At 41.4% G+C, this 57,671-nt stretch carries 51 protein-coding genes and 1 tRNA gene (2 of these 52 running past the window's edge); 25 read left to right on the top strand and 27 right to left on the bottom strand.

The annotated features are described in order from the left end of the window. Both WCY03_RS11155 and WCY03_RS11150 read left to right on the top strand, forming a co-directional pair. Nucleotides 1-32: the 3' end of a glycosyltransferase gene (locus WCY03_RS11155; RefSeq protein WP_345992899.1), read on the top strand. The gene continues 793 nt to the left of window position 1, outside the view; 32 of the gene's 825 nt are visible here — the last part of the coding sequence; the start codon falls outside the window, past its left edge; the stop codon is at nt 30-32. Next, nucleotides 25-1,365 carry an O-antigen ligase family protein gene (locus WCY03_RS11150; RefSeq protein WP_345992898.1) on the top strand — a complete coding sequence of 447 codons (1,341 nt, stop codon included), beginning with the start codon at nt 25-27 and terminating at the stop codon, nt 1,363-1,365. The genes WCY03_RS11155 and WCY03_RS11150 overlap by 8 nt, the downstream gene beginning before the upstream one ends. On the opposite strand, the gene WCY03_RS11145 is transcribed toward WCY03_RS11150, so the two are convergent. Together WCY03_RS11145 and WCY03_RS11140 are read right to left on the bottom strand one after the other, a co-directional pair. Next, complete coding sequence (locus WCY03_RS11145; protein WP_345992897.1) at nt 1,366-2,442, bottom strand: glycosyltransferase; 1,077 nt, start codon at nt 2,440-2,442, stop codon at nt 1,366-1,368. Next, on the bottom strand, nt 2,443-3,705 hold the full coding sequence (locus tag WCY03_RS11140) for a nucleotide sugar dehydrogenase (protein WP_345992896.1): 1,263 nt from the start codon (nt 3,703-3,705) through the stop codon (nt 2,443-2,445). 131 nt (nt 3,706-3,836) lie between these two features. On the opposite strand from WCY03_RS11140, the gene WCY03_RS11135 reads away from it, so the two are divergent. Next, the gene (locus WCY03_RS11135) at nt 3,837-4,751 is read left to right on the top strand and encodes a glycosyltransferase (RefSeq protein WP_345992895.1); all 915 of its coding nucleotides are present in this window, start codon (nt 3,837-3,839) and stop codon (nt 4,749-4,751) included. On the opposite strand, the gene rfbB is transcribed toward WCY03_RS11135, so the two are convergent. Genes rfbB through WCY03_RS11110 form a run of 5 tightly spaced genes read right to left on the bottom strand, consistent with a single transcriptional unit; the run spans nt 4,739 to nt 8,999 of the window. After that, nucleotides 4,739-5,788, bottom strand: a complete 1,050-nt coding sequence (rfbB, locus tag WCY03_RS11130; protein ID WP_345992894.1) for a dTDP-glucose 4,6-dehydratase — start codon at nt 5,786-5,788, stop codon at nt 4,739-4,741. The genes WCY03_RS11135 and rfbB overlap by 13 nt on opposite strands. Next, nucleotides 5,758-6,624 carry a dTDP-4-dehydrorhamnose reductase gene (rfbD, locus tag WCY03_RS11125; protein ID WP_345992893.1) on the bottom strand — a complete coding sequence of 289 codons (867 nt, stop codon included), beginning with the start codon at nt 6,622-6,624 and terminating at the stop codon, nt 5,758-5,760. The genes rfbB and rfbD overlap by 31 nt, the downstream gene beginning before the upstream one ends. Further along, complete coding sequence (rfbC, locus tag WCY03_RS11120; protein ID WP_345992892.1) at nt 6,617-7,222, bottom strand: dTDP-4-dehydrorhamnose 3,5-epimerase; 606 nt, start codon at nt 7,220-7,222, stop codon at nt 6,617-6,619. Before rfbC ends, rfbD begins: the two co-directional genes overlap by 8 nt. Continuing rightward, the gene (gene rfbA, locus WCY03_RS11115; RefSeq protein WP_345992891.1) at nt 7,223-8,113 is read right to left on the bottom strand and encodes a glucose-1-phosphate thymidylyltransferase RfbA; all 891 of its coding nucleotides are present in this window, start codon (nt 8,111-8,113) and stop codon (nt 7,223-7,225) included. A 19-nt stretch (nt 8,114-8,132) separates the two neighbouring features. Further along, nucleotides 8,133-8,999 carry an NAD-dependent epimerase/dehydratase family protein gene (locus WCY03_RS11110; protein WP_345992890.1) on the bottom strand — a complete coding sequence of 289 codons (867 nt, stop codon included), beginning with the start codon at nt 8,997-8,999 and terminating at the stop codon, nt 8,133-8,135. 107 nt (nt 9,000-9,106) lie between these two features. Here WCY03_RS11110 and WCY03_RS11105 point away from each other — a divergent pair, with 107 nt between their 5' ends. Together WCY03_RS11105 and WCY03_RS11100 are read left to right on the top strand one after the other, a co-directional pair. Continuing rightward, nucleotides 9,107-11,095, top strand: a complete 1,989-nt coding sequence (locus WCY03_RS11105) for a sulfatase-like hydrolase/transferase (RefSeq protein ID WP_345992889.1) — start codon at nt 9,107-9,109, stop codon at nt 11,093-11,095. Nucleotides 11,096-11,107: 12 nt separating this feature from the next. Beyond that, nucleotides 11,108-12,817, top strand: a complete 1,710-nt coding sequence (locus WCY03_RS11100) for an ABC transporter ATP-binding protein (protein ID WP_345992888.1) — start codon at nt 11,108-11,110, stop codon at nt 12,815-12,817. 43 nt (nt 12,818-12,860) lie between these two features. Here the strand turns inward: WCY03_RS11100 and ccoG are convergent, their stop codons facing one another. Together ccoG and WCY03_RS11090 are read right to left on the bottom strand one after the other, a co-directional pair. After that, nucleotides 12,861-14,261: a cytochrome c oxidase accessory protein CcoG gene (gene ccoG, locus WCY03_RS11095; RefSeq protein ID WP_345994089.1), complete on the bottom strand. Its 1,401-nt coding sequence runs from the start codon at nt 14,259-14,261 to the stop codon at nt 12,861-12,863. A 65-nt stretch (nt 14,262-14,326) separates the two neighbouring features. Then, a complete protein-coding gene (locus WCY03_RS11090) occupies nt 14,327-15,010 on the bottom strand; it encodes a recombinase family protein (protein WP_345992887.1) in 684 nt (227 codons plus the stop codon). A gap of 106 nt (nt 15,011-15,116) precedes the next feature. Here WCY03_RS11090 and WCY03_RS11085 point away from each other — a divergent pair, with 106 nt between their 5' ends. From WCY03_RS11085 to WCY03_RS11050, 8 genes are all read left to right on the top strand, one after another. After that, complete coding sequence (locus WCY03_RS11085) at nt 15,117-16,160, top strand: tetratricopeptide repeat protein (RefSeq protein WP_345992886.1); 1,044 nt, start codon at nt 15,117-15,119, stop codon at nt 16,158-16,160. Further along, nucleotides 16,135-16,566 (top strand): ribonuclease HI, encoded by a 432-nt coding sequence (rnhA, locus tag WCY03_RS11080; protein WP_345992885.1) that lies wholly within the window; start codon nt 16,135-16,137, stop codon nt 16,564-16,566. Before WCY03_RS11085 ends, rnhA begins: the two co-directional genes overlap by 26 nt. A gap of 14 nt (nt 16,567-16,580) precedes the next feature. Beyond that, nucleotides 16,581-17,252 (top strand): ribonuclease III, encoded by a 672-nt coding sequence (rnc, locus tag WCY03_RS11075; protein WP_345992884.1) that lies wholly within the window; start codon nt 16,581-16,583, stop codon nt 17,250-17,252. After that, a complete protein-coding gene (gene aroC, locus WCY03_RS11070; RefSeq protein WP_345992883.1) occupies nt 17,249-18,322 on the top strand; it encodes a chorismate synthase in 1,074 nt (357 codons plus the stop codon). The genes rnc and aroC overlap by 4 nt, the downstream gene beginning before the upstream one ends. 161 nt (nt 18,323-18,483) lie before the next feature. Continuing rightward, on the top strand, nt 18,484-20,307 hold the full coding sequence (gene thrS, locus WCY03_RS11065; protein WP_345992882.1) for a threonine--tRNA ligase: 1,824 nt from the start codon (nt 18,484-18,486) through the stop codon (nt 20,305-20,307). Continuing rightward, nucleotides 20,304-20,822, top strand: coding sequence for a translation initiation factor IF-3 (infC, locus tag WCY03_RS11060; protein ID WP_345992881.1), 519 nt, complete (start codon nt 20,304-20,306; stop codon nt 20,820-20,822). The genes thrS and infC overlap by 4 nt, the downstream gene beginning before the upstream one ends. A gap of 151 nt (nt 20,823-20,973) precedes the next feature. Beyond that, complete coding sequence (locus WCY03_RS11055; protein WP_345992880.1) at nt 20,974-24,531, top strand: DUF748 domain-containing protein; 3,558 nt, start codon at nt 20,974-20,976, stop codon at nt 24,529-24,531. Nucleotides 24,532-24,615: 84 nt separating this feature from the next. Continuing rightward, the gene (locus WCY03_RS11050) at nt 24,616-25,716 is read left to right on the top strand and encodes a YeiH family protein (RefSeq protein ID WP_345992879.1); all 1,101 of its coding nucleotides are present in this window, start codon (nt 24,616-24,618) and stop codon (nt 25,714-25,716) included. 29 nt (nt 25,717-25,745) lie between these two features. On the opposite strand, the gene WCY03_RS11045 is transcribed toward WCY03_RS11050, so the two are convergent. The 7 genes from WCY03_RS11045 to glmM all read right to left on the bottom strand — a co-directional run bounded on the left by WCY03_RS11045 (nt 25,746) and on the right by glmM (nt 32,754). Next, a complete protein-coding gene (locus tag WCY03_RS11045; RefSeq protein ID WP_345992878.1) occupies nt 25,746-27,251 on the bottom strand; it encodes a YifB family Mg chelatase-like AAA ATPase in 1,506 nt (501 codons plus the stop codon). 83 nt (nt 27,252-27,334) lie between these two features. Further along, entirely contained in the window at nt 27,335-27,853 is a 519-nt protein-coding gene (def, locus tag WCY03_RS11040; protein WP_345992877.1) for a peptide deformylase, read from the bottom strand. A 21-nt stretch (nt 27,854-27,874) separates the two neighbouring features. Next, nucleotides 27,875-28,927, bottom strand: coding sequence for a GGDEF domain-containing protein (locus WCY03_RS11035; protein WP_345992876.1), 1,053 nt, complete (start codon nt 28,925-28,927; stop codon nt 27,875-27,877). Between the two features lie 8 nt (nt 28,928-28,935). Further along, complete coding sequence (clpP, locus tag WCY03_RS11030; protein WP_345992875.1) at nt 28,936-29,529, bottom strand: ATP-dependent Clp endopeptidase proteolytic subunit ClpP; 594 nt, start codon at nt 29,527-29,529, stop codon at nt 28,936-28,938. A gap of 1 nt (nt 29,530) precedes the next feature. Then, entirely contained in the window at nt 29,531-30,832 is a 1,302-nt protein-coding gene (gene tig, locus WCY03_RS11025) for a trigger factor (protein WP_345992874.1), read from the bottom strand. A gap of 85 nt (nt 30,833-30,917) precedes the next feature. After that, on the bottom strand, nt 30,918-31,421 hold the full coding sequence (gene lspA / locus WCY03_RS11020; protein ID WP_345992873.1) for a signal peptidase II: 504 nt from the start codon (nt 31,419-31,421) through the stop codon (nt 30,918-30,920). Next, nucleotides 31,414-32,754: a phosphoglucosamine mutase gene (gene glmM / locus WCY03_RS11015; protein WP_345992872.1), complete on the bottom strand. Its 1,341-nt coding sequence runs from the start codon at nt 32,752-32,754 to the stop codon at nt 31,414-31,416. Before glmM ends, lspA begins: the two co-directional genes overlap by 8 nt. 136 nt (nt 32,755-32,890) lie before the next feature. Here glmM and rpsT point away from each other — a divergent pair, with 136 nt between their 5' ends. The 3 genes from rpsT (at nt 32,891) to corA (ending at nt 35,382) form a co-directional block, all read left to right on the top strand. Beyond that, the gene (rpsT, locus tag WCY03_RS11010) at nt 32,891-33,151 is read left to right on the top strand and encodes a 30S ribosomal protein S20 (RefSeq protein WP_345992871.1); all 261 of its coding nucleotides are present in this window, start codon (nt 32,891-32,893) and stop codon (nt 33,149-33,151) included. Nucleotides 33,152-33,166: 15 nt separating this feature from the next. Beyond that, complete coding sequence (gene prfA, locus WCY03_RS11005) at nt 33,167-34,234, top strand: peptide chain release factor 1 (protein WP_345992870.1); 1,068 nt, start codon at nt 33,167-33,169, stop codon at nt 34,232-34,234. A 107-nt stretch (nt 34,235-34,341) separates the two neighbouring features. After that, nucleotides 34,342-35,382, top strand: coding sequence for a magnesium/cobalt transporter CorA (corA, locus tag WCY03_RS11000; protein ID WP_345992869.1), 1,041 nt, complete (start codon nt 34,342-34,344; stop codon nt 35,380-35,382). A gap of 5 nt (nt 35,383-35,387) precedes the next feature. Here corA and WCY03_RS10995 read toward each other — a convergent pair whose 3' ends face one another. From WCY03_RS10995 to WCY03_RS10980, 4 genes are all read right to left on the bottom strand, one after another. After that, nucleotides 35,388-37,556: a PAS domain S-box protein gene (locus WCY03_RS10995; RefSeq protein WP_345992868.1), complete on the bottom strand. Its 2,169-nt coding sequence runs from the start codon at nt 37,554-37,556 to the stop codon at nt 35,388-35,390. Between the two features lies 1 nt (nt 37,557). Next, complete coding sequence (locus WCY03_RS10990) at nt 37,558-39,567, bottom strand: EAL domain-containing protein (RefSeq protein ID WP_345992867.1); 2,010 nt, start codon at nt 39,565-39,567, stop codon at nt 37,558-37,560. A 108-nt stretch (nt 39,568-39,675) separates the two neighbouring features. Beyond that, the gene (locus WCY03_RS10985) at nt 39,676-41,586 is read right to left on the bottom strand and encodes a TIGR00341 family protein (RefSeq protein ID WP_345992866.1); all 1,911 of its coding nucleotides are present in this window, start codon (nt 41,584-41,586) and stop codon (nt 39,676-39,678) included. Further along, nucleotides 41,587-42,561, bottom strand: coding sequence for a mechanosensitive ion channel domain-containing protein (locus tag WCY03_RS10980; protein WP_345992865.1), 975 nt, complete (start codon nt 42,559-42,561; stop codon nt 41,587-41,589). 113 nt (nt 42,562-42,674) lie between these two features. Here WCY03_RS10980 and mgtE point away from each other — a divergent pair, with 113 nt between their 5' ends. From mgtE to WCY03_RS10965, 3 genes are read left to right on the top strand one after another with little or no spacing between them, the layout of a single operon-like run. Continuing rightward, nucleotides 42,675-44,042 carry a magnesium transporter gene (mgtE, locus tag WCY03_RS10975; RefSeq protein ID WP_345992864.1) on the top strand — a complete coding sequence of 456 codons (1,368 nt, stop codon included), beginning with the start codon at nt 42,675-42,677 and terminating at the stop codon, nt 44,040-44,042. A gap of 8 nt (nt 44,043-44,050) precedes the next feature. Then, a complete protein-coding gene (locus WCY03_RS10970; RefSeq protein WP_345992863.1) occupies nt 44,051-45,220 on the top strand; it encodes a sodium:proton exchanger in 1,170 nt (389 codons plus the stop codon). Nucleotides 45,221-45,257: 37 nt separating this feature from the next. Further along, nucleotides 45,258-45,935, top strand: coding sequence for a glucosaminidase domain-containing protein (locus tag WCY03_RS10965; protein WP_345992862.1), 678 nt, complete (start codon nt 45,258-45,260; stop codon nt 45,933-45,935). Here the strand turns inward: WCY03_RS10965 and dapF are convergent. From dapF to WCY03_RS10950, 3 genes are read right to left on the bottom strand one after another with little or no spacing between them, the layout of a single operon-like run. After that, nucleotides 45,932-46,675 (bottom strand): diaminopimelate epimerase, encoded by a 744-nt coding sequence (gene dapF / locus WCY03_RS10960; RefSeq protein WP_345992861.1) that lies wholly within the window; start codon nt 46,673-46,675, stop codon nt 45,932-45,934. The genes WCY03_RS10965 and dapF overlap by 4 nt on opposite strands. After that, entirely contained in the window at nt 46,672-47,265 is a 594-nt protein-coding gene (coaE, locus tag WCY03_RS10955; RefSeq protein WP_345992860.1) for a dephospho-CoA kinase, read from the bottom strand. Before coaE ends, dapF begins: the two co-directional genes overlap by 4 nt. Then, nucleotides 47,265-47,810: a spermidine synthase gene (locus WCY03_RS10950; protein ID WP_345992859.1), complete on the bottom strand. Its 546-nt coding sequence runs from the start codon at nt 47,808-47,810 to the stop codon at nt 47,265-47,267. Before WCY03_RS10950 ends, coaE begins: the two co-directional genes overlap by 1 nt. Before the next feature lie 154 nt (nt 47,811-47,964). Between WCY03_RS10950 and WCY03_RS10945 the strand changes: the two genes are divergently transcribed. Both WCY03_RS10945 and purM read left to right on the top strand, forming a co-directional pair. Further along, nucleotides 47,965-48,147 carry a YgaP-like transmembrane domain gene (locus WCY03_RS10945; RefSeq protein ID WP_345992858.1) on the top strand — a complete coding sequence of 61 codons (183 nt, stop codon included), beginning with the start codon at nt 47,965-47,967 and terminating at the stop codon, nt 48,145-48,147. Nucleotides 48,148-48,198: 51 nt separating this feature from the next. Then, nucleotides 48,199-49,197 (top strand): phosphoribosylformylglycinamidine cyclo-ligase, encoded by a 999-nt coding sequence (gene purM, locus WCY03_RS10940; protein ID WP_345992857.1) that lies wholly within the window; start codon nt 48,199-48,201, stop codon nt 49,195-49,197. Between the two features lie 2 nt (nt 49,198-49,199). Here purM and WCY03_RS10935 read toward each other — a convergent pair whose 3' ends face one another. Continuing rightward, a complete protein-coding gene (locus WCY03_RS10935; protein ID WP_345992856.1) occupies nt 49,200-50,471 on the bottom strand; it encodes a DNA polymerase IV in 1,272 nt (423 codons plus the stop codon). Between the two features lie 99 nt (nt 50,472-50,570). Here WCY03_RS10935 and WCY03_RS10930 point away from each other — a divergent pair, with 99 nt between their 5' ends. Continuing rightward, nucleotides 50,571-51,929, top strand: a complete 1,359-nt coding sequence (locus tag WCY03_RS10930; RefSeq protein WP_345992855.1) for a diguanylate cyclase — start codon at nt 50,571-50,573, stop codon at nt 51,927-51,929. Between the two features lie 15 nt (nt 51,930-51,944). Here the strand turns inward: WCY03_RS10930 and WCY03_RS10925 are convergent, their stop codons facing one another. The 3 genes from WCY03_RS10925 to WCY03_RS10915 all read right to left on the bottom strand — a co-directional run bounded on the left by WCY03_RS10925 (nt 51,945) and on the right by WCY03_RS10915 (nt 54,979). Then, nucleotides 51,945-52,919, bottom strand: a complete 975-nt coding sequence (locus WCY03_RS10925; protein ID WP_345992854.1) for an iron-sulfur cluster assembly scaffold protein — start codon at nt 52,917-52,919, stop codon at nt 51,945-51,947. Between the two features lie 137 nt (nt 52,920-53,056). Beyond that, entirely contained in the window at nt 53,057-54,286 is a 1,230-nt protein-coding gene (locus WCY03_RS10920; protein WP_345992853.1) for a NifS family cysteine desulfurase, read from the bottom strand. Nucleotides 54,287-54,511: 225 nt separating this feature from the next. After that, nucleotides 54,512-54,979: a hypothetical protein gene (locus WCY03_RS10915; RefSeq protein ID WP_345992852.1), complete on the bottom strand. Its 468-nt coding sequence runs from the start codon at nt 54,977-54,979 to the stop codon at nt 54,512-54,514. Between the two features lie 81 nt (nt 54,980-55,060). Between WCY03_RS10915 and WCY03_RS10910 the strand changes: the two genes are divergently transcribed. The 3 genes from WCY03_RS10910 to WCY03_RS10900 all read left to right on the top strand — a co-directional run. After that, nucleotides 55,061-55,136, top strand: a tRNA-Val gene (locus WCY03_RS10910). Nucleotides 55,137-55,301: 165 nt separating this feature from the next. Beyond that, entirely contained in the window at nt 55,302-57,602 is a 2,301-nt protein-coding gene (locus tag WCY03_RS10905; protein ID WP_345992851.1) for a PAS domain S-box protein, read from the top strand. Between the two features lie 43 nt (nt 57,603-57,645). Then, on the top strand, nt 57,646-57,671 hold the 5' portion of the coding sequence (locus WCY03_RS10900) for a DUF488 family protein (RefSeq protein ID WP_345992850.1). The gene runs 328 nt beyond the window's last position; the window shows 26 of its 354 coding nt (coding positions 1-26); it begins with the start codon at nt 57,646-57,648; the stop codon falls past the right edge of the window.

Below are 57,671 nucleotides of genomic sequence, written 5' to 3'. Positions count from 1 at the left end.
GTGAGCAGGGGTTGAGACAGCATAATGTATAAAACACTGTTATCATCGAAAAAATATCTTCAAGATAAAGATCTGCTGACACTTTGGCTTAATAATCTGCTTGTCGTGTATGCTTTTTTATTACCGATATCCCAGACGATCAAAGCAACAGTTTTTAGTTTTATGGTTATATTGTTTATTATCAGAGGGGATGTCGTAAAACATGTGAAAGCCGCATTGCAAAATTCTGTAGTAAGAGCCTTCGTATATATTTTTATTGCATATATCGTTGGGATGTTGTGGACTGAAAATATTGCCGAGGGCTTATACTGGGTAAAAAGCATAAAATACGGACTTTATCTGCTTTTATTTTATGCAATAGCAGACGGCAGATATATCGATAAGGTCATATCGGCTTTTATATTCGGAATGTTTATCAGTGAATTGACTTCGTATGGTATGCACTTTGGGATAATGCCGTGGAAGCTGGAGATCGGTCGTATCCTTTTTTATCAGGCACCAAGTATGGAAGACCCTTCTCCGTTTTTAAACCACATTCATTACGGTGTTGCTCTTGCGTTTACGGTTATATTATTAATTCATAAAACTTTTTTTGAAAAACATGATGGTTATCTAAAAATCTTTATGGGCATATTTATAGTGACTGCGACGTCAAATATCTTCATTACCGGAGGAAGAACGGGGTATGTTACATTCTTTTTGCTGATTGTTGTACTTGCGGTTTTTTATTTAAGAAAAAGTGCTTTAGGCATATTTTTAGCTATATCCGTTGTATTTGTAACGGCATATAACTTTAGTCCGATATTTCACGCAAAAGTACATCAAACCGAGCAAAGTTTATACTCTTTATTTAAAGACGATCCAAACTTTAATACTTCTTTAGGTGCCAGAACAGGAATATATTATTATGCATATGAGGTGATCAAAAAAGATCCTGTCTTCGGTGTGGGTACGGGTGATTCTATGGATAAAATTCATGATATGGCACCGGAGAAAGATTACATAATAAACTCACTTTTGCATGAACATAATCAATTTTTAAGCGTATTGCTCAAACTTGGAATAATCGGTTTGTTTATTTATCTTAATATTTTTTATCAGATATATAAATTTAAACAAAAAGAGAAGGATCTGAGATTTATAATGATATTTATAACATTGACCATTGCATTTGGAACTTTGATGACACTGTTTAATCTTAGATTCTTTCTCCCTTTGTGGGCCGTGTTTTTGGCAGTGACACTAATAAACAGAGATAGAAGAACTATAAATTATGTAGAGCTGGATGATAAAAAACAGTTGTTGCAGATCATTATATTGATAGCAGTATTCGGAGGGGCAAGTTTATTGCATCAGTTGATATAATCAGACCAATAGTTCTAAATACTCATTCGCTTCGCGTGACGGAGCAAAGAGATCTTTCGCGTTCTCTCTGTTTTCTTGAGCGAGTTCTATCTCTTTATCCAGATTTTGTACGATCATATACAGTTCTTCGGAGAGAGCCTGTACATTTTTGTCTTCGACAAGATGGATATGAAATCCCATCTCCTTAAAATTACTGACGGCCGTGTTATCAAAAGCTAAAACGATGATCCCATGAGATATTGCTTCCATAAGGACATTACCGAATCCTTCGCCTTTGGTCGGAAACAAAAAAATGTCATGTTTTGGATATTTGTCATAGATATTGTCGGTAAATCCGCACATTTCAAAAGAGTCTTTGTATGGCAAGGAGTCTATAAACTTTATAAACTCCTCTTTATAGTTTTCTGCGATCGAGCCGTAGCTGTTAAAATGGAAATTGATTTTGTTCTTGTAAAGTGCTTCGCATGCAAGAAGAGCTTCGGCCAGACCTTTTCCCGGAGTGATGCGTCCCACATGTAAAAGCTGAAGCGTTTCGTTTTTTGTTTTTGGCAGTTGTGAACAGGCTTTTGGCATGGACGGAATAATGGTCGTCAGTTTTGTGTTTTTTCCAAAAGGGACGATATAGGCGACGTTTTTTGCCAGATGTTTTGATATTGCTACATGAGCACTTACGCGAGAGTATATCAATTTATGAAAAAGATCTTTTTTCGGATTTGACTTTGTCGTTCCGTGACGTACGATAAGGTTGATATCTAATCCTAAAAATGAAAAATATAAAGATTTCAGCTCCGAAGCACCGAGGAAAATAACGTTTTTAATATGTTTTTCCTTAATGATCCTGCGGGCGTGGTATATGATAGAGAAACTAAAAGTGGACCTGAAGTCTATTGTCTCGAATTTTAAATTCGAATAGTCTTTGTTGCCGAGACATTGTTTATGCATAAAATGGTTGTCGCGTACGATCAAAGTCACATCGTTATAGTCAGACAATATTTTGGCAAGCTTCAAGCCTGCCAGCTCCATACCGCCTTTGTTCGGTGAGAGGCATATAACGGCGGTCGGCTGTTTGCTTTTCAACTATAGTCTTCCATCGCTTTTTTTGAGTATCGATTTTATATCGTAGACGACACAGTTTTCGTTTTGGGTTAGATCGAGTTCTTTAAACTCATTGTGCGCGACTGCCAGAACGATCGCTTGATGAGAAGAGAGATCTATATTACCGTTTTGTAGTAATGATAAATTGTATTCATGTCTTACCTGTTCGGGATCCGCCCATGGATCATATATGTCGACGTTACATCCGAACTCTTTGAGCTCGTTTATAACATCTACGACTCTTGTATTTCTTGTATCTGTACAGTTTTCTTTGAACGTTATACCCAAAACAAGGATATTGGAACCCTCTATCTTATGCCCTTTTTTTATCATGAGCTTTATAACCTGATTGGCGACATAGATCCCCATGTTGTCGTTGAGCCTGCGTCCTGCGAGGATAATCTCCGGATTATATCCGACCTCTTGAGCTTTATATGTCAAGTAGTAAGGATCGACACCTATACAGTGTCCTCCTACAAGTCCCGGTCTAAATGGTAAAAAATTCCATTTCGTACCTGCTGCATCAAGTACGGCATTTGTGTCTATGCCGAGTTTATTAAAGATGATCGCAAGCTCGTTAACAAAAGCGACATTGATGTCACGTTGGGAATTCTCGATAACCTTTGCGGCTTCTGCTACTTTTATGGAATCTGCCAGATGTGTTCCGGCCGTTATAATGCTTTTGTAAAGATTATCTACCTCTATAGCAATCTCTTTTGTCGAACCGGAAGTTACTTTTAAGATATTTTTTACGGTATGTTTTTTATCACCGGGATTGATACGTTCAGGAGAATATCCGCAGAAAAACTCTTTGTTGAAAGTTAGCCCGGAAGTTTTTTCTAGTATGGGTACGCAGACCTCTTCGGTCGCACCCGGGTAAACGGTCGATTCGTAGATGACGATGTCATTCTTTTTAAGAACTTTCCCGATCGATTCACTTGCTTTTATCAAAGGTGTAAGGTCAGGCCGTTTATGATCGTCGATAGGCGTCGGAACTGTTACTATATAGATATTGCAGTCCGATATTTTGTTTAGGTCGTTCGTAAAAGAGAGGTGATTGTCTTTAATAGCTGTTAAGAGTTGTTTGTCATCTATTTCTAGTGTTCTGTCATGGCCTCTGTTAAGTTCATCGATCCTCAATTGGGCAATATCAAAACCGATCGTTTCATATTTTTCGCCAAAAGCAACCGCCAATGGTAAACCGACATATCCTAATCCGATAACCGCTATTTTATATGTTTTCATAGTATTCTTTCGCTATTATTATAATCTTAATTGAAAGGTGAATATTATATCTAAAAGGAGCTAATATTAAGATTTTATTTATAAACAGCCATTCTGCTGATTATGTGCAGGATCTGACATACAGCGGGCTCGTGAAATTACTGGGTGCTAAAAATGTCGTCGATGTCGCATGGAACAAGAAATTTCATATCAACTATAAAAAATATCCTAAGAATCTCGGATACATTCCGGGTTCTCTTTTTCCTTCTCTGATAAATAGAGTAAATGCCCGTTACGATGCAGTTATAGTTGCCGCTTCAAAAGTCGACTGTTTTGAAAAGTATATAGAATTAGCTCCGAATATAGATAAAAATATACCCGTTATCTTTGTAGACGGCGGAGACGGTTCGGGGATTGGATCAGACCTTACTGTCTACGGACGCCCTGAACTTTATGAAAAATCACAGAAGATAAGAGCTTTTGATTATATCTTTAAAAGAGAGTATCTAATAGGGGCAGATCATCCGGCAAATGTCTTTCCTTTGCAGATCTCTTTTAACCTTGACCGCTTGCCCTCTTTGCCTGATGAAAAAAAATATGATGTTTCTTTTTGGGCCGTAGAAACGGGTGACGGAATCAGAACAAGAGCACTGAACCTGCTAGAAGATAAGTTCGACTGTAAAGCAAACGGGACAAAACGTAATCAAAAATTCAGTAGATATTCCCGAAAGGGTTCATTTTATCTTCAAGAGTTAAAACGTTGTAAAATCGTGTTGAACTTCAGAGGCGGCGGATGGGATACGATGCGTTATTGGGAAGTTCCTGCGGTCGGCAGTCTTATGATAACGCAAAAACCGCAAATAAATATTCCTCATGATTTTGAAAACGGCGTACATGTCGTGCATTGTAAAGACGATCTCAGTGATCTGGTCGAGCTGTGTGAATATTATTTGAAAAACGAATCAGAACGGGAGACGATGGCACAAGCCGGAAAAAAACATCTAGAGATGTATCATACGGATGTGAAACGTGCGGAATATATACTGCAAAAGGCTCACTTAGTATGAGCCTGAAACTTTAAAAGATACCACTCGACGGTCTTTACGATCCCGCTTTCAAAGTTCTCATCGGCTCTCCAGCCGAGCTCTGTTTCTATCTTGGTCGCATCGATGGCATAACGCCTGTCATGTCCCGCACGGTCTTCTACGAAGGTTATGAGGTCTTTATAGCTTTTTTTAGCGGGAACTTTTACATCGAGGATTTCGCATATCTTATTGACGATGTAAAGGTTGTCTCTTTCGTTTCTTCCGCCTATGTTGTAAACCTCTCCCGCTTTGCCTGTGTGATAGACGAGATCTATCCCTTTGCAGTGATCCAGCACGTAAAGCCAGTCGCGTATGTTTTTTCCGTCCCCGTATATCGGGATCGGTTCGTTTGCCAGCGCTTTTTTTATAATGGTCGGGATCAGTTTTTCGTTATGCTGTTTTGGTCCGTAGTTGTTTGAACAGTTGGTGATGACGGTATTCATCCCGTATGTATGGCGATAGCTTCTTACGATCATATCGCTTGATGCTTTGCTTGCACTGTAGGGAGAGTTCGGCGCGTACGGAGTCTCTTCGCTGAAGAGGCCGGTATCGCCTAAAGTTCCGTATACCTCATCGGTCGAGATATGGTGAAATCTGCTTGCTTTGTATTTTTCGTTATGGACGAATGGGCTTCGCATCCATTTTTTATATGCAACGTCGATCAGCGTGAACGTTCCGTTCACGTTTGTCTGCACAAAAATTCCGGGATTCTTTATGGAGTTGTCCACATGTGACTCTGCGGCAAAATGGATGACGCCTTGTATGTCGTATTCGCTAAAAATGAACTCAACCAGTTCACGGTTGCAGATATCGCCTTTTATAAATTTATATCTGGGATGATCCTCTACCTCTTTGAGGTTTTTCAAATCTCCCGCATATGTCAAAAGGTCGAGATTTATCAAATTATACTCAGGATATTTATCCAAGAAATAGGGAATGAAATTGCTTCCGATGAATCCTGCGCATCCCGTAACTAAAATATTTTTCATTATCTTCTCTCTCCCATTATCGTTAAACATGCATCCAGACTGTCTTTCCAAAAAGGTATCGTTATACCGAACTCCTTTTTTATCTTCGCTTTGCTTAGCAGCGAGCAGTGTGGTCTTGATGCCGGCAGGGGGTACTCTTTTGCTTCGATAGGATCTATTTCGCATTTAAGCTTTGCCATGCGCATGATCTCTTTTGCGAAGTCATACCAGCTTAGCACCCCTTCATTAGAGTAGTTGTATATCTCTACTTTTTCATTTTTAATATCCGGTAATATCGTAAGTATCGTTCTTATCAAGTCTTTTGCATATGTGGGAGTCCCCACTTGATCGTAGATCACTCCGAGCCGCTCTTTCTCACGTCCGAGCCGCAGCATGGTTTTTACGAAGTTGGTTCCAAAAGAGCTGTATATCCATGATGTTCTTATAATGATAGAATTCTTCGGGGCGGCTTTTATCATAGCTTTTTCACCCTCATATTTTGTTTTTCCGTAAACGGACTCAGGGTTCGGAGTATCTTCTTCGTTGTACGGTTTGTGGTGTCGTCCGTCAAATACATAGTCCGTCGATATGTGAATAAGCCGGATATTTTTTTCTTTTGCTGTCAGTGCAAGGTTTGCAACTGCCAAATGGTTTATCTTGTCGGCGTTTTCTGCATCCGATTCCGCTTTGTCGACGGCTGTGTACGCAGCGCAATTTATGATCGTTTGGATGTTGTTTTTTTCACAAAATCGTTGAACTGCTTTATAATCTGTAATATTCAAAGAGTCTTTGTCCGTGAAAAAGCAGCTGTACGGATAATCGTCATGCAAAGCTTTGATCTCGCTGCCTAGTTGACCGTCCGCTCCCGTTATTAAAATATTATGCATGATCTGTGCCTTGACGAGAGAGTATGGTGTAATAGTCGATACCGTATTCAAACAGATCTTTCGCATCTTTTAAAAGCGGTTGAACTCTGTCTTTGGCGGAGAGATTAAGTTCTTCATGCAGTATCTGCCAGTCGATACCCAACGCAGGATCGTCAAACGCTATGCCTCTGTCGCATTCGGGAGAGTAGTAGTTGTCTACCTTATAGGCAAATACGGTATCTTCTTCAAGAACAACGAATCCATGTGCGAATCCTCTTGGGACCAAGATCTGTTTCTTGTTATCGCCGCTTAGTTCGACTGCAACATGCTGACCGAACGTAGGTGAATTTTTTCGTATGTCTACCGCTACATCCAAAACACGTCCCTGTATGACGCGTACGAGCTTTGTCTGTGCATGAGGAGGAAGCTGATAGTGAAGTCCGCGCAGTACGCCGCGCGAGCTTTTGCTTTCATTGTCCTGACAAAAATCTATCTTGTATCCTAAAAATTTTTCAAGTTTATCGGCTCGAAACGTCTCTACGAAATAACCGCGGTTGTCTCCATGCACTTTCGGTTCGCAGATAATGACATCGGGTATATCCGTTCTTGTAAATATCATCTATCTGATCCTTCTTGGCTGTAATGCTCTTCGGATAAGATACTCTCCATATTGGTTCTTGCTTAATGGCTGTGCCAGTTCAAGAAGTTTTTCTTTTGAGATATATCCCATCTCATAGGCTATCTCTTCTATACAGGCGACTTTTAAAGCTTGACGTTTTTCAATGGTCTGGATAAACTGGCTGGCTTCAAGCAGAGACTCATGTGTTCCGGTGTCCAGCCAGGCATAACCTCTGCCCATAAGTTCGACTTTCAGTCTCTGCTCGCTCAGATAATCCTGATTCAGTGTGGTTATCTCTAACTCGCCTCTTGCGCTCGGTTTGACGAGTTTTGCTTTTTGTACTACGTCATTAGGATAGAAATAAAGACCTACGACGGCATAGTTGCTTTTTGGATCTTTCGGCTTTTCTTCGATGCTTGTTACATTGCCCTTACTGTCGAATTCGGCAACACCGTAACGCTCGGGATCTTTGACGTAGTAACCAAATACGGTCGCATTATTGTCGTCTTTGGCATTTTTTACGCTTTGCGCTAAAAGTTGTGTAAGACCGTGTCCGTAGAAGATGTTGTCGCCGAGGATCAGACACACATCGTCGCCGCCGATAAATTCGTTTCCAAGGATGAATGCCTGAGCCAGTCCGTCCGGTGAGGGCTGTTCTTTATAAGAAAACCGCATTCCTATATCGTTTCCGTCGCCTAAAAGATCTTCAAATCTCGGCAGATCATGCGGGGTCGAGATGATAAGTACTTCCGTGATTCCTGCAAGCATGAGAACGGAGAGCGGATAGTAGACCATAGGTTTGTCATAGATCGGTACGAGCTGTTTGCTCACGCCTTTTGTTATGGGATAGAGTCTGGTACCGCTTCCTCCGGCTAAGATGATGCCTTTCATATATCTGCTCTCTTTCGCGTTATTGCCAATTGTTGGCTCTTTGCTCTTCTATGTATTCTCTGATGGTGCGGCTCGGCTTCCATCCAAGTGCTTCTGTTTTCGCGGTGACCACATCGGCTGTCATACGGTTTCCTTTTCTCTCGGGAAGCATCTCGATCTTTCCGCCGAACATCTCGGCGATCTCTTTGACGCTGTAAGCTTCGGGGCTTCCTATCCCGAACTCGTCGCCGTAACCGTTTTCACCTACAAGCACAAGACCGTTTATGATGTCGTCGACGTGAGTGAAGTTTCTCTTCTGCGTTCCGGGGCTTACGATCGTAAGCGGTTCGCCTTTTTTCATCTTTTCTTTGAACAGGGCGATCAAAGTGGCGTATCTACCCGTTTGTATCTCTCTTTTTCCGTAAACGTTGTAAAAGTAGACTATCGCATAGGGGACGTTAAACCAGTTGCCGTAGTTTTCTACAAGTTCGGTGTTTGTCGCTTTGCTCCATGCATAAGGCGACTGGCTTCGCCCGAGTCCGCCGTCGCCGAATTTTGTACTGCTTCCGGCATAGACGATCTTTGCACCCGTTTTGCGCGCGAACTGTAAGACGGAGAAGATACCGTCCTTGTTGAATCTCCAGACCTGTTCGATATCCTCAAAGCTTTGCTCGACTCTTGAATATTCTCCGAGATGGTAGATGGTATGGGGTTCAAAATCTATAAGTTTATCTATATCCGCCGTAAGACCTTCGATGTAGGTCACGTTTGCTACGTGATTTTCTTTGCTGCCCGTAAAGTAGTTGTCAAGAGAGTATACTTCGTTATTTTCATCCTGTGCAAGTCTTTCACAAAGATTACTTCCTACAAATCCCGCACCGCCGGTGACTAATATTCTTTTTTTCAAAATAGGTCCTGTTTTATGTCTAAGTTCGGTAATTTTACCGAATTAAGATAAAATTACTAATTAATTTAAACTTGTTAGACAGATAACCACTTAGGATATAATTTCATATGAATAAAACACAGCATTTTTCATTTTTACTGCGACAGTTGAAGTTGTTTTTCAGGGTCGAACTCTTTTTTCTGCTTCTGATGAGTCTGGTGCGCATATATCTTTTTGTAAATTATGCAAAGGGATCGAAATACTCTCTCTCGGAGCTCGCATACGCGTTTTGGATAGGATTCAGGCTCGACGTCAGCGCATTGGCATATACTTTTATACTGCCGGTGCTTATGCTGTTTCTTTTGTGGATATTTCGATTAAGATTTTTAAACTCTCTGGTAAACCACTTTTTTAAACTCTATTTCTTTGTTATCTTCTTGATCCTTTCCGTTTTGATAATTACGGACATAGGGTATTTTTCGTTTTTCGGCGATCATATGACGCTGATGGTCTTTGGGATCTTTGACGATGATACGAAAGCGCTTTTTGAGATCGCGCGAAAAAACTACAACCTGTGGCTTTACGGAGTGATGGGGCTGATCTATACGGCCGCGGGATATTATATAATCTCAAAAGCCATAAAGAACAAGGCAGAGATCAAAGAAAAGAATTGGAACTTTTTTAAACAAGGCGGCTTTTTTTTAGCGCTTTTCGTCATCGTCTTTTTGGCCGTACGCGGTTCTGTTGGACTCTTTCCGTTAGCCGTCTATATCCCGGACGTGTCAAGCGATCCCGTTATCAACAAACTTCCGCAAAATGCCGTTCACGCGATGATAAAAGCCGAAGACCAGTATGAAAAGAGCAAGAGCGGTAATTACGACCTTATCAAGATGAGCGGGTACAAAGGAAAAATAGCCCAGGCATTCAAAATATATACGGGTAAAAACGATATAAACGAAAAAAATCTGCTCTCAAATATCATATACAAAACAAAAAAAGACACTATTTTGGAGAAAAATCCGCCTAATGTCGTACTTGACGTCGTGGAAAGCTTCGGTATGCCTATCCTCGCTTATCAAAGCGAAGAGTTCGACATCATGCGTTCTTTGAAGAAAAATTTCTACAAAGACGTATTGTTCACGAACTTCATATCGGCTTCAAACGGAACCATCGAGGATCTGGAGCCGCTGATGCTCAATATTACGGCTCGTCCGAAATCGACACCGTTTGGGCAAAGCAGATATCTTAACACTTCGTTCTTTCAAGCAAGCGCGCGTGTCTATCAAAAAGCGGGATATGAGACGACGTTCGTATACGGAGGAGATCTTTCTTGGAGAAACGTAGGAGCTTTCTTTTCCAGACAGGGATTTGACCATGTTTACGGTAAGGCAGCGATCATTGAAAAACTGCAGCTCGATGAAGCGAAAGTTTCTCATGACTGGGGAGTCTATGACAAATATCTCCATGAGTACGTTTTGCAAAAGCTAAAAGAGGCCAAAAAACCTCAGCTGATAGTTGTTATGACGACAAACAACCATCCGCCTTATAAGCTGGATCCTGCGTACGACAGTAAAAAGCTGCATTTTTCGGATGAATTGAAAAAACACCTTGTCGGCGATCTTGCATTGGATCATCAGCGCTTTCAGGATTACCAATATGCTCTGGACATGGTCGGACATTTCCTAGACGAGGTGAAAAACTCTTCGTTAAAAGACAATACGGTAGTTGCGATCACGGGAGATAATAACACCGTAGAGGGGATCATGCATTATGATGATTATTATACGCAGACAAAGCGTATCCCTTTTTATATTTACCTTCCTCCTGCTTTGCGATACAAAATAGAAGGGATAGACATGAAAACGGCAGGTTCGGACAAAGATATTTTTCCGACACTCTATAATCTGACTCTCTCGGATGCTTCGTATACGGCTATAGGTACGAATCTGCTTGATAAAAACAAGCTGCATTGCGGATTTAACGATGAAGGGGTCATTGTCGCAAACGACGGCGGTTTTAAGGCGGGACATCCGAACACAAAACTGCAAAAAGAGTGTGACAGATATTACGACGCCACTCTTGCAGTAACGGAATATCTGATAAAATCGCAAAAATAAAAAGGGATCATATTGAAAAAAGTATTGAAACGCTATCTGCCTTATATCAAAGAGTATAAACTTCAATATTTCATTGTTTTGGTAGGCATCATCCTGACTGTGGCGGCGACAACGGCAACTGCGCAGATCATGAAGCCTTTGATGGACGATATGTTCATTAAGCGTGACGAGAAGATGCTCTATCTTATCCCGATAGGTCTGATAGGGATATATTTTCTTAAATCCCTCGGGCGCTATATACAGTCTGTGTATATGAGCTATATAGGACAGCATATAGTTACGCGTTTTAGAGAGCTGCTCTTAAACAAGATCATTACGCTGGATATGGGCTTTTTGTACCTTAACAGAAGCGGAGAACTGATATCGCGCGTCATAAATGACATAGGCAGGATAGAGTATTTTGTCTCCAATATGCTGCCGGAGCTTTTCCGCGAAAGCATTACGGTCGTAGCGCTTATCGGGTATGTCATATATCTCAATCCGAAACTCGCTTTTTATTCTCTCATCCTTGTCCCGCTTATCATCTACCCTCTTATGGCGATTGCCAGAAAGCTGAAAAAATACTCTCACCGTTCACAGGCAAAGAATGCCGACGTCGTGACAAGGCTTACCGAAGTCTTCAATAACAGTGAGATCATAAAAGCCAATGCCACGGAAACTTATGAGATGGAACGTTTTTCACAGGAAAACTGGAAATTCTTTAAGATCAATATGAAGTCCGTTTATGTAGGCGAGCTGGTCTCTCCCATTATGGAGGTCATCGGTGCGGCAGGACTTGCGGCCGTTATCTTCGTCGGCGGCCATGAAGTTTATGCCAACCATATGAGCGTAGGGGAGTTCACGGCATTTTTAACGGCAGTAGGGCTTGTATTTCAGCCCATCCGCAGGATCAGTTCCATCTACCGCAGGGTACAAGACGCCATAGCGGCAAGCGAAAGAGTCTTTGAGATACTCGATATCAATAACGATATCATAGACGGCAAAGAGGAACTCAACGTAGATATAAAATCGATAGAGTTTGTGGATGTAGGGTTGAACTACCACAATAAAAAAGCGCTTAAAGAGGTGAGTTTCAGCGTAAAAGAGGGACAAAACATAGCACTTGTAGGAGACAGCGGCGGCGGGAAAAGTTCGCTTATAAACCTTATTCTCCGTTTTTACGATGCTTCAAGCGGCGAGATACTCATTAACGGCAAAAACATAAAAGAGTACATCCAAAAATCGCTTCGTTACCACATCTCTCTTGTTTCTCAGCGTGTATATATCTTTCAAGATACTCTTGCTGCAAACGTCGCTTACGGACAGGAGATAGACAAAGAACGTGTTAACGAAGCTTTAAGACTTGCGGATGCTTCTGAATTTGTTGCCGGACTGGAAAATGGAATCGATACGATGATGGAGGAGTTCGGTGCAAATCTCTCCGGCGGTCAGCGTCAGCGTATTGCCATCGCTCGCGCTATCTATAAACATGCTTCTCTTCTGCTTTTTGACGAAGCGACATCGGCTTTGGATAATGAAAGTGAAAAACGCATTCAAAGCGCTCTTAAAAACTATGCAAAAGACAAGATAACCATAACGATAGCCCACAGGCTCTCTACGATCGAAGACGCCGATAAGATACTTGTCTTTCAAGCAGGAAAGATCGTAGGACGCGGAACGCATAAAGAGCTTTTGGAAACGTCTGATATATATAAGAAGTTAGCAGGTAAGCTGGAAGGTTAAGCTATATGCAGGAAATTTTCCTGCATACGAGCGGAGGAGGAGATTATTCCGTCTCTTTTTTCAAGACGTCTTCGCGAGGGAAAGTGAACGTCGCTTTTCTGAAGACAACGATCTTCTTTATGATCTTGCCGTTTTTATCTAAAGCGTACGCCTTGATAGTTATCGGAATGACGGTATCTTTACTAGGATCGTCAACCAGCATGTCCGTTGTATAAAGCGTGACTATCTTTTTCTTTTTCACTCCCGGATGGACGGTAAACGGTTTTGTCGGCTGTTCTATCTTTATCTTGTTTTCCATCCCTTTTGGAGGAATTACGTCAAAATAGAACTTATAGTCTTTGTCCTGCGTATTTTGAAGCAGGAAAATATAGGAATTTTTGACGTCATATTTTCCGTTATCTATCTTTTCAATGGCATAAAGGCGGTTCTCTTTGTTTATATTAAGAAGCATATGCTCTTTTTTGCTTCCCATTAAACCGATTACGACGGCCAGTATTACGAGTATTACGGCGTAACCTATGATCTTCGGTCTGAAATATCTTGTTTTTCCGGCTTGGTCGAGTATCTCGCGCTCACTGGACCAGACGACAAGGCTCTCTTTGCCAAGACTGCCCATGACCTTCGTACAGGCATCGACGCATTCCAGACAGTTTATACACTCGAGCTGCAGACCCTTGCGGATATCGATATGCGTCGGACACACGCTCACACAGCTCATACAGGTCGTACATTCTGCATTCGGATTTACTTCAAGCAGATCTTTTTGTTTTGTAAAAGCCAGTTCTTTATGTTCATCATAGATATCCCCGCCGCGGTGAGGATTGTATATCGCCATAACGGTATCTTCATCGTATAAGACGGATTGAACCCTTGAATAAGGACAGACATAGATACAAAAATTTTCTTTTAAAAAGACGATGTCATACACCAAAAAGCCGACGACGCCTACTAAAAAGCCCATCATGACCATATGGTCGGCAGGATTTTTTATGTATTGGAAAAAATCTTCCGGCGGAATGAAATACCATAGAAAATCAGCAGTCGCTACGGTCGCAAGAACGATCCAAAGAGTTACGGCAATAGCTTTTTTTACTTTGTTCTCGGTTTTGCTCATATCCGGTTCTTGCTGTTTGTTCTTAATACGTTTGCGCAGTCCCAGGATCTTTGTTTCGATAAGATCGCGGTAGATAACCCTAAATACTGTTTGGGGACATACCCATCCGCAAAATACGCGTCCGCCCAAAACCGTCATACCGAATATTCCTAAGAACATTATCATCAGTAAAAAAGGCATAAGATACATCTCTTGCATATCGAACTGTACAAAGCCCAGATGAAGTTTTAATTTATCAAAACTCAGTAAAAACAGATGATTTCCGTCAATGGTGATCCATGGTGCTAATAGAGCAAAGGCAGTTGCGAGTGCGTACCCGACATATCTCATCTTTCTCCATGCGATTCCCGTGTTTTTTGGTGTCGGCTTTGAAGTAGTAGCCATATTTTTTCTCCTTATTTGGTTGTTATGGGACATGCGATTTTATTTATCACAGTCTCTTCTGCATCTTCAGGTATTTTATGAACAAGAGAACCCAGAGCTATCTCTTTTAGTTCACGGGATTCTATATAATCTTTTAACGAACTTCGGCTTACTTGCAGCAATCTTGCGATTTCGCTTACGCTTTTATCTGCTTTTATGTGAGATATTATCTCATTATGATACTTATCGAATTTAGATGATGAATGACTTCCTTTTGGTCTGCCGATCGATCGTTTGGAGCTCTCTTGCAGAGTCCGTCGAAGTTGGTCTATAATACCTAAAATCAGCATGACATCGCTATTTTTGCTAATTATAACAGATTGTTTTACAAAGTGGACTTCATATTCGTTTTTCAGCAGACAGCTGAATATCTGAACGGCATCCTCCATGTTCGTAGTAAGCGTCCAGGTGTCATAGACCAAAAGAGTCCCGCCTGCTCCGCTTTTAAAATAGTTTACTACGTCATCCCTGTCTCGCAAACGCTTGTTCTGAGATTTTTGATCTATGTACCTGTCATCGATATTGATCTTCTTTTTTTCGGCATACATATCTATTACTTTGAGCTGTTCATATGCAGTTTCAAAGTTTTTATCCGAACGAATATAAGCGTGAACCATAACGGTAAAATCCCTTTTAGTCTCAAGTTTCGTCGTCATTATACATAATAATGACGATAAAAGTCAATTATAAAAATATTTTTTACGTCAAGCATCTTTGTATTATTTATCTTGCGTTAGTGCTTATGTTTGATATAATCTCATTATGAATACATTGTTTATAGAATACAGAGACCCGCTTTTCGGGATAATCGTTTTTTTTGTCATAGTCTTTGTTATAGCACTGTTTAGTTATTGGTGGGGGCGTTTTAAAGCAAAGGACGATCATCGCCATCTTGACCGGTTTCTCAGTCAGTTCAAAACACCTCCTTCTCAAACCGAGATCAAAGAGCTGATATCCTCATCGAACATATCATCAAAATCATGGCTGCTTTTAGCCGATCTGTATTCGCAAAACGGCGAATACGAAAAGAGTATAGAGATATATCACGAGCTTTTGGCGAACAAAGAGAACGACGTGAACAAAAAAGAGATAATGTTCTTGCTGGGCAAGACCTATTTTAAAGCGGGTTTTTTGGAGAGAAGCAAAAACGTCTTTTTGGAGATATTAAAAGCCAATCCGAGAACCCCTCAGGCTTTGCGTTATCTTCTGCTTATCTATGAACATTTAAAAGATTATAAGTCTGCACTTAACGTGTTAGAACCGCTCGATGAGCTTGGAGAAGACGTCAAAAGCGACAAGGTATATCTTGAATGTATCTTGCTGTTAAATGATTTTTCATTGGATGAGAACGAAAAGATCGCAAAACTTCTGGAGATATACAAAGATCACAAAAGACTGACATACCTGATTTTTGAATATCTTTTTAGAAAAGATCCCAAATCGGCATGGCAGCATCTGGACCAGTCGCAATGCCAAAGAGTAAGCGACCTATTATGGAATCTTGATAAAGATTCTATCGATTTTGATATAATTTCACAGAATGTGTATTTACGAGAGCTTTTTAGTGCAAAAGGTTTTATAAATATGGAACGCAGCAGTAGCGTTTTTGAGTTTGATCTGTTGATCAACCTTAAAAAAAGCGGATATAGGGGCGCTGCGCTTACATTTGAATATATATGTAAAAACTGTAAACAGATCTATCCGTTTGCATTTCACAGATGTCCGAATTGTCATTCTATAGACTCCGTGCTCAGCGAGCCGATCATCTCTAGGGAATATAGTGAAAAAAATAACTCTTTTCAGTGACGGCAGTGCTCTTGGCAACCCCGGTCCCGGCGGTTTTGGAACGATACTCCGGTACAATGACCATGAAAAGATCATAAGCGGCGGAGAGCTTCATACAACGAACAACCGTATGGAGCTGAGGGGTGTCATAGAGGGTTTAAAAGCTTTAAAAGAACCTTGCGAAATCGAAGTGATCTCTGATTCATCGTATGTGGTAAAAGGGATAAACGAGTGGCTTTTGGGCTGGATAGCGAGAGATTTTAAAAAAGTAAAGAATCCTGACCTTTGGCAGGAGTATATCGAGGTCTCCAAACAGCACAAGATAAAAGCCGTATGGGTTCGCGGGCATAACGGACATGACGAGAACGAAAGGTGCGACAGCATCGCAAAAGAGGAAGCCGAAAAACAAAAAAGGCTGGTAAATTAGAATTAGGGAGTACCATGGAGTCGTTGGAAAAAACACTTGGCTACAAGTTTAAAGACAGACAGCTCCTTATCGAAGCGCTGACACATAAAAGCTATAAGCAGCCCTACGATAATGAGCGTCTTGAATTTTTGGGAGATGCGGTTCTTGATCTGGTGGTCGGCGAATATCTTTATAAGAAGTTTCCAAAATCCGATGAGGGAAAACTTTCAAAGATAAGAGCATCACTGGTCAATGAAGAGGGATTTAACAAGCTTGCCAATGTTTTAAATCTCGGTGATTATATATTTTTATCAAATGCCGAAGAGAACAACGAAGGCAGAACAAAGCCTTCTCTTTTGTCAAATGCGTTTGAAGCTGTCATGGGGGCGATATATCTTGAAGCGGGTCTTGAAAAAGTTCAAAAGATCACGATCGGGCTCATAGAAGCGAACTACGAAGAGATATCGCTTGATTCGCTGTTTCGCGATTACAAGACGACGCTTCAGGAACTGACACAGGCACATTTTGGCGTAACGCCGGATTACCGTCTTGTCGGAAGCCGCGGACCGGATCATAAAAAAGAGTTTGAAGTGGCCGTTATGATAGAAGACAAAGAGTATGCAAAAGCCGTAGGCAAGAGCAAAAAGATAGCGCAGCAGGAAGCTGCTTTCATAGCCATAGAGATTTTAAACAAGGAACTTTCATGAACCGTTTTGGACAAAGATTTAGCTTTAGCACGTTTGGCGAGTCTCACGGAAAAGCGCTCGGCTGTTTAGTCGACGGGGTCCCTGCCGGACTTCTTATAGACGAAGCGTTTATTCAAAGCGAACTCGACCGCAGAAAACCCGGTAAAAGCAAATTCGAAACGGCTCGCCAAGAGGATGACAAGGTGGAGATACTCAGCGGCGTGTTCGAGGGTTTGAGCACGGGAACGCCTATTGCGATGATCATCTACAATACGAATCAAAAATCAAAAGACTACTCCAACATCAAAGACGTATTTCGCCCGGGACATGCCGATTTTACCTATTTTCACAAATACGGTATCCGTGATTATCGCGGCGGCGGGCGTTCGTCTGCCAGAGAAACGGCAGCACGCGTTGCGGCGGGAGCCGTCGCAAAACTGATGTTAAAACAGCTTGATATAGAGGTACTAAGCGGAATATGCGAGATCGACGGTATCAAATCAAATGAGTTTGATTACGAATATGCAAAAGAAAGCATCATCTACGCGCTTGACCCGTCCGTCGAAGAGGCGCAAAAAGATGCTGTCATGAAAGCAAAAGAGGTGCATGATTCCGTCGGCGGTGTTTCCCGCGTCGTAATAAAAGGCGCTCCCGTGGGTCTTGGAGAGCCGCTTTATTATAAGATGGACGCCGTACTTGCCGATGCGATGATGGGCATAAATGCGGTAAAAGCCGTAGAGATCGGCGACGGCATCGGCAGTGCGTCGCTGCGAGGCTCACAAAACAATGATCCGATCCGTGCAAACGGATTTATGAGCAATCATGCAGGAGGCATTTTAGGCGGTATCACCAACGCAGAAGAGATCGTCTTAGACGTCTATTTCAAACCGACACCTTCTATCTTTCAAGAACAGCATACAATCACAAAAGACAATGACGAGGTCGACTTCTCGCTCAAAGGACGTCATGACCCGTGTGTCGCGATAAGGGGCACGATAGTGTGCGAAGCGATGGCGGCACTCGTCGTAGCCGATATGGTCTTGCTCAACATGGGTAGAACAATGAACGGCGTAAAGAACTACTACAAATAATCTTTTTACTTTCCTGCGGCAATTACGGAATGCGTGAAATTAAAATCGCGCATTTTCGTAGAAAAATTCATACAATATAAAGTAATTTTTAGGCATAATGCAAACATTTTAAAAAATGGTGTGCCGTCTTTTTAGGGCACATAACAACAGGATAATATATATTGAATACAATCGCACTGAAGTACAATGATGAAATTGTTGACTTGCAAACTGCAAAAGCACTTGGCATCGAAGGTCAGGCAATAGAATTGGACAACTCCAAAGATTCTCTTGAAGTCTTGCGCCATTCGACGGCCCATCTTATGGCTCAAGCTATCAAATCATTATATCCCGATGCGGAATTTTATGTCGGACCGGTAGTAAAAGAGGGATTTTATTACGATTTTAAAACCTCTGCGACTATCGGTGAAAGCGATCTGAAAACGATAGAAAAAGAGATGCTCAATCTTGCCAAGAAAAAAACGGAGATAGAAAAATACGATATCTCTATGGATGAGGCAAAGATAAAATTTGCAAACGATCATCTGAAGCTGGCTGTTTTGCAAAATATCCCGAGCAACACGGTCTCTATCTATAAGCAGGGAGATTTCGAAGATCTTTGCCGCGGTCCCCATCTGCCTAATATCGGATTTATAAGGTATTTTAAACTTATGAAGATCGCGGGTGCATATCTCGGAGGAGATTCTAAAAACGAAATGCTTACCCGTATCTACGGTATTGCGTTTGCGGACAAAGAATCGCTGAAAAACTATCTTGACATGATGGCGGAAGCGGAAAAACGCGACCATAGAAAAGTTGGAGCCGAGATGAATCTTTTTGCATTCCGTGAAGAGGTCGGTTCGGGCTTTGCATTATGGCTTCCGGCTGGTGCACGTCTTCGTTCCCGTTTAGAACAACTTCTTTTTAAAGCGCATCGTAAAAGAGGCTATGAGCCTGTTCGCGGTCCGGAAATGCTTAAAAGCGATCTTTGGAAGGTATCAGGGCACTACCAGAACTATGGCGAAAACATGTATTTTACACATATTGAAGAGTCAGAAGATAAACATATAGAGTTCGGTATCAAACCTATGAACTGTGTCGGGCATATCAAAGTATATGAACATGAACTTCGTTCATACAGAGACCTGCCGCTTAAGTTCTTCGAATATGGTGTTGTCCACCGCCACGAGATGACGGGTGCGCTTCACGGACTTTTTAGAGTCCGTGAATTCACTCAGGATGATGCGCATATTTTTTGTACGATGGGACAAGTAGAAGAACAGATACTTGAAGTACTTGATTTTGTCGATAAGATCATGAAAACATTTGAATTTACGTATGATATGAAGCTTTCGACACGCCCGGATAAAGCCGTTGGTAATACGGAAGTTTGGGATATAGCCGAAGGTGCGTTAAAAAATGCACTTGAAAGAAACAATATGCCTTTTGAGATCGAAGCGGGAGACGGTGCATTTTACGGACCAAAGATAGATATCAAGATTACCGATGCTATCGGTAGGGAATGGCAGTGCGGAACCGTTCAGCTGGACTTAAACTTGCCAAGCAGATTTGAGTTAGAGTACAATGGTGAAGGCAATGAGAAGATTCAGCCCGTCATGATCCATAGAGCGATTTTAGGTTCTTTTGAGCGTTTTGTTGGTATATTGACGGAACATTATGCTGGAGAGTTTCCGATGTTCGTCGCTCCGACGCAGGTTGCGATAGTTCCGATTGCCGAAACTCACAACGCATATGCAAAAGAGTTGGCAGATAAATTGCTTGATATCGGTGCGGACAGCGAGATCTATTCTAAAAACGAAAGTCTCAACAAACGTATCCGTACGGCAGAAAAGGCTCGTGTTCCTATGATCATAGTCCTAGGCGACGAAGAGGTCGCTAACAAAACTATAGCGATAAGAGACCGTAGAACGCGCGAACAATATAACCTAAGTGAAAAAGAGTTTATTTCACTTATACAAACCAAGATCAATGAGGTAAATTTTTGAATAAAAAACAAGACCGTGTCATAATGAATGACGATATCAGAGTTCCTGAAGTACGCTGTAACGTAGATGGTGGAGAGTCATTAGGTATCATATCGACAGATGAGGCTATGGAAAAGGCAAATGAGATGGGACTGGATTTAGTCTTGATCGCTCCTACAGCAAAACCGCCTGTCGCAAAGATCATGGATTACGGTAAGTATAAGTATCAAGAAGAGAAAAAACTCAAAGAACAGCGTAAAAATCAAACGAAGATCGACGTAAAAGAGATAAAGCTCTCTGTAAAAATAGCCGATAACGACATCAATTATAAGGTAAAACATGCGAGAGAGTTTTTAGCTCAAGGCAAGCATGTAAAATTCCGTGTTTTCCTGCGCGGTCGCGAGATGGCTCATCCAGAAGCAGCAAAAGAGGTTTTGCTGCGCGTCTGGCCAATGCTTGAAGATGTCTCTACAATGGAAAAACCGCCTGTGTTCGAGGGTCGCTACTACAATATGTACCTGGTGCCTAACAAATAAATATTATAGAGTAAGAATTCAAAGGAAGCCTTTGAATTCTTTATGCTTCACTCTTTTCTAAACAAAAAAAGCCCCGCCGGAAAAATCTTTTTTACGTAAAAAACACATATAATATGGTAGAATGGTTACATCTCTACTTAAGGGGTGGCGTATGAAAACTATTTTAAAAAAAATCTTTTTTAGTGCGGTGATCGTCTACAGTATAGCGGGCTTTTTGATAGTTCCCTATTTGATCAAAACAAAAGTTATAGGGATCGCCGATAAGCAGATAAACGGTCATATCGAGTTAAGATCCGCATACTTCAACCCCTATAGTTTCCGTCTTACTTTAAACGACTTGAAACTAATTTCTCCGAAAAATAAAACCATCTTTTCGGTGGAAAAATTCAGTGCGAATATAGAATTGTACTCGTTGTTAATGGGCAATATACATTTTAGGGATATAGAGATCAATACCCCTAGGCTGGATGTCGTCTATACAAAAGAGAAAAAATTGAATCTTTTAAGCATAGCGAAAGGACCGGATAAGAAAACATCCTCACCATCTTCGAAACCTCCGAGGATAATGCTCGATAAAATATCGATAACCGACGGATCTGTACGGTATGAGGATTATACCGGTTCGGCACCTTACGATGTTTCGGTGAACGATCTGCAGTTTGTTATCAGGGATATTGACACCGGTGATAATAACTCCACAAACAAAAGTACGTCCACATCCGTTTTTAGAGCAGAACTCAATGACGGCGCTTACATCAAAATAACCAACAGCATCAAATCGATCTCTCCTTTTGTGGCGGACGGCAGTTTTGAGTTTGAAGCGAGCAGGCTGTACACGCAGTGGAAATATCTAAAAGACAAATTAAATATCGAGGTAGCGGACGGCAAGGTCAGTATCGGTTCGAAGTATCATGTTGATCTTGATGACCTGACGGATCTAAAGATATACGATGCGGCAGTGAATGTCTCGAAACTAAGGGTAAAACCAAAAAATGAAAACTTCGACATTTTGAATGTGAAGAGCCTGAAAATAGAAGGTATCTCTGCTATGCCTTTAAAACAAAAAGCGCATATATCCAGTCTCTCTCTTTCGGGTTTGAATGCAAAGCTACAAAGGATCGGTGAGGCAAAGATAGACTGGCAGGATTATTTAAAATATAGTGGCGATAACAACCAAACGGCCGGCGAGAATAAAAAAGAGAGCACTGCGTCGCCTTTTGACCTTACAATTGACGATATAGATATAAAAGATTTCAAAGTAAGCCTGCAAGACAAGTATATCATTCCAAACGTGACAACGACTCTTGACAAGTTTTATCTGCACATCAAAAACGCAACGACGCTGGGTACTACCCCGTTACAATATCAGCTTATCACACAGATCAATAACGGGTTTGATTGTACGGCTGAGGGTTCTTTGACCATGAAAAAGCTGGATCTTTTTTCATCCCTCAACTGCAGCGGTCTGAATTTGGTGCAGTTTAGACCGTATATAGACGATGCCGCAAAAAAATCCCTCAAAAAGTATGATCTGAAACTGGACAGTGCTGTTGTGAATTTTGACTCGAAAGTAGATGTCAAAGATGAAAATTCATCCGTAAATGTAAAGATATCCGATGCCGATTTTGCATTGAAATCGTTGGGAATTTCGAAAAAAACGACTGGTGAACGGCTGTTCTCTTTACATGAGTTCAATTTAAAAAATATATCTGCAGATACGGATAAAAGTAGTATCGAAATTGCTTCCTCTTCGATCATAGAACCGAAGATATTTCTGTCCCGATATAAAAACGGCATTGTCAATATAGACAAAATCGTCGTGCCAAAAGCGGTGAAGCAGGCAAAGAAAAAAGATCATGGAGTGCAAAAAGATTGGAGAGTCCTGGTAAAGGGCTTTGATATAAAAGATGCAAATGTCAGGTTTGAAGATAAAACGCTTGCGAAGCCGGCAAAGACTTCGGTAGATAAAATATATTTTCACGCAGGAAACATCGATTCGAAGAAATGGAGCTGGCTCAATTATGATCTTAGCGCGAAAATAAATAACAGCGGCAGAATAAAAGCAAACGGCAAGCTCCGTCATACGCCTTTAAAACAAAGAGGAAGCATCGATATCGCGAAACTTTCATTGAAGTTTTTAAACCCCTATATCGACGAATATACATATATGAAACTTGATGACGGATATTTTGGTTTCAAAGCAAAAGAGAGATTCTCGCCGTCAAAAAAATCGGCCGATCTGGTTGTAAACGGATCGCTCAGCATAGATGAGCTTTTTATCAACGATACGCAAAATAACAGCAGTCTTATCTCTTTTAATAAACTTTCCATCCCCGCATATACTTTTGAATACGCCCCCGACAGGCTGTATGTGGATAAAGCCGTCCTCGATTCTTTTTATGTAGATGCCGTTATAGACCAGAACAAAACGATAAATTTTGCCAAGCTTTCTAAAGTAAAACCGAGTGATGAAAATCTGAGCGTGAAAAATGACACGAATCAGACACAAAAAAACAGTTTTCCGATCAGGATCATGGACGTGACGATAAAAAACGGAAGTGCAAAATTTGCCGACTTGTCCCTGCCTTTAAAGTTCCAGACCAACATTCATGATCTAAACGGCAAAGTGTACGGCATCTCGAACCAGTTGGTCGAGACAAGCTATATAGATCTTGATGGGATCGTGGACGCTTACGGTTCGGCAAAGATCAACGGTTCGATAAATGCTGCGAACCCTAAGCTTTTTACGGATATGAGCGTCGTATTCAGAAATCTCGATCTCAGTAATCTTTCTCCGTATTCCGCCAACTTTGCCGGTTACAAGATAGATGAAGGAAAACTGTTTTTGGATCTTGGGTATAAGATAGACAACTCCAAACTGGATGCTTCAAACAGCATAATCATCAAAAAAATAAAACTGGGCGATACCATAAAGGATGATAAGATCACGGTGCTTCCTTTGGGATTCGCCATTGCCCTGCTTGAAGACAACGATGGTGTCATAGATATCGATATGCCTATAAAAGGGGATATGAACAATCCGGACTTTAAATACGGCGCTTTGGTATGGAAAACTCTGGGAGGACTTATCACAAAAGCCGTAACGGCACCGTTTAGACTGCTTGGTTCTATGCTTGGTATAGACGGAGAAAAACTAGAAGCGATAGATTTTGAAGCGGGGAAAACCGTTTTACTGCCGCCGGAGAGAGAAAAACTTGACAATCTGGCAAAAGCGCTAAACAAACGTTCGAAACTGCGTTTGATGATTAGCGGAACATATGACGATGCTGCCGACAAAAAAGCGCTGCAAGTAGCGAAATTGATAGAGCAGGTCGTCAAAAAAAGCGGTATAACGAACGAAGATGAAAAAAGAAATGCCCTTACCGCAGAGATGCTCGAAGATATCTATAAGAAATATGTAAAAGAGGATAAACTCGATGAGATAAGAAGTAAGCTGGAAAAAGAGTATACGGATAAAGAACAGTTTAAACAGAAGTATTTGTCACGGCTGGTAGATATCGACAGTTCGTTTATGACCGTAAGTGAAGACGACGTAAAAAAACTGGCTGACGCGAGAGCAAAAACGATTCGTGATTATCTCATTATAAATCATCATCTTGACGAAACAAGGGTCAAATTCGATGCAATAAAACAAACAGAGATAACCGATAAATGGATCAAAACAAAACTCGACGTAAATGTTAAATAATTTTGAATAAAAAATAAAAAATATTTTATTTGGCTTATCTAAAAAATTACAATATACTTCTGTAATTATATTTAAGGGGCTAATATGGCATTTTCTAAAGAGAATCGCAAGGGTACCGTCAGCGGTATCATCTTCGTTGCATTGGTAGCTGCTTCGGCTACATACATTGCAGCGCTCGGACCGATCAAACATCTTGGAATATCTCCGCTTGTCGTGGGTATCGTTATTGGTATTTTTTACGCAAATACTCTTCACAATCATTTTCCAAAAACATGGGAAACGGGTATCGTATTTTCAGGTAAAAAGATATTGCGCTTTGCTATCGTGTTTTACGGGTTTCGTCTTACGTTTCAACAGATAGCGGCAGTCGGATTGGAAGGATTTTTAGTTTCTTTAACCATGCTGGCTACGACTTTTGTTCTTGGAACATGGATAGGGCAGAAATTCTTTAAGCTCGACCGTGATACTTCTATGCTTACTGCTTCGGGAGCTTCTGTTTGCGGAGCGGCAGCAGTACTTGCGACAGAACCGGTCTTAAAGGCTGAAGGTCATAAAGCTGCGGTTGCGGTTAGTATGGTCGTATTGTTTGGAACTATCTCTATGTTCTTGTATCCTGTTCTTTATGCTGCCATTATCGAACCTGCATCAGGATTTTTGCATATGACGCCGCAGCAATTTGGGATATATACGGGCGGTACTATTCATGAAGTTGCACAGGTTGTGGCGGTTCCGGCGTCGATTCCCGGAGCTCCGGTAGAGATGTCTAACAGCGCCGTTATCGTTAAGATGACCAGAGTTATTTTGATCGCTCCTATGCTCATTGTACTGGGTCTTTACCTTTCGTATCAAGCCAAAAAAACGGGTGCGGTTGCAGGAGCCGTTAAGCTTGTTATCCCTTGGTTTGCAGTTTATTTCATAGGAATGGCGGGAGTAAACTCTCTTATCGAGATGTATCTTCAAGGCGGCGGTGCCGCAATAGCAGATACCGTGCATACCTTAATAGGAAAGATCAACGTAATCGATACTTTTTTACTTACGATGGCGATGACCGCACTTGGTATGGGGACCCGTTTTGCAAAGTTCAAAGGTTTGGGACTTGCGCCTATTTATACGGCACTCGGAATGTTTGCATGGTTGGTAGTAGGCGGCTTTTTGGTAACTAAGTTTATTACTTCCGTTGTCTAAATCTAAGGTATGCATATATCTGCATGCCTTTATCTTCTTCTATAACTAAGCGCTTCAAGAATATCTTTTTTCCCGATAAGTTCCCGTTGTTCCAGATCGGCGATCGTACGGGCTACTTTTTGCACTTTTTTTATGGCTCTAAAGGAGAGTGAAAACCGAAGTACCGCATTATCTAAAATATCTTTTGCTTCATCGTTTAAGACACAAAATCTCTCTATCTCCTCATCCGAGAGTTTTCCGTTAAAGCTGTTTTGCCCGCGTTTGGAGATAAACTCCGTTGTTTGAAGTACTTTTTCATGCAGTTGTTTTGAAGTCACGTCACTTCGATCAGCAGCAGATATATTCTGCATTGTTACAGCGATATCTATACGGTCTAAAAAAGGATCGGAAAGCCTGTTTTTGTATTTTTTAATATCAAGTTCATTGCATCTGCACTCTTTTGCCGGATTTAAAAGATTGCCGCATGGACAAGGATTCATTGCTGCAACAAAAAGAAAAGCTGCCGGGTATTGTACTTTCGAGTTGACTCTGGAGATACGTATCTTATCGTCTTGCAAAGGCTCTCTCAGTGCTTCAAGAATATTTTTGGAATAGTGCGGAAGCTCGTCAAAAAAGAGGATCCCGGAATGACTGAGTCCCACTTCGCCTATTTTTGCAGTATATGATCCACCTCCGAAAATACTTGCCTGTGTCGAAGTGTGGTGAGGAGAACGAAAAGGGCGGATCGGCTTAAAATCCGGTTCGCATCCGTCCAGGGCTTGAAGTTTGGCGACTTCCAATATATCTGCAGAGTTCATAGGAGGAAGGATATATCTTAATCTCTGTGCGATCATCGATTTTCCGCATCCCGGACTGCCTTCAAGTATTATGTTGTGAAATCCTGCAGCTGCTATGAGCGCCGCACGTTTTGCGATCTTTTGGCCTTTTACGTCTTTAAAGTCATATCTGTATTCATTTAAATAGTACAGCTTTTCCTGAGCGGATATAAAGTCGTATTCAATAGCCGTCGACGGACTCGGCAATATCGTATGGTCATCGCTTTTTAGCAGGTTCAAGGCGTCTTTTATGTGCGCTGCACCGTAAAACTCCACTTTTGCTATTTTTGTAAGTTTTTTCAGACTCTCTTTTGGTACGATAGCTTTTTTTATAAGATTTTGGTTGGCGAGGGATAAAATAAGGGGATAGAGATATTTGTTCTCTTTTATCTGTCCGTCGAGTCCCAGTTCTCCAAATACGAACCAATCGGAGATATCGGTTTCCTGATCGTCCATAAGCAGCAGTAGTGCAATACTTAGATCAAAATGGCTTCCCTCTTTTTTTAGGTCGCTTGGGCTAAGGTTTATAATGAATCTTTTGGGAGGAAACGAAAAGCCGTTGCTAAGCAGCGCGGATTTGACACGTTCTTTGGATTCGTTGATAGAAGTAGAAGCAATTCCCACGATGTTAAAAGAGGGCAGTCCTTTTGTCAGACTGGATTCTACTTGAACTACCTTGGCTTCTATCCCTTCATACGTTGCGCAGTTTACCTGTTTCATCTTTGATTCCTTACATGTAAGGATAGCAAAGAGAAGCAGCGATGCTTGTTTTATTGCAGAATGAAATATTTTTTAAGAAAAGATCAGAGTCTTTTCTCTTTTATCGCTTTTTTATACTCTTTTTCAAATTTTTTGCGTCTTGCATATGAGAGTTTTTCAATGAAAAGATTTCCCGTCAGATGATCCATCTCATGCTGAATCGCGATACTCAGCAAACCGTCTGCGTCTAAAGTTTTGGTATTTCCGTCTCTGTCTTGATAATTTATCGTTATCGTCTCATAGCGTTCGATATCTTCGTAAAATCCGGGGACGCTTAGACAACCCTCCTGATAAACGGTCGATCCCTCTTTTTTTATAAGAATAGGGTTTATGATCTCCATGAGATTCTCCGTGGGCTGATTTCCTTCGCTGTCGGGAATATTCAAGATCAATATGTTCAAGGGGTGGTTCACCTGTATGGCAGCCAGTCCTATACCATTTGACAGAAGCATAGTCTCATTCATGGCATCTAAGAGTTTGTGTATGTTTTCGTCAAATTTGGTTACGTTTTTTGATTTTTGTTTTAGTCGTTTATCCGGATATGTCAGAATTGTAAGGTTCATTTTTATTTTGATCTTTCATTGTTATTGGTCGTTAAGTACAATGTAGGTAATTGTCGGATCCTTATATGCCGTTTCCATAGCTTTTAGAGCATTGACGATGATCTCGTCTGTTGTTGAGGTATGGAGTATCGGAGTGATCCCGATGGAGACCTTTAGTTCTATCTCTTTGTCCGCCAAGAAGAAATTGCTGTTTTGAACAAGTTCACTGAGTCTCTGTGCTGCTTTTATTGCACTGTCGATATCGGTGTGCTTTAAGAGCATAGAAAATACGCCGTTTCCGTAATGAGCGACGGTATCGCTTCTTCTGGATGTTTTCATCAGAAGTCGTGCAATGGTTCTGGTCATAAGCATAAGGGCTTTTTCGTTTATGATCTCTTTTACGAGTTCGTTGGAAAGTTCTATCATGATAATAGTACTTTTGTGTTTGAACTCTTTGATGAGCTGGATCTCCTGTTCCACTTTGTTTAATAGGTATCGTTTATTGTATATTCCGTATTTATTATCAAAAATGGTTTCGTTCTCGACATTCTTGACTATCGTTGCAGTATGGTCGTACAAAGATTTTAGGTTTGAAATCTGTTTTTTCAATATCTCATCGAGTTTGCCGAGATCGGTTTCGAGAGAGGAGATGACGCTTAGAACATTTTTAGAATCTTTGTTCTGCGATATTTCATCTTTTCTTTTTGCCAGGATCTTGGTCATAAGAGTCATGTTCTTATATAAGCCTGCCGAAACGGAAAGGATGCTTTTAACCGAGACAAATCCATGTTTGAGCGTTCTTTCCAGTTCGATCGTTGCTTCATCGTTGTTTGTCTCTTCCAGCTGCAAGATGGCTTTTATCTGCTTGCGGAGAGTATCGCTTTTATCTTCGAGCAGCCTGTCGAAATAGAGCGAAAAGTTGTTGGGAGTCGGTGGAAGATTGTCTTTTAAAAGAGAATCCAAAACCTCTTTCGAGTAGAGTTCGACGTCATTGCTCGGATCATTAAAGCTTGACGAGATCGTGTCGTTTAAACTTTCATCATCTTCAAGAGATACATTTGTAATATCTCGTCTTTTTCTTAATGATTTAGCCATTGTCCATCCTACTCTTCTTTTTCTTTTTTGATTAAAACTTCATCGATTATACCATAGTTTTTAGCTTCTGTAGCACTCATAAAGTGGTCTCTGTCGGTGTCTTTTTCGAGTTTTTTAATATTTTGTCCGGTATTTTTTGCAAGGATGGAGTTTAACTCGGATTTCATTCTGAGTATCTCCTCTGCTTGAATCGCTATATCAGAAGCTTGCCCCTGCGCACCGCCTAGAGGCTGGTGTATCATGATTCTGGCATGAGGAAGAGCGTAACGCTTGCCTTTTGTACCCGAACTTAGCAGAAACGAACCCATGGATGCCGCTTGACCTATACAGATCGTAGCGACGTCGGGACGAATATAGTTCATTGTGTCAAATATTGCCATACCCGATGTTACGACGCCTCCAGGAGAGTTGATGTAAAAATAGATATCTTTCTCCGGATCTTCCGCTTCCAAAAACAGAAACTGTGCAACGATGGTCGAAGCGACGGCATCGTTGACTTCACCGCTCAACATGACGATACGATCTTTTAAAAGACGGGAGTAGATATCATACGAACGCTCACCACGACCGGATTTTTCTACTACATACGGGATATAACTCATATTATGCGTCTTTTATCTTTGCATTTAAAAGTTTGTTAAGGACTTTATCTTCGACCATAGCCATTTGAATAGCCGGCAGATATCCTGAATTTTGATAGTGAGTGTATGTTTGTTGAGGATCTTGTCCCATCTGCATAGCTTCAAAATAGATAGTCTGCATCAATTCCTGCTCCGTTACAGAGATATTTTCGGCTTTTGCCAAAGCATCGATGATGAATGTCGCTTTTACGCTGTTTGCTGCATCTTCGCGGAACGTTTCGCGAAGTTCAGTTACTTTATCGGCATTTTCTCTTAGCTCTTTTAATTCATCTTCGCTCATTGTCTGAGCTTTTTTGTTGATAGCCATATCTATCTCTTGATCGACCACAAATTCCGGCAGAGCAAATTCGATTTTGGCTACGAAAGTTTCCAGCAATTTAGGTTTTAGTTCAGAGTTGTAAAGTTGTGAAAGCTTTTCGTTTTCCAGTTGGGTTTTTACCTGTTCTTTCAGCTTTTCAAAGCTGGCATCATCTTCGCCCGGAAGCATTTTTTTAGCCAGTTCGTCATCGAGTGCCACTTCCTCTTTTTCTTGGATGGCATTTACTTTTACTTTGAATTCGGTCTCTTTGCCCGCTAGTTTCTCACTGCCGTAATCCGCAGGGAAAGTAACTGTAATAGTTTTCTCTTCGCCTTTTTTCATACCGATAACCTGGTCTTCAAATCCCGGGATGAATTGACCTGAACCGAGCTGCAGCGAGAATGCTTCGGCTTTTCCGCCTTCAAATGCTACACCGTCGAGAAAACCTTCAAAGTCGATGCTCACGGTATCGCCTTTTTTAAGCTTGCGCGCACTTTTGCTGTTTTTGAGCGGAGCCTGAGATTCGGCAAGCTCTTTTATACGGGACATGACCTCTTCGTCCGTCACTTCCGGTTTTTCAAAAGTATCTATCAAAGAAGCGTACTCTCCAAGATCGATCTCGGGACGCATTGCAATTTTGACTTCTACTTCTATTTTCTCATCGCTTTTATCAAACTTGACTACCTGCGGATCGCCTATAAGACTTTCGGCAGCGACCTCTATCTGTTTTAAACCAGCATCAAGTACATCGCGTAGAGATTGTGTTTCGGCATCTTCTAATAATTTTGCTCCGTACTGTTTTTTTACCGCGCTCAAAGGTACTTTGCCTTTTCTAAAGCCGGCAATATTGGCTGTTTTGCTAAGCTGTTTAGCGATTTTATCGACATTTGCCTGGATCACATCGTTTGAGATCGTAGCTTTAATATTGGCATTCGCCGTATCGATTTTGTTTGCTTTGATATCCATCAATTTCCTTTATTTCCTATTTTGGCATAGGTCTTCTATTGTGATAATTTTGAGCAATAATACCAAAAAAGTTCTTTAACATATATTATTTGCAAAGCCGAGGTTTAAAATTTAACAGCAGCAGCCATAGTACGGCCAGATCTATCATAACATCCGCAAAATTGAATATCGCAAAATCAAAACCGCAGTGCCAGTAGACATAATCGACGACTCCGCCGTGAACAAACCTGTCGTATATGTTTGAAAAGCCGGCTCCTATGAGTATACCTGCAGGAAGTGTGTAACAGCTTTTTTTTAGGTTGACGACATAGACAAATGCTCCCGAGATAAGCAGAAGCTGTATCCATTTGAGAGAATCTTCTAAAAAAGCGAACATCGAAAAAGCCACGCCGTAGTTAAAAACAAGACGCAGATTTATACAGCTTGTCTGGTAGATATCAAGAGCGCGGGTATAAAGATAATCCTGCGGAACACCGTACATATCCATCGCTTTTAGGATAAAAAACTCTTTTATGCCTTGATCGATCATAAAGATACCTATGATCGAAAGAATCAGCGGCAGCAGCAGTTTATAGGTCGGCTTAAGCATTGAGCTTCGTGCTTAAAAAGTCTACTATCATTTTCATAGCGCTGTTTATCTTCTTTTCATCTTTTGCTTCAAGCAAGATGCGCAGTTTGTTCTCCGTTCCCGAATATCTGATGAGATGGCGTATATGCTCCTCTTCAAGAGTCTCTAGTATTTTTTCAAGCCCCTCTATCTCCTCAAGCGGCTTTTTATGTTTGATGTTTATATTCACAAGTTCTTGAGGATAAAGAGTAAAAGGGCGTAAAACTGCGGAAGCGGAAGCTTTTCTTGAGATGATCAGCGCCAAGACCTGCAGAGCGCTTACAAGCCCGTCGCCTGTTTTCGCGTAATCATGGATGATGATATGTCCGCTTTGTTCACCGCCGAAGTTCATCCCATGTTTGTTCATTATGTCCAAGACGTTTTTGTCTCCCACGTCGCTGCGGTAAAGCTTTAGTCCGTCTTGAGCCAGAGCGTCTTCAAGAGCCTGATTGCTCATCACCGTAGCGACGATGCCGTCGCCTTTGAGTCTGTTATTGTGATGAAGATAAAGCCCGAGTGCGCCGAGAAGCTGGTCCCCGTCGACCACCTCTCCGTTCTCGTCCACTATGACGACTCTGTCCGCATCTCCGTCAAGGGCTATTCCCAGATCGGCTCTGTATTTTTTTACGGCTGCGCACAGCTCTTTGGTATGCAGTGCTCCGCACCCTTCGTTGATGTTAAAACCGTCGGGCTTGTCATGCAAAACGATGACCTCCGCGCCAAGCTCTTCTAAGACCGTCGGACCGACCTTGTATCCTGCCCCGTTGGCGGTATCGAGAACAATCCTCATATCCTGCAGGGTGAGTTCGGTAGGAAAAGAGTTTTTAAGCTGAATGATATAACGCCCGATTACGTCGTCTATACGTTTTGCCTGGCCGATGTTTTTGCCGATAACGCAGGCTTCTTCTACTTTGGAATCATCAAAATATATGGCTTCTATCTCCTGCTCGACCTCTTTTGAGAGTTTATCGCCATGTTTATCGAAGAATTTGATACCGTTATCGTCATAAGGATTATGCGAGGCGCTGATCATGATGCCGGCGTCGCATCGCATATTTTCCGTTAAAAATGCGATGGCAGGCGTAGGCATAGGACCTATCTGGATCACGTCGTATCCCACCGACGTCAATCCGCTGACTATAGCGTTTTCTATCATATAGCCGCTTCTTCTGGTATCTTTTCCAACAAGAATGCGTCTTGTTCTGGCCTGTTTTTTAAAATAAACACCCGCGGCTTGAGCCAGCCGCATAGCTAAAGAAGCCGTCAAAACACTTCCGGCTTGTCCGCGTACTCCGTCAGTTCCAAAAAGTCTCATAAATCGTCCTGTCAATATCAATTGGCGGTATTTTAACATATTAGATTAAAAAATATAGTTTTCTTTAGCTTTAACTTAAATTTAATTATATTTAAGGTAATATTCGACACTAAATTTTATGAGAAGGACTCATTATATGGCAAATCATAAGTCATCTTTGAAACGTATCCGCCAAACTATCGTTCGTACAGAGCGTAACCGTTTCTACCGTACACGTTTAAAAAACATCGTTAAAGATGTCCGTTCTGCTATTGAAGCGGGAAATAAAACAGAAGCAGAAGCTGCTTTTAAAGTTGCAAATAAACAACTTCACACATTCGTAAGCAAAGGTATCTTGAAAAAAGAGACTGCTGCAAGAAAAGTAAGTCGTCTACATAGAGCTGTAAACGCTATATAATTTATTAGGGTTTCAATGCTGTCAGATAAACTAAATCCGTTTATCAATCGCTATAATGAGCTAAGCAGACTGCTTAGTTCGCCCGATATAACCTCTGACATCAAAAGGATGACAGAACTCTCCAAAGAACAATCTTCACTTTCAGACATCGTTGAAAAAGCAAACGAGTATAAAGCCGTACTTTCACAGATCGAAGACGCGAAATCCATGCTTTACGATCCTGAGATGTCGGATATGGCAAAAGAGGAGCTCAAAGAACTCGAGCCTCGTGTCGATGAACTCGAAGAGGAGATAAAACTTCTTCTTCTGCCAAAAGATCCTAACGACGATAGAAACACCATTATAGAACTTCGTGCAGGAGCGGGCGGTGATGAAGCCGCCATCTTTGTCGGAGATCTTTTTGATGCATATCTTCGTTATGCCGAAAACCGCAATTGGAAAGTCGAACTGATGAGCACGTCTCCGTCCGAATCGGGCGGATATAAAGAGGTTATCGCCCTTGTCAAGGGTGAACAGGTCTATAGCAGATTGAAATTTGAAGGCGGGACACACCGTGTTCAGCGCGTTCCCGCGACAGAATCTCAAGGGCGTGTCCACACGTCGGCGATCACCGTTGCCGTTATGGCCGAGGTTGATGATGTTGAGATCCAGATAAACGAGAACGATCTTAAGATCGACGTCATGCGCTCCAGCGGATGCGGCGGGCAGAGTGTCAACACCACCGATTCCGCCGTACGTATCACGCATATACCTACGGGTATAGTCGTGACGAATCAGGATCAGAAATCTCAGCACAAGAATAAAGAAAAAGCGATGAAGGTTCTTAAAGCGCGTCTGTACGATATGCAGATGCAAGAACTCCAGGCCAAAGACAGCGAGGCCCGTGCAATGCAGGTAGGTACGGGGGACAGGAGCGGACGTATCCGTACATACAATTATCCTCAAAACCGTATATCCGACCACCGTATAGGTCTGACTCTTTACAGGCTTAACGAGATCATGGACGGCGGGCTGCTCGATGAGGTCATAGAACCGCTGATAGCCGACCATCAGGCTAAGATTGTAGAATCCGCAGGTCTGTAAGACCTTTGCATGTGAGACAGTTCTTGCATGCAGCCTCTTTAAATTTCCGATAAATATTAATAATTTCTTTGCTACAATATTCCTAACTGCAAAATATGGATATAAAAATGACGGAAAAAGTAGGGCTCTCTCCCGGTACTGCTATCTATACGGGTGACGTAGAGATCAAGAAACCGGAGATCACGATTATAAAATATGATCTAAACGAAGTGCTTACGCAGGAGTGCGATAGTTTGGAGTGCATAGAAACGCTTTTAAAGCGCTCCGAAAAGAGTATGCCGACCTGGGTTCATATCGAGCCTATAAGCGATCAAGAGAGTATTGCGAAGCTGTGCGGGAGTTTTAATATCCATTCACTAGTCGCAGAAGATATCCTTTCTGTAGCTCACAGGCCGAAGATAGAAGAGTTTGAAAACTACATATTCGTGATACTCAAATATATCGAGTATGTCGGAGAGGAACTGAAATTTTCTCAGATCTCGTTTGTCTTAAAAGAGGACTTTTTGATAACTTTTGCCGACGATTCGCCTCAAAGATTTGAGATAATCAAAAAAAGGATCGCAAAAAAAGATTCTCGAATGAGGAGAGAGGGGAATGAATATCTCTTCTTTGCACTTATCGATTATCTTGTAGATCAATATTTTATCGTACTGGAAAAGATAGGCGAGAAGATAGAAGATATCGAAGACGAAATACTGAACAACCCTACAAGACAGAGCATACAAAATGTTCATGACCTAAAGCGGACGCTGGTAGAACTTAAAAAATCCGTATGGCCGCTGCGTGAACTGCTGAACGCTCTTTTAATCTCCGACGGCGTGAAACAGCAGTATCATATCTATTTTAAAGACACGTACGATCATGTTATAAACATCATCGATATCATCGAAGGATACAGAGACAGCGTGTCGAGTTTTTTGGATATCTACCTTTCGACACTCAGCAATCGCATGAACGAGATCATGAAAACGCTTTCCATCATCGCTACGATATTTATTCCTCTTTCGTTTTTAACGGGATATTTCGGGATGAACTTTAAGTACGAGACGATCTTCGAATCACAGGATGCATACTACTTTTCAAATATACTGATGATCATAATTCCCGTGTTTTTATTGATTTATTTCAAATTTCGAAAATGGTTTTAGCGAGTTTATGCGTCAGGCGTCTTAAAGAGCGTCAGCGTAAACGTCGTGCCTTCATATTTTTTGTTCTTGACCTCATACTCTTGCGTGTTGAGTTCCAGCTTCCCTTTTAGCCTGTTTGTCGCTAAAGTCTGCGCAATAAAAAGACCCAGTCCCGTTCCCATATCCTTGGTCGTAAAGTATGGTTCAAAGATCCTGTCTCGAATCTCTTTTGGTATTCCTCCGGCCAGATCTTTTACAATTATGAGAAACCTGTCTTTTTCTGGAAGAAGGTTGATAGTTATCTTTCTTTGATCATCGTCGGCATTTTTTATCACGTCTATGGCGTCTTTTGCATTGGTTATAAGGTTTAGTATCAGCTGTTTTATATCCGATGATATGCTGTCTATATTGTACATATCGATATCGATGTTGTTTTTATCGGAGATGTCGCAGAGTATCTGGCCGTCTCTTCTGTCTTTGCAATAGACTTCAAGTTTTATATGATGCTCTTTTAGCTGAGCCCAGTAGAGATTGTAAATATCATCGATCAGATGTATGATGTTGACGGTCTCGAACTTCATATCGTCGGTAAAAAACTTTCTGAACTGGTCTATTGTATTTGACATGAAGTTCAACTGTTCAAAAACGTCTTTTTTCGATTTTTGAAAGTAAGCTTCATCCAGATCGTTGTGTTTATAGGCCGATAAGAGATCCTGGACAATAAGCCCTATCGAGTTCAGCGGCTGTCTCCATTGGTGAGCGATCGCACCGAGCATTTCGCCCATCGATGCCAGTTTCGACTGATGAAGCAGCATACTCTCTTTCTCTTTTTGCATATCTTTGAGTTTTTTGATATTTGTCAGATCGCGCAGCGTGCCTATAAAATATATCTCATGATCGAGTACCATCTGCGTGACGACCAAAGATACCGGAAACAGGGTTCCGTCTTTTTTTATGGCATTTAAATTTCTGTCATGGTCTATTATTTTTTTGGCATTGCTGTGATAGTTTTTGACGTAATCATCGTGTAAAGAGCGGTGCGGTTCGGGGACCATAATATTGACGTTCTTTCCGATCAGTTCGTCAGGTCCGTATCCGAATATTTCGCATACTACAGCATTTATTTTTTGGATAATCCCTTTTTTGTCGATGACTATCACGGCATCGAAACTGCTGTCAAACATAGCGTTTAGATAGGTTGCGTTTTTTTCGGAGAGATTCTTTTCAAAGAGCATCTTTTTATACAGAAGATGCAAGATCTTTATTATGGGCGCAAAAAGCAGAAGCAGAACAATGAGCATAACCGTGACAAACTCGATAATTTTTGAAAAAACAAGCCTGTTTTGATCAACTTTTGGTTCGTATACGGCGATGAGGTCGTTGCTAAAGAGGCGAAGAGGCGATGCTATCATTTTGTCCGATATCCACACCAGACGATTCAGTTTAGAGAGTTGATCGAAATTCAGGGAAAAACCAAAAAAACCTTTGCTCTTTCTCGGAGGATTCTGATATCTTGACCATGCCCAAGCCGGGTCGTTGTGAAGCAGAAAATAGCCCTCTTTATCTATGAGGTACAAATTGATATTGGAGTTTCTTTCAAGCATGTTCAGCCATTCATGCATAGAGTAGTCTATAACGACGATACCCTCTTTTTTGCCGTTTATAAAAACAGCGGTGCCGGAGCGCAGTATAGGATTAAACGGATCTTTTTTGTCATTTATTTTTGTATTGAGATCAAGCTTTGAAAATGCCGTTTCTTTAGGATTCAAAGCCATAAAATCCTTAAAATAGTCTCTGTCGCTTCTATTTTGAAGTTCTTTTTGCGCGAGTTGCCTCAGATCCCCTTTGTCATCCCTGTCTACTCTGATACGTTCGATACCGTTTTTATCTATCAGTCGCAACTGTATGATATCTTGTTTGCTTTGAGCAAGATCGTAAAAGAGTTTGCTGTCACCGAGCGAACATTTTTTATGCTCCAAGCAATCCGATACGGTGGGGTTTTCTGAGAGCATTTTTAAAAGAGAGCGTTCGTTTTTCTTAAAACTGTTTATCTCGAACTTTATAAAATCATGCTGCGATGAAACGTTTTGAAGTATGTTCTCTTTGATATCGCTATCTACGAGGTTCGTGACAAAGAAAAGGAGAAAAAACGAAAGGAAGATATTTACAACGAGTATGATCCAGTATTTTTTCATTTTACGGTTCTTGCGGCGGATGCAGGTCTATATCTCTTGAAGGCCGTGCGATATAATAGCCTTGTATCAGATCTACACCAAGTTCTTTAACGGCGTCGAAGATCTCTTTATCCGAGACGAACTCCGCAACGCATTTGATATCAAGCTGGCGGGCAAACATAACGATGGACTGCACGATGATCCTTGAACTGTAATCGGTCACGATATTTTTGATAAGAGAACCGTCGATCTTAAGTATATCGATGGAGAGGCTCGCAAGATAATAGAAGTTCGAATATCCGCTTCCAAAATCATCTATTGCGATTTCAAAACCGGCGTTTTTCAGCCTTTTAAAGACGGATTTTATAAGTTCGAAGTTCTCGATCCCCTCTGATTCGAGGACCTCTACGATGATCTTGTCTTTAAGATCGTGTTCTTGGATCTTTTCTATTAAAAAGGAGATGGTGTCTTCATCCGTCAAATCTTCGATGGAAAGGTTGATAGAGAACTGAAAACCCGTTTCGGAAGCTTTTTGAAATGCCTGCGTGATGACGATTTTCGTCAAATCCCTGTAGCTTCTGGAGAGTTTGGCAACTTTTAAAAAGAACTCCGGAGTTACGACGGTTCCGTCAGGTTCGATAAGTCTTATAAGGGATTCATATTTTGTGATGCACTCTTTTTCTACGTCATAAATCGGCTGATAGAACAGTTCCAATCGGTTCTCGCTTATAGCTTTTTTTATCTTCTGCGTCCAAGTAAAATTATATTTATATGTTTTATCATTGTCCTCGATGCTTTCATAGACGTTTATAGGCTTACGCTTGTGTTTGGCCTCTTCCATGACTCTTTGAAGGTTTTCCAAAGAGGTACAGTGCGACTCTTTACAGGAGACTATGACGGAAGTGAAATCTATTTCAAAGGAGATATCCTGAAAAGTGAAAGGATAGGAGTGGATATAGTGCTTCAGGTCGCCGGCATACTTTTCAAGAGCATTTTGTTCATTGCCTTTATACAGGACAATAAACTCATCGGCTGCGATGCGAAAAAACTCAAAATCCTTTGAGGGCGAGAGTTTTTGCATCGTCTGTGCAAAATACATCAAGACATTGTCTCCAAAATGGATACCGAAAAGCATATTGATATCTTTGAAACGGTCTATGTCCAACAGCATTATCTGCGTATTTCTGTGCGGATTTTTTAACGCCGTTTGAAGGCTCATTCTGTTTGGAAGATCCGTCAGCCTGTCTGTTATGATATCTCTTTCCAGTTGAAGGCGGTTAAGTATCATATCGGTGATATCTTTTTTTATGGAGATAAACTCTTTGATCTCTCCGCTTGAATCGAATATAGGTGAGATCGTCGTATCGACATAATAGCTCGTGCCGTCTTTTTTTCTGTTTTTGACGACTCCCTGCCAGACTTTTCTGTCAAGAATGGTCTGCCACATCTCCTTAAAAAAACTCTTGTCCACATCGGGATGCCTTACGATATTGTGAGGCGAACCTATGATCTCCTCGCAGTCGTATCCGGAAAGTGCGCAGAACTTATCGTTTGCGTATGTTATGTTCCCTTTTTTGTCCGTAACGGTTATATAAGAGCTCAGGTCGACTATATGTTTGTATTGGTTGAGAAGCGTGTTTTTTTCCAGAAGCTCTTTATTCAGATTGATTTTCTCCGCGATACCGCTTATGATCTTAAGCAGTTCGTCGACATCTACGGGTTTTATGATAAAGTTGTCGACTTTGAGTTTTATAGCATCTAAAAAAAGGTTCGTATCGTTAAACGCCGAAGCTATGATAACGGGAATATCAGGAGCATCTTTTTTCATAACGGAGATCATCTCGAGTCCGGTCATATTGGGCATTTTTATATCCGTTATGATCAAATCGGGATCATACTCTTTAAAATCGGCGATCGCAGCAGACGCGTCGGAATAACTTTTTAACTCTTTTATTTCACGGGAGAGGATGCTTGAGAGCCGCTCCCTTAAAACTGTATCATCTTCTACGAGCATGACCTTGAGATCTATCATAATGGTGTCCTAAATATAAAGTTATATGATATCCAGAAAAGAAATAATAGCGAGTATTCTAGCACATAATCTTCGATAAAAAATAAAAACGACCTAAAACGGTTAATTTTAGTTTATAATTATTTTCATAGATATGTTAAGTACGATCCTTTTTTTAAAATATTTCTGAATCTTCGACTTGATCTGCTCAAGCTCTATATGAGTGAGCGAACGGTTCGAGACAACTTCCATTTCTATGAATATCGTTTCATCCTTCGTATCCAGACTTTTTATATTAAGAGTCAGTGCTTCGCTATCTATTTTTGTCGTAGTGATGGTTTTTAATTTCGTAAGATAATTGCTTGTTTCGACTATGTGGGCAAACGAAAGAACAAGGGGGATCGTGATAAAGACCAGTAGGACCGCAGTAAAAAAGATGCCTTTTTTTGCTCTTGTCACGGGAGCGTAACCCAAAACTATGAAAGTCAAAGATGCACTGAGCATTATGCCCACAAGATTGGTGATAAAAAGTAAAAAAGAGCCGTACATGATATCAAGATCGCCCAGCCCTATGCCGATCCCGGTAACGCTCAGCGGAGGTACAAGCGCGACGGCGATAGCGACACCCGCAAGAGATTTGGCGACCTCCTCTTTGGCCGTCGCGTACGCTCCGGCGATACCTGAAAATACGGCAACCATGAGATCAAGAAGATTTGGATTGAGACGTCCCTGCATCTCGGAAGTTATCTGGTGCAGAGGGATCAAAACAGTAAAAAACGATGAAAAAAGAAGTGTTATGACGATACCCGTCATCAATGTTTTGGTGCTCTGTTCAAGCAGAGACCTGTCTGAACGTATGATACCCATAGAGAGCGAAACTATCGGAGACATAAGGGGAGAAAGGATCATCGCGCCTATGACGACGGGCGTCGAATTTGCAAAGAGCCCCGTGGTTGCAAGCAGTGTGCTCAGTATCATAAGCGTTACGTATATGTATGAAAAACCTGCACTGTTTCTCAGGCTAACAAACAGATCTTTAAAATCCTCTTCCCCGGCTTTTTTGAAAAACGGAAGCCTTTCGCTGTTTATGAGAATGTTTCCGATCTCTCCTTTTGGAAGGGAGTTGATCTTGACGGTGTCTTTCTCTTCGATGATATTCGTATCGCTTTTGACCTTTTCTTCCAATCCTCTGCCAAGGCAGATGCTCAAGCCGTCTTGTACGACTTCAAGAATGATCTCTTTGGAGCTGAGCAGATCGTCGTCGATCATATAATCCATAGGTTTTGCAGATTCGATAACGAGCTTTGAAGTCTTTATATAACCAAGACTTTTCGGAAGAGCGAGGATGGAGATCCTTTGATAGAAGAATATGGAGACAAGGTAGCCCAAATAAGATAGAAGCGAGGTAGGTGCCAGAATAAAGGCATTTAGTTTTCCGTCATGTATTGAAAGTTCGTCGCTTATCGCCGAGCGCTCGTTTGCGATCGACTGTTCGACGACGGTTATGCCCGAAGCCGCCGTAAGTATCTTTTGCTCTTTTGCCGTAGTGAGAGTATAGCTTTTAAACCTGATCCTTTTAAGATGTTCGAGCAGTATTTTTATTTTACCGATCTTTGTATTTTTTTCCAGGTTGAGCTTGTAAAGGCCATGCATATCTCCTATAACGACGCTGCTTAATACTACAAGTCCGTTACACAGAAGGATATCCATCTTGCTTAGAAGCTTTTCGTTAAATCCGTCATCGACCGCTTCAAAGATATCTTTTGAAATACCGTAACTTCTTATGGCGTATTTGCAGCCGTCGTTTGGCAGTATAACGATATCGACATTTTTTCGGATGTGGTTTTGTAAAAACGGCTTTATCTCTTTATCGGTGAGATATAAAAAGAAGAGTTTGGATTCTGTGTCCTCGCCGCACTCCTCCAAAGGCCCGCAGATCACCGGGTCAAGTTCGTAGCGGGTCTTGAAATATTTAATAACGGCAGAAAAGTTTTCCGATCCCTTGAGACTGTCGGCTACGATGTGGATCTGGTCTTGCATCTAATCCTCTTTTGCGTTGTTTTTAATATGCAGATCAAGCTGCGGAAAGGGTATTTCGATACCGTTTGCATAAAGAGCTTCATAGATAAGCACCAAAAATCTCGATGTCGTTCTTCTGGGACGAAAGATGTTTTCTCCCTGTATCCATACCATGAGCTCAAAGTTCACGCTGCTGTTGCCCATCCCCGTCATAATGACTCTCGTGCGTTTTTCATCGGTGATATATACATCGTTAAAAGCGGCATCTTCGACGGCTTTTAAAACGACATCCATCACAAGCTGCGCTCTGGTTCCGTATGCGACGCCAAAAGGGATATCGAATCGTTTTATGTTGTCGTTCATGGTCCAGTTTATTACGCTGTTTTGGATAAAGTTCTGATTCGGGACGATAACGTCGATGTTGGCATTTGTATTTAAGACGGTCGAACGCATACGTATATCAACGATATGTCCACGGAGCGTTTCGGAAAGCTCGACGTAATCTCCGACCTTTACGCTTCTCTCAAACATCAGGATCAATCCGGAAACGAAGTTGGACACTATGTTTTGCAGACCAAAACCGATACCTACCGAAAGTGCACCTGCGACAAGGGCGATGGAGGAGAGATTGATGCCTATGATATTGAGCGCTATCAAAAACGAGATGATAAGGATCGTATAGTATCCCAAATTTGCCAAAATGGTTTTTGTAGATGAACTGATGGAATGTTTTTTTGCATTTATCCTTTGGATGTGGACTTTGTAGTATCCCCCGACAAAAAAACCAAAAACAAAGACAAGTACGGAGACAAAGATCTTTAAAGAGCTTACTTCGACGTTGTTGATCGTAAAGATAGGTTTCATAAGAATACTCATAAAACTGACGGCAAGATTTTTGACTTCGGTACTTAAGACCGATTCATGGGCACTTTGGGCAAATAAGGAGTTACATGCGAGCAGCAAAACGGCTGCAGATCCGAATATTTTCAATCTCATATCTTTCCTTTAATCTTTAAAATGATATGCCTTTATAAATGTTATAATATCGAAATAGAATAGCAGTTTTAATAAAACATTATATTTATTTAATTTTAAAAATGGAATTGTTGATGGAAGCAAGTCAAGAAGAGCTCACTGCCCTTAAAAATACAATCAATTTAGAGATAGAGCAATATAAAGAGAACAATACCACCGTCCATCCATACGATATCGCCGAACAACTCCTTGAGCTGAGGGATATAAGCGATGAAGAGTATCTCTCTATCATCAAGATCATTCCTCATGAGCTTTTCGCGGATATCCTCTCCGAGTTTCCCGATTATGTCCAAGAGGAGGTAGCTGAACTCTTAAGCACCAAAAAGCTTGCCGATATCGCATCGAACATGGATACCGACGATGCCGCGACGTTTATCCAAAATATTCAAGAGGAGCATGAAGATACGGCTCAGGAGATCCTTGAAAATTTCGATGACGAAGATCAGGTACTGATCCAAAAACTTATTTCGTATGAAGAGGATGAGGCCGGTGCCTATATGCAGACGGAGCTTTTCAGCGCTCATATAAACGAGAATATCGGTACGGCCATTAAAAGGCTTAAAAGGCTTAAAGAGGAAAACGAGATAGATAACGTCTGGCAGGCATACCTTCTTGACAACCAGCATAAATATCTCGGTGCGGTGAGTTTGGAGGATCTCATAATCTTCGAACATGAGCTGAAGTTTTCAGACATACCAAAAGAGAAGCATACGACGTTTAGTGTTTACCATAAAACGGATATTCAAGACGTGGTAGAGATGGTTACCAACTACAACCTCAACGCGATCGCGGTCGTCGATGATCATAACAAACTCATCGGAAGGATAACATCTGATGATATCTACGATATTATCGAAGAGAGTGCAACCGAGCAGATATATAATCTTGCCGGGGTCAATGACGAGATCGAACAGGAGGAGGATATCTACGAGATCGGTAAGAGTAGGGCGATATGGCTGGGTATCAACCTTGTAACGGCGATAGCCGCTTCACTTGTCATCGGTCTTTTTGACCATACCATCCAATCGATCGTGGCTCTTGCGGTTTTGATGCCGATCGTCGCTTCTATGGGCGGCAATGCGGGAACACAGACACTGACGGTTACCGTACGTAAAATGGCGCTGGGTGAGATCGAAGGCTCGGATGCCAGAAAAACGATATACAAAGAGATCCTTGTATCGCTGGCAAACGGTTTTCTGTTTGCTTTTGTTATAGGGGTCGTGGCGTATTTTTGGTTTCATATACCGCTTCTTGGAGTGGTAATTGCACTTTCAATGATCATAAACCTTTTAAGTGCAGGTTTTTTCGGAAGCGTTATCCCTTTGCTTTTAAGAAAAGCGGATATCGATCCTGCCATCGGGAGTACGGTGCTGCTCACGACCGTTACCGACGTAGTGGGCTTTTTCAGTTTTCTCGGGCTGGCGAGCGTTATATTATTATAGGAGAATAGATGGACTCTTCGAGTAGCGAAGGCGACAGTAGGTTAAAGTATTTTGTAGACGATTATTGGGATATCGTCGTAGGCGTTGTGTCTATTGGGATTTCGTTTTATTTTCATGATCTCGGGTTTGAGGTCATGGCAACCTTAGCTGCGGCTATCGGCATAGGCGCACTTTCGCTCAGCGTTTCTGAGATCGCAGAGATACTTTCGGAGAGGTTTCAAGAACCTTACGGAAGTTTTATTCTCACTTTGAGCGCGGTTGTCGTCGAGATAATACTTTTATATATAGTCTTGCTGCAGGCATATCATGATCCTGATGTCGTAAAAACCGTCAAAGGCGGTATCGTCTCGGCGGTGATAGTCGATATGAACGTTCTTCTGGGGCTTGCTGTTTTTTTGGGCGGATTGAAATTTACCGAGCAAAAACATAACAAGGAAACCTCCAGCGCCTATACTACCATCTTGTTCGTAGCGGGTATTGCGTTGCTTGTTCCCGGTCTTTTAAATCATGTGTCGCATTCAGTGACGACCATTGAAAACGCTTCCAAAGCCATTGCGACTCTTTTGTTCGTTTTTTATATGTTCATTCTTGTATTTCAGACAAGAACGCATACGCATTTTTTCAAGCAGACCGCTAAAAGCAGAATATTCAGGCTAAAAAGGAAGATGGCAAAAGAGAATAAGGAAAACGTTGAGGATCAGGAGGATGATTATATCTTTGAAAAGTTCAACAATATCTCGCTTATAGGGGCCATCTTTTTATTTATTGCTATCATAGCATTCGGTGCAGAAGTATTTGCCACCGAAGGCGTTAAAATAGCAAAAGAGTATGGAATATCTTCGGGTATAGCTGGACTTATCATCGCGATAGTTTCCGTCTCCCCAGAGATAGCTACGGCCATTAAAGCGGCTAAGAACGACGAGATACAGCGTGTGGTAAACATCGCCATGGGAGCGTCGACGGTCTCCATCTTGTTTACCGTACCCGTTTTGGTCTTTTTAGCCTACGTAAGCGATATCCGCTTGACCTTGGATTTTAATCCGCTTGAGATAGGGGCTTTGATATTGACCATTATTCTGGCGTGGAAAACTACCGATGAAGGGCATACGAACTATTTTGAGGGAATATCACACTTGATGTTTTTCTTCGCGTTTACTATAATTGCCATCTATTATTGATGTTTGATTTCATTTTTTTAAAAAAGGAGAGGATTTTTTGAAATATCTTTATTTACTACTGGTATTAGGCATATCCGTCTTTGGAGATACGCATGCTCATAAAAAAGCGAAATATGTCGCGAACGTAGTACCGAAGAACATGACGATCCAGGAAAAAAAAGAGAGGTTCTTTTATCTGGTCGTACCTGCGGTGAAAAAAGTTCATAATCTTTTAATGAATAGATATAAAAGAATAGACAGGGATATAAAAGAGGGTAAAAACTTGAAAGAGGTTAACAGATTAAAGGCTCTTTATCAGGTTAAAAGCGATGTCGCGCTGCTAGAAGCATTAAAGCCGCACCCTCAAAGCATAGTTATAGCCCAAGCGGCGATGGAAAGCTCTTGGGGGACGTCCAGATTCTTTGTGGAAGCCAACAACATCTTCGGAGTTCACAGTATCGACCCTAAAGAACCGAGAATCGCCGCGGGTGAAAAAAACGGAAAAAGAACGGTTTGGCTGACAAAGTTCAAAAGTATCAATGATTCGGTGAGAGCTTATTACAGGACGATGTCTATCTCAAAAGCATTTAAAAAGTTCAGAGCCGTACGGTTACAAACGGACGATCCTCATCTTTTGGTCAAAGCCCTTGACAGATACTCTGAGATCGGAGATACTTATGCCAAGCAGCTTTCTCAAGTCATCAATCACAACAACTTGACAAAGTACGACGACTAGACGTTGTAGTCGGTCGTAAATACGGCTTTGACCTCTCCGGCAAAAGTGATAGTATCTCCTTTTGCTGCCAGGTAGAGAGTATCTCCGCTTTTTGGAAATACTTTTGTATTGTCTGCAACAAGACTCTCCTGGTAAGCTCTGTAAAATGCGGATGCCATGCCCGTACCGCAGGCTAATGTCTCATCTTCGACACCGCGCTCGTAAGTTCTTACATATAACCCGTTCTCTTTTACGGCAGCGATATTTACGTTTGCGTTATATTTGTATCTAAGCTCTCTTGCTTCTTTGATGTCGAAGTTCTCTATATCCGCGTCAAAAGTAATGAGATGAGGTACGCCCGTATCTATTTTCCACCAGGATTTTTTATTCTCTACTATCTCTTTGTCAAGAATATTCGGAGGAGTAAGCTCGCTTGTTACAAGAGTGCCGTTTACTTCCGCTCCGATAACGCCTGCCTGTGTTAAAAAGCGCATTGATGCGGGAGCAAGACCGTTTGTAAAGGCATAATGTGCACATGCACGACTGCCGTTTCCGCACATCTCCGCCGTACTTCCGTCGGAGTTATAAAACTCCCACTCAAAGTCGTATGTTTCATGAGGAATCAAGACAATAAGTCCGTCGGCACCCACACCGTTTTGGCGGTCGCAGATCTCTTTTGCCAGAGCGGAGCGGTCTTTTTTTAAAAAAGTGTGAAAAATAACAAAATCGTTTCCGTTTGCACTGTATTTAGTTACATTCATAGGTATTTTTCCTTTATGGTATTTACGAACTTTTCTACCTCATCTTGAAGGTGCGGCAGGTCTTTTGAGTTGTCTATCACCCAGGTTGCACGTTTTTTTTTCTCATCTATCGGCATCTGGCTCGCGATACGTTTTAGAGATTCCTCTTTTGAGTAGCCGTTTCTCTTCATAAAACGCTCAAGCTGAAGCTCGGGCGGAGTATAGACGACGACGCTGTCTTTGATGGGGTACGCCTGACTCTCAAAAAACAGAGGGATGTCTATGAGATAGGGAAACTTAAAACTGTCCTGTTTCTCCGATCTCGCTTCGATCTCTTGGCGTATGAGCGGATGCAGGAACGCTTCTAATTTCTTTTTGGCATCTTTGTTTGAAAATATCAGCTTTCCAAGAGCTGGTCTGTCCACTTTGGAGTTTTTGACAAACTCTTCGCCGAAATTTTCTTTGACCCACTGTGCATTTGCTTCTAATATCTCATGACTTATGCTGTCCGCATCTATGACGCGCATGCCGTTAAGCGCCATCAGCGAAGCGACGGTACTCTTGCCCGTGGCGATCGAACCGGTGAGCGCGATAGCATACTTAAACGCCATTAGTTTCTTATGATTCCGAGATATTCTTTGCGGATATAGTTGCCCATAGCAAAAGCCGCCGGATGGATGTCGCTGTTGTAGTAGCTAAGGCCGTCAAGCATATCTGCACGCTGCAAGATCAGATCCGCTGTCGGATGGTACGCTTTTGAAGCTAAAAGCAGACTCTCCCCGTTTTCTAAACGGTAAGGCATGATGATCTTGAAATAGTTTGCCATAACCTGCATAATGATCTTGTTCTCTTCCACATTGTCCAGTGACGGGTGTACAGTGACCAAAAGGCCGTCATCCGTCAATGCTCTGCTCATATGGGCGATATTGGCTGCGTCGCATGCTGCTTCGGATAGAATTATTTCAAACGATGCGTCGCCGGCGTTTCTAAGACTTTCCAATGATGCGGGAACCGTTGTAGCGCTCATATCGTCATGACGTGAGATCTCAAGCTGAAGCTTCATCGCATCGTCGCTCAGTACAAGGATGTTCTTTGGTTCTTTATGTGTACAAAGCGGCACATGTATCATCATTTCCGGGTATATAAAATCTTTCAAAATTTTTCCTAGTTTTTAAGTTTTCGCGATTGTATCAGATTAGATTTAAAAAATATTAAAAAGTTACCCCTATGGATAACGATTAATTTTATCTCTAATTATAACTAAAAAAAATTATGGATATAATTTCATTAAAAAAATCAAGGGTATGATGATGGATTTAAATAAAGTAAGAAAGTTTTGTAGGGTATTTCGTATTCTTCTCGGAATTATTTTAATCGCTATCGGTGCTTACACGGGCATTTACTGGTTTTATCTGGGGGTTATTCCTCTTATCGCGGGAATCACGAATTTCTGTCCCCTTTGTATGATAACCAAAAAGTGCGACATCAACTAAAACTAAATACCTCTTTGGTATAATCACGTTACTTTTTACATAGGAAAATTTATGAGTCAAATAAGCTACAAAGACGCCGGTGTCGATATCGATGCGGGAAACAGTTTTGTCGAGAATATCAAGCCGTTAGTCAAATCTACGAAGATACCGGGCGTTATAGGCGGGATAGGTTCATTTGCAGGTGCTTTTGAACTTCCTAAGGGTTACAATGAACCCGTAATGCTCGCAGCTACAGACGGAGTGGGAACAAAACTAAAGCTTGCTATTGATTCAGGGATACACAACACTGTCGGGATCGACCTTGTTGCTATGTGTGTGAACGATCTTATTTGTAACTTCGGTACGCCGTCGTTCTTTTTGGATTACTATGCGACGGGCAAACTTGAAGTGGATGTAGCTACTTCGGTAGTAAGCGGTATCGCTGCGGGGTGTGTGGAAGCAGAATGTGCGCTTATCGGCGGCGAAACTGCCGAAATGCCCGGGATGTACAGCCAAGACGATTACGATCTTGCGGGTTTTGCGGTCGGTGTCGCGGAAAAGGCAGAGATGGACCGCGTGAGCATGGTTCAAGAGGGTGACCAGCTTATAGCGCTCCCGAGTTCGGGTCTTCACTCGAACGGTTTTTCGCTTGCGCGTAAAGTCTTGTTCGAGAAGATGAATCTTGATTTTAGAGCAGATTTTAACGGCAAGCCGCTTATAGAAACTCTTTTGACTCCGACGAATATCTATGTAAAGACTTTTAAAGCATTAAAAGAGAAGATCGTAGCGCTTGCCCATATCACGGGCGGCGGGATTGTCGAAAATCTTCCCCGTGCTTTACCTGAAAACCTGATGGCCGAAGTAAAAGAGAGCAGCATAAGAACGCTTCCTATCTTTGATCTTATCGGCGAGCATGTTGCGCGCGACGAGATGTTCAGAGCGTTTAACATGGGAGTAGGGATGATACTTGTGGTACGTCCGGAGAACGTAGACGCTGTTTTAGCTGCGGCAGAGGGGAGCTACCATATCGGCGAGATAAAATCCGGTACCAGAAAAGCGGTGATGGTCTAAACCTATATCTCGCTTCCCCACCGAAGGGAGCCGAGGCCATACTTCTCTCTTACTTTATGAGCCTGTTTTGTCAGCTCTTTTTGTCTATTGTCGTCATCCATCTCCAAAAGGGAGAGTTCGCGTCTGCAGATATGCGTAAACTCCGAAGAAGTTATGGCCAGATGCACGATATGCAGACGTTTTTGATTGTCGGTCTGCATAAAAAGAGACAAACATAGGTCTTTGAACTCCTTTTCGCTCAGCTCTTTTCTTTTCGTGATACTGCTATGTGATTTTTGATTGAGTTCATATCTGATCGAAAGCGAAAATACCGTGGGTATCACTTTTAACCTCTGTATGGCGAAGATAAGATGACGCGAAAGAATGACGACGCGTCTTTTAAGCTCTGTCCTGTCAAATACCGGATCAAAACTCCTTGATATACCGATCGATTTTCGCACGCTTTTTGTGCTGATTGGGGTATCTGTCTCTCCGTTTACTTTTTTATAAAGCTCTTTTGCATAAGGACCCCAGGACTCTATCGTGCCGCGTCTGCGTCTTAGCTCTCCCAGCGTAAATATCTGCGCTTCTTCAAGTTTTCGCATCATGGCTTTTCCGATGCCGGAGAACCTGCTGACATGAATGGGATCAATAAAAGCGTCAAAATCTTTTTTGTATATCGTCTTGCAGCCAAAAGGTTTTGCTTCGCCGGTTGCGAGCTTTGCTATGTATCTTGTATATGAAGCGCCTATGGATACGGGAAGATCGAGATTTTTTTTGATATCGTGGCGAAGCGAATCTATGAACTTTGGAACGTCTTCATCTGCTATCCATCCCGTTACGTCGCAGTAAAACTCGTCTATGCTCGCTTGTTCCACCAAGGGAATCTTCTCTTGCAGATAGAGATGAAGTTTGTGCGAAAGTTCCTGATACAAGGACATATTCGGTGCTTTTATGATGAGATGCGGGCAAAGACGGAGCGCTTCGCTGATGCTCATTGCGGTTTTGATACCGTATTTTCTGGCTTCGTAGCTTGCCGTTGTCAGTATTCCCCGGACTCTTCCGTCTTTGTCCAAGAAATTTTGCAGGTCATCATCCCTTTTGTCGTATTCCTGATAAAAGGTTGAAACAAAGGATCCTGAATTCGTCAGATTCACATTCTGGTTCCTGTTTTTATGCGAAAATATCTGAATATCGCTTCTTCCGCCTATGGCAACGGGTTTATGCAAAAGTGATGCGTCTTTCGTGCATTCGGCAGAAACAAAAAAACAGTCTAGATCTATATGTATTTTCATGATAACAAGTCTATATTATTTTTAAAAAAAATCACAAAAATATGACAATTTGTTTTGAAATATGATATAATCGATTCAAATGAAGTGAGGTACACCGTTTTGCAAAATAATTTATTGTTATTTTTGTTGCTCGTTCTGTTCTTTGTTTTTTTCTTTTTACTGTTTGTTTTATATAAACGAAATAATGAACTTTTTGAACAAAATGCGCACCTGAAATCTATCCTTCACGGTTCGGTAAGGGCCTGTTTCGTGGTCGATGACGATGACTTCATCGTTTATTTAAATCTGGCCATGCTGCAGATACTCGGTGAAAAAGAGCAGAATATCCTCCATAAAATCTGGTATGAAAAAATAGTACCCAATGAAGAAAAATCAAAATTTAAAAATCTTATTTATAAACAGGACGATAACGATCTTTTTATTCACATTATCGAAGCCGATCAAAAAGCAAGACCGTATCTGTTAAACTACACGAAGATCGGAACGTATATCCTTTTTGAACTGCAGGATCTTTCATGCTATGAAGAGCATCAGGCAAAATTCGAAGAGCTGGCAAACGAACTGGAACATCTGAAAAAATCACTGAGAGAACAAGAGACCAACTTCAAAAAAACGTTCGATATGGCAGTAAACGGCATTGCAATCTTAACGGGAGATGGCGAAGCCACTTACACGAACAAATCGCTTCAGACCATGCTTGATTATAATGAGGATTATTTAAAGCAGCTGGGATTACAACCTCTCTTTAGCGACAGCGAATCGTTTCCGACCCTTTTAAAAACGGTAAAGAACGAACATAACATACAAAGACTTCCCCACCATTTTAGAAACAGATCCGGAGTCAGTATGGACGTATCCATCTCCATGAGCTATTTGGCGGAGCTTGACCAGTATCTTGTCATCATCCAAGACGTAACCAAAGAGCTTGAGTACACCAAAAAACTTGAAAAGCAGAAGGAATCCTATGCAAGACGTGCGGATATGGATGTTCTTACCCCATGTTTTTCAAGATCATATCTCGATATTTTATTGAAAAACATGTGTGAAGCAAAAAAAGAGTTTACCTACATAATGTTTGACGTCGATCATTTTAAATCGGTAAACGATACTTACGGGCATCTCATAGGCGATGAAGTTCTGATAAAGGTCGTCAAAACAGTAAAGGAAGGGCTCAGAGCGACTGATACGCTGGCGAGATACGGCGGAGAGGAGTTTGCGATCGTATTGGAACGTACGTCAAAAGCCGATGCGCTGCAGCTAGCTGAAAAACTTCGTAAAATGATAGAGGAGACCAGCTTCCCTCCTGTGGAAAATCTTACGTGCAGTTTCGGTGTAAGCTGTGATAACTCTCCGCTTACATGCAAGCAGATCATAGAGTGTGCGGATATAGCGCTTTACCAGGCAAAAACTAACGGGAGAAACAGGGTCGAGATGTATAAAAGCAGATCGTCTATCTAAAAGAGCGTATCTCTTTTAGATAGGAAGAACACGTATTTTACTTGAGAGTTTGTCTTTTAAAGTGCTCTCGATCGCGTAAAGGGTTCCCGTGGTAGAACTTGCACATCCGTTACAAGCACCTATGTATCTGATGTAGACATCGATGTTGTCGCCGCCCTCTTTAATATCGATAACTTCCATGTTCCCTCCGTCCATGATCAAAAACTGGCGGACGTTCTCGTCTATGATGGTATCGATAGCTTTGATCTTTTGAACAAGCGTCATAGAAGCAAAATCACCTTCTACACCGGCATCGGCAGCTGCTTTCATCTTCTCTTCATCCATCTCGCGGCGTGTGTCTGCCAAGATATCTACAAGATAGTATTCACGCTCTTCATGACCGCCCGGTTTTATACAGCTCTTACAAAAACCGCCGGCTTTCGTATAGTCCGTTATCTGTTCGATCGTTTTTAGATCGTTGAGTCTGATGACCTCTTTGAGAGTTTTAAGAGATACGCGCGCACATTCACAGACGATAATCTCCTCTTCAAAGCTTTCAGCATCGACACCGAGGTATAATCCTGCCGCTTTTTTGATGACATCATATGCCATGACCGAGCAGTGCATCTTTTGAGGCGGAACTGCAGGAACATCAGGCGTATCGCGCAGAGCGAACTCAACGTCGATATTCGTGATCTTTACCGCTTCTTGTACGGTTTTGCCGATACAAAGCTCTGTCATAACGTCGCTGCTCGCTATTGCCGTACCGCATCCGAAGCTTCTAAATTTGGAGTTCACGATTATATCTGTTTTAGGGTCAACTTCCCAGTAAAGACGTACGGCATCGCCGCAGCTTTCCGCTCCAAAGTCGGCAACGATAAGTTTGTTGCCGTGCTGGGCAGCTTCCTCTTCGGTAATCTCGCCCTGATGTTCAGGATTATTCATAAGACGGGTAACTTTATCGGAATAAGCATCCCATAAAGATTCGCCGATTAAATCATTTTTTGCCATAATATTTTCCTTTTATCTTATTTTATAAAATTAAAGGGAACCACATTTTTTGTGATACGTCAAAGTGAGTTTATCGCTTTGACTGCGCTAGCGCTGTGCTTCACTCGGCGTGATGCCCTTTGCACTTTATGTGCTTTTTAATTTTGTACGTGGTGTTCCGGGATCTGACACTCGCCGGCTTCACCGCCTGGTGACGGTTTTACTTTTGCATAAGAACTGGATATGGCTCTTAATCTTTCCACCGCCTCTTTAAAATGCTCGATGACATAATCCACCTCTTCATCGGTCGTGTAACGGCTGAGACTTAGACGGATACCCGTGTGTGCCAGTTCATGGTCAGCTCCGATGGCGAGCATAACGGTGTTTGCTTCAAGGTCTTCGCTCGCACATGCACTTCCCGTCGAAGCTCCTATGTCATATTTGTTAAGATCCCACAGCATACCTTCTCCTTCGACACCGCGGATAGAGATAAGTATTGTGTTAGGGGTTCTGTTCTCACGGTTCCCGACGGTGAACGTGTCGGGAATGATGCTAAGAAGAGCATCTTCTAGTCTGTCTCTTTTTGCACGGATGTTCTTTATGGTCTCTTCTATATTTGAAGTAGCCATTTCGATGGCTTTTCCCATTCCTACGATATAAGGAACATTAAGCGTACCCGAACGGCGTCCGCCCATATGTTCGCCGCCGTTAAACAGCGGAGTCAATGCCTGTGAATTTTTTATGTAAAGTGCTCCGACCCCTTTTGGACCGTGAAATTTGTGTGCGCTCATCGACATAAAATCGACATGTACGTCAGAAACGTCTACAGGTATTTTTCCTACCGCCTGTACGCCGTCGGTATGAAACAAGACATCTTTTGCTTTACATATCTCGCCTATCTCTTTGATAGGAAATATCATACCCGTTTCGTTATTTGCCCACATGATGGATACAAGCGCTGTTTTGTCAGTAATGAAGCTTTTTACTGTATGTGCTTCGACGATCCCCTCTTCGTTTACGGGAAGGTAGGTTACTTTTACACCTTGTTCCTCTAAAAATCTGCATGTGGAGAGGACGGAAGGGTGTTCGACCTCAGTTGTAACTATGTGATTTTTGTCTCCGTTTAAGATTTTATCGACCCATACGGATTTTAGGACCCAGTTGTTTGATTCGGTAGCGCATGACGTAAAAACTATATCGTCATTATCAGAAGCGTTTATCGCTGTATAGACCTGATTTATAGCTTGAGATAATGCAGGGCGGGTCGCCGTACCAAATTTATGCAGTGAGTTCGGATTTCCATAAAGTTCGCTAAAAAATGGAAGCATTACATCAACTACTTCAGGAGCGACCATCGTAGTTGCATTGTTGTCCATATATACTTTCATAAAAACACCTTTAATTGTTCATAAAAATTAAAGAAGAGTAAAATTGTCCTCTTTTTGCTAATGAGATGATAATACCTTCCTCATTTAAATAAGCTTAAATGGTATTAAGGTTTAACATAGTTTAAGCTATAATTTCATAAAAACGGTTTAAATGGATACTCTATGAGATGTTTTGACGTAAAAACTATATATTTACCGTTAACATTGCAGAAGTAAAATTAAAAGCTAGTTGTATACGACTAGTCCGTAATCGTCCTTGAGATTGTAAAAAGTGGAGCTGCTTGTTATCTCCAAGTCTTTTATGCGCCCCAGATGAAGCAGAGAGTTCTTATCGACTTTTATGCCGTACTCTATGAAAAACTTTCTGATGTTCACGAATTTTATATCCTGAACGTATTTATATTCGAACTCTTTGTAGAGTCTCATCTTCTCGTAGCTAAACACATGTTCATTGATATGCAGCCGGTCTGAAGCATATTTTATCGGAAGATAACCGGAGAGATCGGTGAGTATCGGTTCTATATGCTCGTACTTTTTGGGAAGAGTGTTTTTCTGCACAAATACGTACTTATTGTTCAGTTTTATGTTTGGTGTATCTTTCCAATATTTATATACAGGATTGGATACATGAAGCTTTTCACGGACTTCCCGCCATAACCAATAAGAGTTTAAAGTATTCGGTAGATGTGACATACAAAGATTTTACATAAATTGCTGTTTGCTTTTGCTTAATTTAAGTAGTAATATAATATTATTTCAGTCTTCTAATGAAGTGCTCGCATAACTCAGTTGGTAGAGTATTACCTCGACAAGGTAAGAGTCACTGGTTCGAGTCCAGTTGTGAGCACCACTTTCAGCAAATATATACTCTATTTGATTACAATTTAATTTTCTTTTTTCCTCCGATAATATTTCTCAAGTTGATTGATTTAGCGGGACGATCACAGCATATGACCGACGCAATGAAAAATGACGAGAATCTTGTGTTTAAGACTAGAAATAATATAATGTAACAATGAATGCAATTATTACCTTTTTAGCCAAGCTTGGATTTTGGTCATTCGTCATACTGTTCACATCATTGGCGCTCGTTATTTCAGAGCTGCTGGTAGCGCTTCACAGTTATATACTGACCGGCGTATTTTTTGATGAGAACCTGTTTATTGTCGGATTTACCATCCCTGCTATTACCGGATTTATTGTTTTTGGATTAATAGCCTTCTTGTTGCGTCATCTTCGTGAAGTGGAAAGTGAAAAGAACAGGATAACGGTTCTTCAAAAAGATACGGAGACCAACCTTGATTATGCACAAAAACGCGCCCTTCGCTATCTGAATATTACCGGAACGTTGATCGTAGCACTGGATACCGACGCTAACATTCTCTTAGCTAACAATGAACTGTGTAAAGCTCTTGGATACGAATCGGAAAATGAGTTACTGGGTAAAAATTGGATAGAAGAAACTATTCCTATAGAAGATCAGGTATCGATCAAGGAATCGTGTGCAGATGTTATGCGCGGGAATATCGAACCTTACAGAACATATGAAACGAAACTGCTGCAAAAAGACGGAAGCATCAGACTTATTGAGTGGCATAATGAGCATGTCAAAGACAGTGATGGAAATATAGAAGGTATCTTGTCCTCGGGGACGGACATTACAAAATCAAGACATGATGAAGAAGAACTCAAAAAAAGCGAAAGTTATCAGCGTGCGCTTTTGGATAGTTTTCCGTTTCTTATTTGGCTAAAAGATACAAACAGCAATTTTTTAGCTGTAAATAAATCTTTTGCCAACGCAGCCGGGGTCAAAAGTACGTCAGAGCTCATCGGTAAAAATGATTTGGATTATTTTCCAAAAGATCTAGCAGATGCCTATCGTGCCGATGATAAAGAGGTTATGGCATCATTGCAAAAAAAAGAGTTAGAGGAGCTTATAGAAGGGCAAGGGGAAAGAAAGTGGTATCAGACCTATAAAGCCCCTATTTTGAACAAAGCCGGAACTCTTTTTGGAACAGTAGGCTTTGCCAGAGATATTACGCAGGATAAAGAATCGGAAGAAGAACTCAAACTTATGCAATATGCCCTTGATCAAGTAGATGAAGCAGTGTATTTGACCGATGAAAATGGATTTTTCAAATATGTGAACGATGGTTCCGTTCGTCAACTCGGCTATACAAAACAAGAGCTAAGATCAATGAGAATACCTGACATTGATCCTGAATTTCCTGAGTCTCGGCTGCCAATCCTTTGGAATGAGCTCAAACAAAAAGGTTCGAAAATAGTTTTTACGATGCATCAAAACAAAAACGGAACCGTCTTTCCAGTCGAAATCAATCTGACTTATATTAAATACAGGGGAAGCGGATATCTTCTTGCCTTTATTAGCGATATAACAGAACGCAAACGTTCAGAAGAGAAGCTTAAGCTCTCAGCAAGTGTATTTACCAATACGCATGAGGGTATTATTATTACAGATAAAGATAATATCATCATGGATGTAAATGAAGCATTTACGACTATAACGGGTTACTCACGCACCGACGTTCTCGGTAAAAAACCAAATATCCTTAAATCCGGTCGTAACGATCAAGCGTTTTACTCAAAACTTTGGGCAACTTTGCATAAAGAGGGTGTATGGAAAGGGGAGTTGTGGAATCGTAAAAAGGATGGAGAAGAATATGTTGAAAGTGCTACGATCAGCGTCGTTTATGATGATAACAAAGCGGTGCAAAACTATATTTCCATTTTCACGGATATAACACAACAAAAACTACAGCAGCTAGAACTTGAACGCAGTGCTCATTATGATGCTTTGACAAATCTACCCAACCGTATGCTGTTTGCCGATAGAATGAAACAGGCGATTTCTCAGGCAATTCGCAGAAAGCAGATGATAGCCGTCGCATACATCGATATCGATGGGTTTAAAGCGGTAAATGATACATACGGTCATACTATTGGAGATAAACTGCTTATTTTGTTGGCTGAAAAAATGACAAGTCTGCTTCGCCAAAGCGATACAGTTTCTCGCATAGGCGGGGATGAGTTTATAGCTTTGTTCGTTGATATTCAAGATGAAGAAAGTGTTGCTCCTTTTTTAACCAGACTTATAAATACTATAGCAGAGCCGGTCAGTATTGAAAATTGCCCTATCAATGTTTCAGCAAGTATTGGAGTTACATTGTATCCGCAAAAAGATAAATTGCAAGCCGATCAAATTATCAAACAGGCCGATCAAGCCATGTACAAAGCGAAAATGTCCGGTAAAAACAAATATATTATTTTAAATGAAACAAAAAAAACAGGAAGCTGAGTCTTGCATAAACGTATTTGTTTATAATAAAGGGAGGGTGTCTATGGTTATCTTACTTAAGCGCGCATA

It is taken from the genome of Sulfurimonas sp. HSL-1716 (assembly GCF_039645975.1).
Classification (GTDB): Bacteria; Campylobacterota; Campylobacteria; order Campylobacterales; family Sulfurimonadaceae; genus Hydrocurvibacter; species Hydrocurvibacter sulfurireducens.
Note: the sequence above shows the minus strand (reverse complement) of the source record. Positions and strands in the feature narration are given on the sequence as shown.

What these genes read in the sequence shown, in the direction of transcription:
- WCY03_RS11150 (WP_345992898.1), top strand. Translation starts at nt 25, where the DNA reads ATGTATAAAACACTGTTATCATCGAAAAAATATCTTCAAGATAAAGAT.
- WCY03_RS11140 (WP_345992896.1), bottom strand. Translation starts at nt 3,705, where the DNA reads ATGAAAACATATAAAATAGCGGTTATCGGATTAGGATATGTCGGTTTA.
- rfbB (WP_345992894.1), bottom strand. Translation starts at nt 5,788, where the DNA reads ATGTTTAACGATAATGGGAGAGAGAAGATAATGAAAAATATTTTAGTT.
- rfbD (WP_345992893.1), bottom strand. Translation starts at nt 6,624, where the DNA reads ATGCATAATATTTTAATAACGGGAGCGGACGGTCAACTAGGCAGCGAG.
- rfbC (WP_345992892.1), bottom strand. Translation starts at nt 7,222, where the DNA reads ATGATATTTACAAGAACGGATATACCCGATGTCATTATCTGCGAACCG.
- rfbA (WP_345992891.1), bottom strand. Translation starts at nt 8,113, where the DNA reads ATGAAAGGCATCATCTTAGCCGGAGGAAGCGGTACCAGACTCTATCCC.
- WCY03_RS11105 (WP_345992889.1), top strand. Translation starts at nt 9,107, where the DNA reads ATGAATAAAACACAGCATTTTTCATTTTTACTGCGACAGTTGAAGTTG.
- ccoG (WP_345994089.1), bottom strand. Translation starts at nt 14,261, where the DNA reads ATGAGATATGTCGGGTACGCACTCGCAACTGCCTTTGCTCTATTAGCA.
- WCY03_RS11090 (WP_345992887.1), bottom strand. Translation starts at nt 15,010, where the DNA reads ATGACGACGAAACTTGAGACTAAAAGGGATTTTACCGTTATGGTTCAC.
- WCY03_RS11085 (WP_345992886.1), top strand. Translation starts at nt 15,117, where the DNA reads ATGAATACATTGTTTATAGAATACAGAGACCCGCTTTTCGGGATAATC.
- rnc (WP_345992884.1), top strand. Translation starts at nt 16,581, where the DNA reads ATGGAGTCGTTGGAAAAAACACTTGGCTACAAGTTTAAAGACAGACAG.
- aroC (WP_345992883.1), top strand. Translation starts at nt 17,249, where the DNA reads ATGAACCGTTTTGGACAAAGATTTAGCTTTAGCACGTTTGGCGAGTCT.
- WCY03_RS11055 (WP_345992880.1), top strand. Translation starts at nt 20,974, where the DNA reads ATGAAAACTATTTTAAAAAAAATCTTTTTTAGTGCGGTGATCGTCTAC.
- WCY03_RS11050 (WP_345992879.1), top strand. Translation starts at nt 24,616, where the DNA reads ATGGCATTTTCTAAAGAGAATCGCAAGGGTACCGTCAGCGGTATCATC.
- WCY03_RS11045 (WP_345992878.1), bottom strand. Translation starts at nt 27,251, where the DNA reads ATGAAACAGGTAAACTGCGCAACGTATGAAGGGATAGAAGCCAAGGTA.
- def (WP_345992877.1), bottom strand. Translation starts at nt 27,853, where the DNA reads ATGAACCTTACAATTCTGACATATCCGGATAAACGACTAAAACAAAAA.
- WCY03_RS11035 (WP_345992876.1), bottom strand. Translation starts at nt 28,927, where the DNA reads ATGGCTAAATCATTAAGAAAAAGACGAGATATTACAAATGTATCTCTT.
- clpP (WP_345992875.1), bottom strand. Translation starts at nt 29,529, where the DNA reads ATGAGTTATATCCCGTATGTAGTAGAAAAATCCGGTCGTGGTGAGCGT.
- tig (WP_345992874.1), bottom strand. Translation starts at nt 30,832, where the DNA reads ATGGATATCAAAGCAAACAAAATCGATACGGCGAATGCCAATATTAAA.
- lspA (WP_345992873.1), bottom strand. Translation starts at nt 31,421, where the DNA reads ATGCTTAAGCCGACCTATAAACTGCTGCTGCCGCTGATTCTTTCGATC.
- glmM (WP_345992872.1), bottom strand. Translation starts at nt 32,754, where the DNA reads ATGAGACTTTTTGGAACTGACGGAGTACGCGGACAAGCCGGAAGTGTT.
- rpsT (WP_345992871.1), top strand. Translation starts at nt 32,891, where the DNA reads ATGGCAAATCATAAGTCATCTTTGAAACGTATCCGCCAAACTATCGTT.
- prfA (WP_345992870.1), top strand. Translation starts at nt 33,167, where the DNA reads ATGCTGTCAGATAAACTAAATCCGTTTATCAATCGCTATAATGAGCTA.
- corA (WP_345992869.1), top strand. Translation starts at nt 34,342, where the DNA reads ATGACGGAAAAAGTAGGGCTCTCTCCCGGTACTGCTATCTATACGGGT.
- WCY03_RS10995 (WP_345992868.1), bottom strand. Translation starts at nt 37,556, where the DNA reads ATGAAAAAATACTGGATCATACTCGTTGTAAATATCTTCCTTTCGTTT.
- WCY03_RS10990 (WP_345992867.1), bottom strand. Translation starts at nt 39,567, where the DNA reads ATGATAGATCTCAAGGTCATGCTCGTAGAAGATGATACAGTTTTAAGG.
- WCY03_RS10985 (WP_345992866.1), bottom strand. Translation starts at nt 41,586, where the DNA reads ATGCAAGACCAGATCCACATCGTAGCCGACAGTCTCAAGGGATCGGAA.
- WCY03_RS10980 (WP_345992865.1), bottom strand. Translation starts at nt 42,561, where the DNA reads ATGAGATTGAAAATATTCGGATCTGCAGCCGTTTTGCTGCTCGCATGT.
- mgtE (WP_345992864.1), top strand. Translation starts at nt 42,675, where the DNA reads ATGGAAGCAAGTCAAGAAGAGCTCACTGCCCTTAAAAATACAATCAAT.
- WCY03_RS10970 (WP_345992863.1), top strand. Translation starts at nt 44,051, where the DNA reads ATGGACTCTTCGAGTAGCGAAGGCGACAGTAGGTTAAAGTATTTTGTA.
- dapF (WP_345992861.1), bottom strand. Translation starts at nt 46,675, where the DNA reads ATGAATGTAACTAAATACAGTGCAAACGGAAACGATTTTGTTATTTTT.
- coaE (WP_345992860.1), bottom strand. Translation starts at nt 47,265, where the DNA reads ATGGCGTTTAAGTATGCTATCGCGCTCACCGGTTCGATCGCCACGGGC.
- WCY03_RS10945 (WP_345992858.1), top strand. Translation starts at nt 47,965, where the DNA reads ATGGATTTAAATAAAGTAAGAAAGTTTTGTAGGGTATTTCGTATTCTT.
- purM (WP_345992857.1), top strand. Translation starts at nt 48,199, where the DNA reads ATGAGTCAAATAAGCTACAAAGACGCCGGTGTCGATATCGATGCGGGA.
- WCY03_RS10935 (WP_345992856.1), bottom strand. Translation starts at nt 50,471, where the DNA reads ATGAAAATACATATAGATCTAGACTGTTTTTTTGTTTCTGCCGAATGC.
- WCY03_RS10925 (WP_345992854.1), bottom strand. Translation starts at nt 52,919, where the DNA reads ATGGCAAAAAATGATTTAATCGGCGAATCTTTATGGGATGCTTATTCC.
- WCY03_RS10920 (WP_345992853.1), bottom strand. Translation starts at nt 54,286, where the DNA reads ATGAAAGTATATATGGACAACAATGCAACTACGATGGTCGCTCCTGAA.
- WCY03_RS10915 (WP_345992852.1), bottom strand. Translation starts at nt 54,979, where the DNA reads ATGTCACATCTACCGAATACTTTAAACTCTTATTGGTTATGGCGGGAA.
- WCY03_RS10905 (WP_345992851.1), top strand. Translation starts at nt 55,302, where the DNA reads ATGAATGCAATTATTACCTTTTTAGCCAAGCTTGGATTTTGGTCATTC.